The sequence below is a fragment of the Parabacteroides caeci genome, from assembly GCF_023656795.1.
Lineage (GTDB): Bacteria > Bacteroidota > Bacteroidia > Bacteroidales > Tannerellaceae > Parabacteroides > Parabacteroides segnis.
The window spans coordinates 1-57,671 of the sequence record NZ_JAMOKT010000017.1 but is presented as its reverse complement, the minus strand read 5'-3'; the positions used below and the strand labels follow the sequence as shown (position 1 = coordinate 57,671).

Here is a 57,671-nt window from a genome sequence, read left to right as displayed (position 1 = left end):
ATAACGGTACCGATAACAAATACTCCTTTACGTTTGATCTCACCATTCTGAAAATAGGGTTTCAGGTGTTTCATGGCACTGTTCATTGCTTTAGCCGACAGCAACATCTGCGGTACGAATATCTTCCCTTCCGTAAACTTATTACCGACCCGGTTCATTGCCGGGATCAAGGCTTCATTCAGTATCGATTGAGGAGATAAACCATTCTCTAATGCCTCGCGAGTCAGTTCGTCTGCCCCTGGTTGTCCTTTCATTGCCGGAGGATAAGGTGATGTCAAATTGATCTTACCAAATTCCACGCATTCGCCAAGTTTACTAATAATGTCATTCATGTTCAATAATATTTAAAGTCTATTCTACTTACAAGTATATTCAGTCTGTATGGAAAACTTCTTCCATAGCCGCCCACCATTCTCCGGTGACACGATTTTCTACCGGTTGCTGGCAAGGGTCAGTGAGCTTCCACCATTCCTGCGTGGTCGGATCGGCAGCCATTCGTTGCATATCCTTTTCATAATCATCCCCGATATATTCAAAATAGCTAAACAACAATCCGTCTTTGTAATAGATAGAATAGTTGCGAATATTACACTTCCGGATCATCTCCAGTACACCCGGCCATACGGCAGCATGCAATTTCTTGTATTCCTCCAGTTTTTCGAGCTTTACACCGATAACACTTCCATAACGTTTCATATTTTTCTGTTTATTAGATTAAGTGTGAACAAAAGTAGCAGAAGTAAAAGAAGAGAAGTTTTCAATTTGCGTGGTTCTTTTGACTGTTTCCGAGATAACAATACGAAAGAAGGGAAAATCTTGCCGGATCTTCCCTTCTGAAATGTGTGATTCAATTAAACTTCCATTTGCCGTGGAATAATACTGTTTAATCTTACAACGTCCAAAAATATGAATAATAAGCATATTTTTGTAGCAGTATTCGAATAAAAACTTTAAATAATAACACTATGCATTTAAGAAAGACACTTCTTCCAGCCTTCCTGGCTGTATGTTTTACATTGTCATGTTGGGCCGGAAGTAAATATGAATCGAAAATCACTTCTTTGGAAAGTGAAAAATGGTGGGGAGGTATGGTTGGCTTAGGCTCTCAAATGCCTTTTAAAGACAACGTCCGTCTATTTGATCTAGCCTCTGAAAACCTGAACAATCAGAATGTACCTCTTCTTTTATCTTCTGAAGGAAGATATATCTGGAGTGACAAACCATTTTCTTTCAAGGTAGAGAACGGTAACCTGCAAATATTTTCAGATTATGAAAATCTGGAACCCGTATTAGCCGGTAATACATTGAAAGATGCCTATTTGGCAGCATCAAGTAAATATTTTCCCGTTTCAGGAGAGTTACCCGACTCTCTATTTTTCTCTATGCCGCAATATAATACGTGGATTGAACTGATGTATAATCAGAATCAAAAAGATATTTTAAAATATGCAGACAATATATTAAAGAATAAATTTCCGGTAGGAGTTTTCATGGTAGACGATAATTGGCAGAAACATTACGGTAATTTTGAATTCAAGCCAGAACGTTTCCCGGATCCGAAAGGAATGATCGACCAGTTGCACAAAGACGGATTCCGTATTATGTTATGGATCTGCCCTTTTGTAAGTCCGGATAGCCCTGAATTTCGCGAGTTACAGCAAAAAGGATACCTGATCAAGAAGAAGGGAACCAAGCAAGCCGCTATAATTCCCTGGTGGAATGGATACAGTGCTTGTTATGACTTGAGTAATCCGGCTGCAGCAGAACATTTGAAACAGCAGTTACGCAATATGCAGACGCAATACGGTGTCAATGGTTTTAAATTCGATGCAGGTGATATCGGTCATTATAATGATCCGGAACTAGAGTTTTATAATAAAAAGGCAACATCAGTCGACATGTGTGAATATTGGGCAAAGATAGGGTTAGATTTTCCTTTCAATGAATACCGTGCCGGTTGGAAAATGGGTGGACAGGCTTTGGTTCAACGCTTGGGTGATAAAGATTATTCATGGAATGCTGTAGGGCTTCTTATTCCTGATATGATCGCTGCCGGATTATTAGGATATGCATACGCTTGTCCCGATATGATTGGCGGAGGCCAGTTCGGTTCTTTCCTGGGGGTAGACAGACCAAACTGGATCAGGATTTGATCGTTCGTTCCTGCCAGGTTCACACATTAATGCCTATGATGCAGTTTTCTGTAGCTCCCTGGCGTATTCTCGATGAAAAACATCTGGCTATTTGCCGTGAATATGCCCACTTACATGAGAAAATGGGTAGTTATATCCTGGAACAAGCCCGCAGGTCCGCACAAACAGGTGAGCCTATTCTCCGCCATATGGAATATGCGTTCCCCCATCAGGGATTCGTGGATTGTAAAGACCAGTTTATGCTGGGAGATAAATATTTGGTAGCTCCAATCCTGACCAAAGAACATACTCGTAAAGTAATGTTACCCAAAGGGCAATGGAGGGACGATACAGGCAAGAAATTTCGTGGACCGAAAACAATAGAGGTGGAGGCTCCGCTGGAGAGATTGCCTTGGTTTGAAAAAGCCAAGTGAAATCATTCCTCAATGTGTTTTTATTTTCACGTTTCAGGTTTCAGAACCTTTTTACCTTTAATATTTAAGCCTACCAGCTGAAAGGATCTTTACAAAAGTAAAAAAGGTATTCCACGGGAGATAAACCACCGACAGTTTTCCAAACGTGTAGGCATCCGGACTCAACCACTGCCTACACATTTTTAATAGACAAGCATCCGTTTTTCACCTTTCAGACACATCCATTGAATTTTAAAGGACAAATAAGACTGAAACCTGAAACGTAAAAATAAAAATATCTTGAGAGGATAGCCGACTTATTGACATAACCGATAATACTATAGTGTTATCTATTCTCACACAGTAGTGTTCGTAATGTTAACATTACTGTGCTGGCACGATAACATTACTATTACCATGTTAATCACTGTAAGACTATTTATTTTTCACGAAAAAATACCTGATCACCGACATTCATTTTTACTTCGAGTATATTCTTGTTTTGTATTTTATATGGAGCAGAACAAACAAATTCTCCCTTAAAAGGATTGTCTAAACGAAGTATTCCTCCTTTTTCCGAAACAATCTTAAGGCAAGAGAGCTTTCCTCCGACACGGTCTGCCGAAACTAAAAATGCTCCCATCGCACGTAATTTATCAAAAGAAACATCTTTCCAGCTATTGGGGATTGCAGGGAAAACCCGAATCGTTCCGGTATGGCTTTGCAACAACATTTCTTGTACTCCTGCAGCAAAAGCCATATTTCCTTCTAATGTAAAAGGGCGGTAAGTAAACCGGGATTTCCCCGAATTAGTTTGGTCTCCATTCGCATGAAATGTATTCGGAAGACAAAAACAATTTGCAAAATCACGTAATGCTTGTGCTGCACCTTCCCCGTCAAAAGCCCGTGCCTTCAAATTCGCCAACCATGAAAAAGAATAACCACACCATTGGCTACTACCCTGTTTATCCAATGATTGAATACTCTCATCAATAATACGAGAGTCAGATACTCCATTCGCTTTATCAATGATCCCCAATGGATGGATGGCCAACAGATGGGAAAAATGTCGATGCGAAGCCGCATAAGGATGTCCGGGAGCAATGGTCAACCCGCCATTCTTATCCAAATCATAACCTGGCAATTGAGACAAAATAGTATCCCAGTGATTTGCCTCTTGAGACAACCCAAGTTCCAATGCCAATTCGGAAGCAGCCATAAAAGCAAAACGCACTAATGCACGATCAAAGTTTGTCATTTCCATAAACCATGCATCCATACGGTTATCATTATATTCAGGAGATGAGCTAAGGGGCAAAGAACGTATGCCATCCCGTAATTCCATAAATTCTTCCAAATAAGTCACCACCTCTTTCACATACGGATAAGCACGTTCTTTCAAAAAATCTTTGTCTTGCGAATATTTCCAATGCAAATAAAAATGTTGTGACAACCAAGCAGAAACAGTCGGTCCCAAAGAAAATTGTATCCAACCTCCCATAGGTTCTCCTTTCAATGTACAGACACCAGGTACATTCAATCCGTTTGTCCCAAAATATTGTTTTGTATAAGCCTTGTTGGTTTCTCTTTGATTCCACAACGTTTCCAAATAACCATAAGCTTCATTTAAATGGTTTCCGGTATAATAGGGCCAATAACTCAATTGCGTATTCAAATCATGATGATAATCTCCTTTCCAAGGAGGCAAGCGTCCGTTATCTGCCGTCCATATAGACTGCAAGGAAATTGGATAAGAATCACTTCGAGCTATACATCCCATTTTATATAGTTCATTATAATACTGCTTTTCTATTACAGAATCTGGAAGTTTGATAGATGACTGAGCATAAAACAAACGCCACCAATCCAAATGAGAACCGTATGCTTCTTTAATACCTGTTTGTAAAGCTTCATCAACTAGTTGACTCGCATCTTCATCCGTTTCAGACGATGTGATACACCAAACTCCTGTCAACATATTTTCTTTATATTCCCATTTTACAGCTACTTTGTATTTAAAATTCCCCCAACCGACCTGTTCATAGACTATTTTATTTTCATTCCGAATAACATCTCCTTTTTTATAGCCTAGTTGACTTAAACTAAATTCACTATGATCATTTACGGTAGAAACAGTTTCTTCTGTGTATGCAGGTGGAATTATTGAAGGTATAAAGTCTTCTCCAACATTCCCTGCAATAAACCACCCGATGGGTTGACAAGCATGTACAAAAGTTTGGAATTTCATACCATTATTCCATTCTATATGACAGACTGCCTGATTCAAATAAAGATGAACATCTTTTAATTCACCCATTTTTGAAAGATCAAATTCAAGTGCTGCTCCAGGAATTTTGGTAGGCCCAGCATAACCCTTTCCACCCAAATTGTACCAATTTTGAACTGTTTTATACTCATTCTTTTTCACATGATCATATACCCATTTAAAAGTATATTGTTCTCCACTAAATTCGTCCAACGGACGTAAATCCCACAAGTCGGAACGGTCTAAAGCTATCCGAAGAGCTTGTCCTTTCTGCCAAATGAGCGCACCAACTGTCCCATTTCCCAAAGGAACTGCTTCATCCCAAGTTGACGATAAGTTTTTATAAATCAAATCATTGCTGGATGATTCTGTTTGCAGTATCGAATTGCCTGTACATCCGATCAATACAAATAAAAAAAATATAAATATCAATTGTCTCATTTTACGTAAGAATTAAATTTTAAAATATAAGATGCCGTTCCGTCATTTCCATCTTTATTTATGCCAGAAGGAACATACAGATAGGCTGGTTCATCATTAATTAATAAAACTTGTGGACGTTCAAATTTCAGATCCGTACCATATAACATTTTCCCATTTACTAAAGCCTCCTTACCTACATAATCAACAAATAAATTAAAACCAGGTTCACGTTCTGTAAAATTAATTCCATCTTCAGATTTCCACAGAATACCACCTCCTCGCTTTAATAATCCAATGTTGTCTGTCGTCAACAAGCAAATTTTATTTTGATAAACAAAGGCATACCCATCTTCTATAGGCATATCGTTTTTCGTTACAGGTTCAGGAAATTGTACATAAGGACCTTCTATCTGTTCAGCAAAAGCAACACCCATTTTTATTCCTTCATCTGTTTTAGCTTTAAAATATAACAGGTATCCACCATTTGGATGTTGCAAAAGAGCTGGATTCGTGACTCCACATTTTGATTTATTAGTCCAAAAGAATTTATTTTCAGATGGTTTTAACAACAATCCATCTTTACCCACTTTTTTCCAAGGACCTTTCAAACTTTCAGCAACCATCATTCCAATTTTTTGATTGGAAGAATGAGGAGGACTTTTATAATTATCATTTGCTATATACAATAATACATATTTATTCCCAACTTTATGAATAGCAGGATTACAAACACCATACTTATCCCAAGTATCTTTTCCTGAACCTGTTAATACAACTTCTACAAATTTGAAAGGGCCTTCCGGTTTATTCGCTACATAATGAACAATCTCACTATGTGAACGCCAACCAGGATCCACCCCCAATTTATTACTCCAGCGAGCAACAAATAAATGAACTTTACCCGTTTCATCCATAATTGGAGAAGACCCCCAAATATGAAATCCTGGTTCCTCAATTGCAATTCCTACATACTGCCAATGATCAGCAAAACTATCTTTTCTGAACGCAGTTGTTTGAGAAGCACTCTTCTGTACACATAAAATAAATACAATAAACACACAAAATGATATATATTTTCTCATAATTACCATCATTTAAATTGCGGAGGTGTTGTTAATGTTGCACCTTGATTATATTTCTGATTATTAGGCAAACCTTTTTTACCGATACCATCTTCCATCAGTTTTTTTAAATTCGACAAATAAGACTGATATATTGCACGGGGTTGTACATTAAATTTTTTACACAAAAAAGCAGCCATTCCAACCACTTCTCCCATCATTCCCGTCGTACGCATAACACGCACAGTTCCCAAAGCAACATGGGTCACGCTGATATTACGACCTGCCATAAATAGATTGTCTATATTCCGAGAATACAAACAACGATAAGGTATCGGATATGGGTAAATACTAATATGTTTGGCTATTGATTTGAATTCTCTACCGGGGAATTTTTGGCTGTTATCGGGGTCCGGATAATGCAAATCTATACTCCACGTCGTAGCTGCCGTCCCGTCTTCATGAGCCACATATTTACGGAGGTCATCTTCCTTCAATATATAATCGCCCATCAAACGCCGAGATTCACGTTTACCCGAAACGTAAGCAACCCAACCCAACTTACGGTTGCGATACTGGGAGTTTTCCTTCATGCGGTTTTTCAAATAGCTCCAATTGGAATAAACGACCAGTAATCCATAATCACGTATACGTTCGAAATCTTTTATTTGGTCAAAATTCATTCCTGTTTCCCAAGTCCATTCTCCCATCATGACCTTTTCCGAATTTTCCTCGTTAAATTCCACGCCATAGTTGAAATAAGGAAATGCAGAGGGTTTCTTGTTATCGACCGAATACCATTGAACCGAAGCTCCCATTGTCATCTTATCCGCTTTCACCGGTGCAGTGCTTTCTCCAAATTCTTCCCGACTTTCACGTCCCATACGATAATCGGCACCTGCCAGATAACCGATAGTACCATCCCCGGTACAGTCTGAAAACAAAGGAGCCTTAAATTCTAACTCTTCCCCGCTTTCAATATGTTTCGTAATGACGGAAGTGATATTATTGCCCTTTTTCGTCACACCAACAGCACGACAATTCAAGAAAAGAGTTATATTCTTTTCATTTTTCAACCAATCCAGTTTTTTCTGATCTTCGTAATATTCTGCCGGTTGCGCATTTCCACCGCGTGTCGGTCCGAATTCTTTCTGGAGGTTGCCAAGTTCCTTATAGAGACCTGCCTCTATCCGTCCCCCTAAATGGACACGTATCTCAGAGCTATTATTTCCTCCGACAACCGGACGGTCATTGATCAAAGCGACTTTACATCCTAGCCGGGCAGCAGAAACTGCCGCACTCATCCCCGCAATACCGGCACCCACTACTACCAAGTCGTATTGACCTGCCAAAGTTGGTTGGTCAGGCAATCCTATTAGTTTACGACGAAAAACTTCTAGAGACTTTACATCAGAAGGAGGTATTTTCCCTACTTCCTTCGTAAAATAAATAGCATCGCAACGACCGTCGAACCCAGTCAAATCATGTAATTTTACGATCATTTTTTGATTTTTTACCGACACCTTTCCTGCAGATTGCCACATCCAACCCGAACCTTCAGCACCCAGCGGAGAGACTAACTTCTTATTGCCGACAGACAAACTGAATTTTCCAGGACCTTCACCCTCTTTCCAAGGCGAGGTCCAATTATATGTACGGACATATACATAATAAGTCCCTGTTTCCGGAAAAGCGACTTCCGTATAGGCATCTTCAACTGGTTCGCCCATGCCATGAGCCAATAAGTAAGGCGACCCCATCAAATCCATAAACTGTTGGTCGACTACCCAGCCGCCTTTATGGGTAAAACTCTCTGCTTCGACAAGCAATTCACTGCCACTTACTTTCCCTATTATGAAAAGGGAGGAGAATAATATCAAAAAGATTTGTTTCATTTTTACTCTGCTTTTTTAATTATTAAATTCCGGCATAGACAAAGGTATCCGCCCATTAAATGAATGTTCCCGAAAAATACCATTAGTATGAACGCTAAACGTTCCGAACAATAAAGAAGGGATTCCTTTTTCATTACGATATAAAAAAGGGCGTTCTATATGATTTTTTTTAGCATCATAAATTGTCCCATCCTCCCATTCTAATTGAGCTGGTAAGACCTTCGGGCAAGTTGCAACTCGCCAATTTATAGCATCATCCGACACCATCAATGCCAGTCCACCGCTATCTTCTCCCGTAAATTGAGCGACAACATCACGAACTATTGCAAAATACTGATCTTTCTCCTTATCATACCAAAGGTAAGGATCTTCTGCTACCATTCGGGCAGTTGAATCTTCCGGTTGAAATATCAATTGATTCGTTTTAACAAATGGTCCTGTCGGTGAATCGGCAAAAGCAACACTAAAACGAACAGCCCCACCCCCCTGTGTACCATTCTTGCAAACAGCCTTATAAAGCATGACTATTTTCCCATTTCTCCCGACACATATGGCAGGATTATTTACACACATGGCATCAAAAGCCGTTGTATCATCGCTGACAGTCAAAACAGGTTTATCCGAACGAACCCAAGGCCCCTCTGGTTTATCTGCCACAGCTACTCCTATTCGTTGTTTGTTCCTACGACTCCACCATCCGTCTCCATAAGGAGTCAACTTTTGATCCGCCTTTAATATTTCTCCCGTAGTTCCTATATAATACAAATAATACTTACCATCTTTCAACACCATATAAGGATTGTGCGTCATAGCACCATCCCAAAACTCCAATCCTCGTGCTGGTAAAGCCGTTTTTACAAACCGGAAAGGTCCTTCCGGCTTATCAGCCACAGCATATGCTATTTCCGAATGGCTAATCCATGATTCATGCCCGGATTGCCGAGGCCAACGAGAGAAATAAAGATGATATTTATTATCATACCCTTTTACCATGCTTGCCCCCCAAATATTCCAAGCAGAATCCTTTTGTACATTCCCCACAGGAATCGGTTGTATCATTTCTGCTAAAGAATATGTTTTCCCCCAATTACGACTCTTTTTTCCGCAAGAAGCAACCATAAAACTCCAGGTCACAAACAAAAAGAGCATCAATCTTTGTCCCATTTTCACATTCATTCGTCCAAAATTAAAAAAATCAGTTACACTTCAATGGTATATGTATATTATAAGTATGATCATACTGCGAATTGGGAGAGACCGCCAAAAAAAGTCCTTTCGGTTTCCCGTTTTCCAAATATAATTGAGGACGTTCCAAATAAGCGACTGTATCCCGGTTCCCATTTTCCCAATGTATACTTAAATCAGAAACTAAAGTATGTTTTGACATTTGCCAGTCAAAACCATTTACAGAAGTAAACAAAGCCAAAGAACGCCCGATCTTTGTAAATTCACCTTTCATATCTTTTACGATAGCATAATATCGATTATCCTGATACCAAATATAAGGGTCTTCAGCGGGGAAAAAAGAATTATCCTTTGTAAAAATCGGTTTCATATTTTTAACGAAAGGTCCTGTCGGAGTATCTCCCAGCGCAGACAAATGCACAACAGGCCCGCCAAAAGGTAATGGTTTTTGCTTAGCTACCGCTTTATATACCATCAATATTTTTCCATCCGGCCGTTGTACAACAGACGGGTTATTAGCAGCCAACGCATCCGCTGCTGTGGAATCGGCAGACACATTGATAAGCGGCTTGTCAAAACGCTTCCACGGCCCGTCCAAGGAAGTAGCCACAGCCACTCCTATACGCTGACTATTGCGATGCGTCCAATTCAAATCATTCTTCACATTAATACCGTCTCCGCAATTCCCGGTATAATACAAATAATATTTCCCATTAAATTTATGAATCGTTGGGTTATGTGTGGTAGTTCCATCCCAATAGCCTTTCCCTCTTGCCGGAAGAGCAACATCTTTAAATGTATAAGGTCCTAACAAATGATCTGAAACTCCATGAGCGATCTCCGAATGTGTAACCCAGGCCATAAAACCATATTTCTTCTCCCAACGAGAATAAAAAACATGATATTTACCATCTTCTCCTTTTATGGGAGATGCCCCCCAGATAAAATAAGCATTATCTTTTAACACTGCAGACTCTGGAACCGGCAACAATAACGAAGAAAAATCCATTTCCACAGCCTTTTTTTTAGAATCAGAACACCCGGAAAAGGAAAACGAAACAATTAAAACGAACACGATAAGTATCATAATTTTAACAACAGGTGGCAAGAGAAATTCAGAAACCTACAATCTTCTTACGATCTCTTACCACCATTCTTTATAGGTTAATATCCAGGATTTTGTTTTATATTCTCATTAATCAATATTTCTTTCGTTGGGATAGGCCATAAATACTGATGAGTACTAAAAGAACGTTGTATTAAAGGCATAATAACGCCCATTTCTTCTAATTTACTGAAATCAACAATACCATTTTCATCAATATCCGGAGTTGCTCCCCAAAACCAAAGACCTTTCGTTGTTACTTTTTCACGTAATAGTTCTGCCGGATACAATAATCCATAACTTTTGACACATAAAGCTTTTTCAGCAATTTTCCAACGGATCAAGTCGTAATATCTGGAATTTTCCCTTGCAAATTCCATTCTTCTCTCCATACGGACTATCGAACGCAACTTATCTTGATCCATAGATTCTATTTCCGGATAATTTTTCACATCTTCCAGGGGCACACCATAAGCCCTGGCTCTCACTAAATTCAAAGCCTTAATGACAGTATCATCTATTTGTCCTAATTCTATTTTCGCTTCAGCATACATCAAAAGCACATCTGCATAGCGAATAATAATATTATCGACTTCAACTCTATGTCCATTTAAAAGCCACGTATCATCAACCCCCTTTTTCCATACCAAACCATTATATGACGCATGTTGAGTATTTGCTTTCGTATCATTATTCAATTGCATTTTTCCAGTAGAATAGTTCATTACCTCCAAAGCATCCGGATGCGGATTATATTCAAATCCCAAAAATTCAGTTCCAAATGGCACGATAGTTTCATTACAACGTGGATCCCTATTTTTGAAAGGATCACGAGGATCAAATAATGGAGACTCATCAATAGGAAGTCCGTCCGTACAAGTATAGGATGCTAACAAGTCCCAACTAGGCGAACTTGCCGCCCATCCTCCATTATTTCGCGTAATATAAGGATCAGCCCATAATGTCACACCATCAGTTACCGAACGAGGCAAAGAAAAAATTGATTCTTCCGTATTATGTGTCGTTGACAAAAACAACTCTCCATAGTCTGGATATAATTTGTATTTATCCAGATTTATACAATCGTTCGTCGCTTCGACCACAGTAGCCCAATCATTTTGATAAAGAGCAAACCGAGCTTTCAAAGCCAAAGCGGCCCCCTTTGTTGCACGCTGAACTGCCCCTGTCTCCACAGGTAACAAATCTATTGCTTGATCAAAATCTGCATATATGGCTTTCACAACCTCCTCCTTCGCAGTACGTCCCATGGAAAAAGCTTCATCAATATCTATCTGTTCACATGTATAGGGAACATCACCAAAATAAAACACCAAATCCGAATACATGGCAGCACGTATAAAAAAAGCCTCTCCTTTCAATGTATTCTTTTTGACTTCAGTCAACTTACCTGCAGGAATTTTGTCTACTGCCGCCAAAATAGAATTAGCCCTTGCTATGGCTTTATACAAATTAGCCCATTTACCAGTAACTGTTGCGTCTTGCCCTGTTATCGTTCCGGCCACAAAAGAAGTGTTCGTATTTCTGTATGCCTCATTATCGGTCCAATCTTCTCCTATCCGCGACCAAAAAGCAGGTTTATACAAATCATTAAGTGCAATAGTGATTTCTTGTTCATCCGAATACCAATTTTCATTTGTACCCATTGCTAATGGATTCAAATCCAAGTCTACACACGAACTCAGAAAAATGATGCACAAGCCACAAACTATTTTTTCTATCTTTTTCATTTTTTCTACTTTAAAATTTAACAGACAAACCAAATAAACATGATTTTGTAACAGGATATCCAGTACCGGACATCTCAGGATCCCATCCCTTAGGATAATTACTAATTTGGAACAAATCGTTTGCAGAAACATACACACGTATTCGATCAATAAATAAAACATTAGTCACATTTTGTGGCAATGTATAACCCAATGTCAAATTTTTCAATCTGAGATATCGTCCATTAAACATCCAAAAATCAGACATTGCATAGTTGGCCGATGCATTTACATTACTTATACGAGGATAAACAGCTTTTGCGTTTTCTGCATCTGTATTATAACTGCTCCAATACTTACCCTCAATCAAACTCGGTGCATTAGCCCACTCTCCAGTCAAAGGACGCACCATCATCTGAGAATATCTTACATTTTGTTTTCCTATACCTTGGAAAGCCATTGAAAAATCAAAACCTTTATATCCAATATTAGCAGTACCACCAAACATAAAACGTGGTAAAGAACCACCTAACAATACACGGTCATACTCTGGTGAAATCTTACCATCCGGAACTCCATCAGGTCCTGATATATCCTTGTATTTTATATCGCCAATTTTAATATTGTTATTCAACTTAGGACCATTCAAATCTTCTTCTGTCAGAATAAGGCCATCACTTAAATAACCATACCATTCATTAAATTCACTTCCTTCCATTTTGACCTTTTCGCCTAAAAACTCAGTTCCTCCTAAATTCCCCATTTTAGAAACGAAGTCTGATAAGTTTACCGAAATACCGTATCGCCAATCACCTTTTTGATCATTCCATGATAAATCCGCATCATATCCGGTTGTATTCATTGTTCCTGTATTTTTTTGAGGATTGCCAAATCCTACATAACCCGGAATTTCCAACGCAAGCAACATATCTTTCGTTTTTTTCTTATAAAAATCAAATGTAAAACGCAATCGATTATTTAAGAATCCGGCATCCAGTCCCAGGTCGAAAGACTCTGTTGTTTCCCACGAAATATTTTTCAGTGCATAATTCAACTGAGCAGCAGAAAGATACGACAAAGGTTTGCCATTTTGGAAAAACAACACATTACCAAAACTCATTGCTGCCTGATAAGGATAATAATTAGGGTTTCCATTAGAATCAAGAATACGTTCATTACCCAAAGTACCCCATGAAGCACGAAGTTTCAAATTTGACAACCAGTCTATTTGCAGATTCTTCATAAAACTCTCTTCACTCAAAACCCAGCCAGCAGAGAATGAGGGGAAATTACTCCAACGATAATCTTTATGGAATCGTGACGAACCATCCCGGCGGAAATTCACTTGGAACAAATAACGGTTATCATAATTATACATTATACGTCCAAAATAAGAACGGTATGCAACCTCACTCGCATTACCGGAATTATCACGCATAGAAAGTGGACCAAGATTCAAATAAGGATAATTGCCCAATTCATACTGGTCACGAGAAGCCATTAAGTTTTCAAAAAAAGCATAATAACTTTCGTAACCAATCATCGCATTTATTCCATGACGTCCTAATTGCTTATCATAATTAGCTAAAAATTGTATCGTTACATTATAGTTATCATTTCTTTTTTCCGTTAGTTTTGTAGTTTTATTACTTCCTCTATACCCGACAATCGTATTAGGATCTTCCAATTTTGTATAAGGTACTGCTTTATGGAAACTTTTTATTTTATTGAAATTATAAGTTGGAGAAACAATACCGGACACAACCAATCCATCAAACGGTTTAAGATCCAAAGAAACCCTACCTCCTACTTGGTTAGACCATGTGTCTTGTGTTCCGGCTTCATGAAGGAACGACACGATATTTCCACCATCACGTCCTTCTCCATATCGACCATCACTCCAACGGGCAGCATAAATCGATGGCATTTGTAAAGCATGCGTAAACAAAGCATTCTGATTAACTGCTTCAAAATCTAACTGCGGTTGATGATTTTTAGAACGTTTGAAATTAAAATCGATCTTCGCCCCCAAATATTTATTGATTTTAAAATCATTATTTACACGCAACATAAATCTTTCATAGTATTGTACGTCCCATAAAGCATCCGTGCGGTCATAAGCCAATGAAGCATTTGTCTTCACATTCTTACTTCCACCAGCTATAGATAAAACATGGCTTTGCCGTGGGGCGGATGAGTTGAAAATTTCATCTTTCCAATTTGTAATAGGATATTTGTCCGGATTTTCCCGATTATATTGTATGTAATTTTCAATTAAATCTTGAGAATAAGTTTGGTTTTTACCTCCCGTAGGATTATCGTTATATCTAAGTTCATTCGTGACTTCCATAAACCTGACAGCCCCCATGCTTTCCGGCAGTTTAGGTAAAAACTCCAAACCATACTCAAACTGGTAATTCAAAGACAAATCATTTTCTTTTGCACGCTTCGTCGTAATCAAAATAACCCCTGAGGCTGCCCGAGAACCATAAATGGATGAAGAGGCTGCATCTTTTAATACAGTCATATTCTCTACATCATTGGGATTCACATCATTGATATTGCCAGGTACTCCATCTATAATTACCAATGGATTACTATCACCAATAGTCGTAACACCACGTACACGAATACTGCTTGCCGCTTCTCCCGGAGCCGTACCATTATTCCGGCTTACCATTACTCCTGAAACAGCTCCCTGTAAAGCGGTAGATAACTGTGTCGTTTTTCTTGCTGCCAAATCTTCTCCTTTAATTGCACCTACAGACCCTGTTAAATCTTTTTTCTTTACAGTACCATAGCCAATGACCACAACTTCCTCCAATGCTTGTGTATCTTCTTTTAACATAACATTGATCACACGCTGGTTCTTTACTGCGATGTCCTGTTGGATATATCCGATAAAAGATACCTGAAGAATAGCACCATCCGAAACTTCAATAGAGAAATTACCCTCCATATCAGTCGTTGTCCCATTTGTAGTACCTTTCTCTACAATATTGGCTCCGGCAATAGGGCCGAATGCATCAGAAACGGTTCCTGTAATCTTCCGTACCTGTTGAGTGACCAAAGCGGGAGCAGGATTGTTTTGAACAGTCAATACAATATGCCGGTCTTTAATCGTGTACTTAAGACCTGTTTTTTCAGTAATTACGTCCAATATATCCTGAATACTGGAGTTTTTCTTTGTGATAGAGATTTTTTCATTCTTATTTACCTCTTCCAAATTATAGAAAAACAAGAACTCCGATTGCTTTTCTATTTGTTTTAATACATTTTCCAGTGTTTCCTCTTTTACAGAAACACTTAGTTTGGTTGTTTGTGCATATGTCGCCGCAACAACCTGTGACAGGCAGACGACAAGCATCAACACGGTTAGTTTCATGATATTAATAGTTCTTTTTAGATTTGCAGAAACAACTATACGTTGATTATTCATACTTTAATTGTATTAAGATTAAACACTTCTTCCACGGCAATGGAAGTTTAATTGAATCACACATTTTTCAGAAGGCAACATCCGGCAAGATGTTATCTTCTTTTTTATTACTTTATCCGCTCATATACATTAAATTTAAGAGTTAGAATTTTATTTTTCAGAAATCGTCACATGGTGGTCATCGATCTTATACCTGATCGGGATAGACAGATTTATAATATCCATAATATCCTTTATACTTTGCCCACGGTAAAAAGTACCTGTAAATGTCCGTTTGTTCAATGCTTCGGAATTGACCGTAAACTGAATACCGTAAACATGGCTCAACCGGTCCAAAATTGCTTGTAAACTCTGTTGCGGGAAATAATAATAACCGCTCGTCCAAGAAGAATACTGTTGAGCATCTACATCTTGCAAATAGGACTTTTTCGTATTCCGGTTATAAATAAGCTGTTGGTCCGGTTTCAGAATCGTAGGGTGAGCCATATTTAAAGAAGTCAGACGAACAGAACCTTCGGATAAAGTAGTGACTACCAACGAATCCAACGGGTAAGCCATCACATTGAATTTTGTTCCCAATGCTTCTATATCCTGTTCTTTGGTCTTTACGATGAAAGGTTTGTCTTTTTGTTTGGCAACATCAAAATAGGCCTCTCCTTCCAGATATACGATACGTTTGTCTTTTCCAAAATTCTTATCATAATGGAAAGTAGTTTTTGAGCCAAGACTAACATGTGTCCCGTCCGGCAGCTCCACAACATCCGCTTCCAGGCCATCGCCTCCTATATATTTGGTATATACATATTCTTCCTCTTCAATAAAGAAGAAATACGCCGAACTGATCGCCACAGCCAACAGGGCTACAGCGGCATAAGATGCAATCCGATACCAAAGATTAAAATGGCGGGATTGTGATTTCTTCCTTTTGGCAAGCAGACGCTCCCAACTCTCAGCTATTTTTTGCGATGAACTCAAAGGCAAACCGGCATCATATATAGCCTTCACCTCGAAAAACAACTTTTTATTGGAAGTATTCTCGTTCACCCAAGTATAGAAACGGTCTGTTTCCTCTCGGGTCAAACTATTTTGCAAATAGCCTATAATTAATTCCGTATATTCGTTTTCCATGATATGCCTTTTATTGATACAACGAACGGCAGCAAAAAACTACTCACACGAAAACACACTTTTTTCCTGAAAAATTCAAACAGGCTTTAAACCAAGGTGAAAAGATAGAAAAAAAGATGAGAACAATGTTTACGAAGATATAGTAAAGAACGATACAATTGGTTCTCTACCGTACGGACAGATAAACCTAATTGTTCGGCGATCTCAGCAGCTTTCATTCCTTTCAGATAAGAAAGACGGAATATTTCCTGGCTCCGTTCGGGTAATTCCGCCACTTTCTTCATCAGAAGTTCCAACAAATCTTTCCGCATAAAAAGTTCATCAGACAATTCAAAATAATCCAGTTCATCCAATTTAAGCTGAACAGCACGACGATCCAGAATTTCCTGCTCCATAGTAGAACGACGCAGATGGTCAATACAGGCATTACGCACAGCTACAAAAAGAATCCTTTTCAAATCGACATCAGGAAGAAGGAAAACCTGCTTATCCCATAATTTTAGAAAAACATCATGCACAATATCTTCTGCAAAGAATCCAGAGACAAACTTGCCCGCAAAACGAAGCAGCATTGGCGCATATTCCATATATATGCGCTGATAACAATTTGTCGCCTGATCTTTTACTTCCATATTGCAAACTTATTAAAAATCTCGAAAAGTCACCTGTCCCAACTCTATTTTAACGCTATGCGCTATATAAAACACCTATATACAGATCTGCTTTGTACTACCTAAACAAAAGAGTTTTCTCGGTACAAAACAAAAGTTTTATGCCGAGAAAACTTTTGTTTCACCAGCATAAAACTTTTGTTTCCTCCTAATGAAACTATATTTCTATTTCAATACCTTTCTCCTTAGAAAAGCAAAAGTCTCACAAAAGATGGTAGATATATACTTTCTAGTTGTAGATAACTTTCATCTACCACCACCTATTAACGCTTTTATTTTCATAAGCTAATATAGATAATGGTAGATGTTGTAGATAATTTGATAAAAATAAAATCCTATTGAATTTATATAATTAATCAACCGTAATCACATGAACAGAAGGGCTATCCAGCACAACAGTGGTTGTCGTTCCTGTTTCTGCATTAAAACAACGGATTGTATCTTTCTCCGTATTCTGTACGGTTACTTTCCAACTGTTACCTTCTTTGTTTATGCTTAAAATATCCGTCGTATTACTACCGGGATTAATCGCTAAACCGTTAGCGCAATGAACAGTTTCGATATGATAACGTCTGACATCAACAGGGAATTTCTTTCCGGCATAGACAAAGGTTGCCGTATGTTGCTGTTCATCACTTTGCCAGTCGGTGTTCAGCAGATAAATTGTGCGATGGTCTTTGTTATCCCAAACAGTGAAACCTACAGACGGAGCAGATTCGATCCAACCGGAGGGAAGTTCCTTGTTCACAGTTTCTGTGGCTAACTCACGCATTGTTTCTTCATACTGGCTTCTCAAAGACGATTCTGCCGGATAAGCAGCCTGCGGGAAGTAGATGATCTTTCCTGATCCGAACGGGATAACGGTCTTTCCATTTAAAGACTTATAATTATCGCCCAACATTTCACGGATAACCGCATCGTTAGTCGGGAACTTTGCCGGCTGGTCCGGTTGAAGTTCTGCATTCAGATGAGCAGCAGTCAAAACAAGCGTGCCACCTCCAAATACATAGTTACGGATACGGAGGAAATCGCTCTCCTCAAAACTGTTCCAACCCAGGAAGACCATTGTCTTATATTTATTCATCACATCCTGCGGAGCTTCAATAGGCAAGATATCTACTGTTCCATAAGGCGTAGAAGTAAACCAACCTTTCGGACCGCAACCGTCGACGATATTGTCCGGATAAAAGACATTCAGCAAATCAAAACTTTCCGTCGCCTTATTGAACGCCCATTTATCTCCCTTCTGCGACCACAGACTGCCGCGACCGAATGATTTCCAGGCATCATTTCTTCCCTGGATAACAGCGATATTACTTTTCAGTTCGCCACGGCGGGTATGCGTTTCTATAAAATCCAGTACACGATGCTGCGCGTACAGATGTTCCTTACCAGACTGGGAATAACGGTCGTTGGCATATTCATCCAGCCACAATGCCTCTTCGGTGTTCATATGGGAAGAGCCGTGCATATAGGCAACAGCCAGCGACATATATAAACGCAGGGAATGCTTCGGATCGGTGAAAGGTCCTGATCCCCACTGCATGGCATGCAAGGTTCCATAGTCGTGTTTGCTATAGGCACGTGAAGCACCACGCAGCGAAGAGAGGATGATTTCTTCCGGACCGTACATCTGTTCGGCTCCCAACCAGTCGTAACCCGCCTGATACAAATAACGGAACATCGTGGATGGGCCCGTATGACGACTGCTCTCTCCCTTGGAGTAACGGAAATTCTCAACCAGTTTACGAGCACCGTCTGCCATATCTTTCACACCCTGCGGGTCATAGTGGATAAATACGCCATGATCGGTATAAATAGGACGGTGTTTGGCAAAGATACCGCCATAAGGACGGTTACGGGCAGCCATATCCGAGAAGACTCCCTGATACAGGAAATGTTGCCAGTAATAATAACCGCCGTCATTTTCATGCGCCTGCTTTCCGCGGAACATCGGAGAAGCCAATGTTTCCAAATCCGGATTGATACGTTTACCGGCCAATGTACGGCCTTCTACCTGCCAGGCATAAGGAACCTGGAGCTTATTCAACAAACCGGTATAATGACGGATAACTTCGGGACGGGCAACGCGGAAACCGCTCCACTGATAGGAAGGACGGAACTGATACCAGTTTCCGACCCGCTGGGAGATATACCATTTAAAGAAATAATCATAAGGCGCATATTCCTTATCTATATAAATCTCATCCCCGGAAGAAATATAAACCTCATCCGGTTCCTTTTCTATTATCTGACGAATTGTTACTTCCGCCTTACGGCTTCCGTCGTCAAAAATCATCGGGACAGCGGAGGCATAATCGCCGGCACGAAACTCAATCACGTGCAAACCTGTTCCTTTTAATACCACTTCCTGAGACGCCGGGATAACAGAAGACGGAGCCTGTACCTTCAAACGGACATCCGGCTTATTCGTTTCTACCAGTACACCGAAAGCCGTTCCGGCAGAAACATATTCAGGCACGGAAACAACTTCAAAATCACGGGCACTCTCTTCGATAATCTCCAGCGAACGGAGTTCATAAGAATACGCTGCACGGTTATCCTCTTTGAGCAAAGTCAGTTTCAAATCGCCGTTACCTTGTACGGATGCAGGCAGAAGGATATAAAAGTCCGCTATATCAGAGGCTCTGTCGAAAATATTTCCTTCGTAAACAGTCGTACCGTTAAAATCCAGCTTCCAACGCGGCCAACTGCGGGTAGAAAGGTTACAACCGGTCCAGTAGTTATAATCGTCTGTCTTATCGGCAAATTTAGCAAAAGGTATGGAGCAGACCTGTTTCTTGTTCTGCACCAATCTGGGTGCCTCCACCCAGCACTCACCGCTGAAATGAGTTCCCCCGATACGTAAAAAGGCACATGCGACGTTATCAGGAAGCACGAATGTTTGCGTTACTTGTTGATATTTGCCGGAGCCTGCGGGTACCGGGAAGTAAAGCAACGAATCCGGGCGGTCGTAAATATCGTCTTTATAGCGTCCGGGCTTTTTATAAAACAATTCTATCTGTACGCCAAAGTCACCACCCGCAGAAACGGACAGGTCCTGACGTTTCACAACCGGCAAGGTCACCGTCAGTTCACCGGGTTTCAGCAAGTCACCCGAAATACGGTAATAGGCATGCCGCTCGAAGTTATTGTCTTCTCCTTTAAAATATAAGGAATACTTATCTTTCTTCACATGGACGGAATCCAGATTGTCGTCAATATAAAATTCCGACCGCCTGAACATCTCCTCCCCTCTTTTTTCAAAAGGAGCCGGCATTTTTACTCCGCCGACAACACGAAGGAATCTACGCACAGGATAGGCTTCCTGTTTAAACGAAACTGTTTCGGAAACACTGCTTCCGGGAGTTAACAAATGAACCTTTTCACCACCGGAAGGTGTGAAAATCACCGTTCTGTTCTCAGTCTGCACACCATCGGCAAAGAGATAGAAGACGGATAAAAGCTGGCAAATCAGAAGATAAAAGATTTTTTTCATAACTAATACTCAGAGATGTCTGTTAATAAATCAGGTCAAATGTACGACTAATTTCCATTGGTTTTATGTACTTTTGCCTTTTCATTGAATGAATAAAAAGAAAATGATCGTTATCAGAGATACGGATTTATTAAAAGGGAAAAGACTGGTTGCTACCATCGGTTTCTTCGACGGAGTTCATCTGGGACATCGGTTCCTGATCAATGAACTGAAGGAAGTCGCGAAGACGAAAGGCCTGCCTTCGGCCGTTATTACCTTTCCGGAGCATCCGCGTGCCGTATTGCATTCGGATTATCAGCCCAAATTACTTAATTCATTTGAGGAAAAACTGGAACAACTGGCTACCACCGGCATAGATTACTGCATCGTTCTCGACTTCACGGTGGAGCTATCCCGCCTGACGGCACAGGAATTTATCAGTTCCATACTGGCGGAGAAATTACATGTAGCCGCTTTACTGATCGGTTATGACCATCGTTTCGGCCATGACCGGAAAGACGGTTTTGAGCAATATGTTGTTTATGGTGCAGCCTGTGGGATGGAGGTAATCAAAGCATCGCCTTACGATGAAGGACGTACGACTGTAAGTTCTTCCGAGATCAGGAAATTATTGACAGACGGTAATGTGGAAGATGCCGGCCGGTTACTCACCTACCCTTATCAGCTACGGGGAACGATTGTAAACGGCTACAAAGTCGGACGCAAACTGGGATTCCCTACAGCCAATATACAGGTGGACGAACCTTTTAAAATTGTACCGGGGATCGGGGTTTATGCAGTCTGGGTCTATCTGAAAGGAGAGAAATATAAAGGAATGCTCTACATCGGCGACCGTCCTACACTTCAGAATGGCGACAATATTACACTGGAAGTGAATATACTGGACTTCTCCGGAGATATCTATAATAATGAAATAACTGTTGCGTTTATATATTATGTACGGGGGGATGTCAAATTTAATTCCCTGGAAGAACTGATAGAACAGCTCGGACATGACAGGGAGACGGTGGACAGGCTATTGACAGAATGTAACACACCCCCTGCCCCCTCTCAAGAGGGGAATTGAGATACAACCGGTAACTAAATTCAATAATCTGAATAGATGGAACTTTACTACGAAGCAATAGATACTTTGAAAGGGATGATCAGCCGTCCCTCTTTCAGCCGGGATGAAGCGGCTGTGGCCGACTTTTTACAACAGACATGGCAAGCTGCAGGGCATACGGTACACCGTAAAGGGAATAATCTGTGGATCGTTTCTCCCGGTTTCGACCTGAATAAACCGACGCTGTTGCTGAACTCACATATCGACACCGTAAAACCGGCCTCCGGCTGGACGAAAGACCCTTTCAATCCCGAAGAGAGCGAAGATGAAAAGTTATACGGCCTGGGCAGTAATGACGCCGGGGCAAGCGTAGTCTCCCTGTATTCGGCTTTCACACTACTGACCGGTAAAGAACAGGCTTATAATCTGATTTTCCTGGCATCCTGCGAGGAGGAAGTATCAGGTAAGAACGGATTGGAAAGTGCACTGGCAGACCTCCCGCCCATCGCTTTTGCCATCGTCGGCGAACCGACCGGCATGCAGCCAGCCGTTGCTGAGAAAGGGTTGATGGTCCTTGATTGCGTAGCAACCGGAAAAGCCGGTCATGCTGCCCGTAATGAAGGGATTAATGCAATCACATTGGCAATAAAAGATATTGAATGGTTCAACACCTACCAGTTCCCTGAAAAGAGCGACTTCCTGGGACCAGTAAAAATGAGCGTTACAATTATCCATGCCGGCACACAACACAACGTTGTTCCCGACCGCTGCGAATTCACGGTCGATATACGTACAAACGAATTTTATCCCAATGAAAAACTGTTCGAGTTGATCAAAGAGCAAGTGAATTGTGAGGTAAAAGCACGCAGTTTCCGTTTGAACTCAACCCGTACGGAACTGGATCACCCGTTTGTACAAAGAGCCATCATGATGGGAAAAGAACCGTTCGGTTCGCCTACGCTCAGCGACCAGGCACTTATGCCGTTCCCTTCCATCAAGATAGGCCCGGGAAACTCCGCCCGTTCGCATGCGGCAGACGAGTTTATCGGCCTGATGGAGATCAGGGAGGCGATCGATACGTATGTCCGTTTACTGGATGGATTGAAATTATAATCGTATGCTGAAAAAAATACTGGGGACAATTGGAACACGCTATCTGATTGCCTTTCTTAATCTGATGCTCATTTTCATTAATGCCAAAGCATTGGGTGTGGAAGGGGTTGGCCTGGTGGGTATTATCCTGGCTTCAGTAAATATAGCCGTTGTATTCAATGGGGTACTTTCAGGCAATACGATCGTATATTTTATGAACCGTTATTCCATACATACTATTTTGTTCCCGGCTTATGCATGGCCTCTGATAGGATCCGGATTAGCGTGTGCCTCCATGTTACTATTCGGACTATTTCCAAAAGAGTATCTGACAGATATATATGTGCTGTCACTGATCTCCTCTTTTATTACAACCAACGCCCGCTTTCTGCTGGGCAAAGACAGGATTACAGAATTCAATCTGACTTACATGCTGCAAGGCGGATTATTGTTCTTCATCCTTTTATACTTTTATTATATAGCAGGAAAACAAGAAGTTTCATCCTATATTTACGGATTATACATCACTTACGGCATTGCTTTCATCGGCAGTCTGATATTACTTTTTCCCTATCTGACCAAAAGAGAAAATAAGCCTACAAACAAACCGTTTATCGCAATCCTGAAAGAAATGTTTACCTATGGACTTTGGGGTAGCGCCGACAATATAGCCGAAGTACTGACCACCCGGCTGAACTATTTCCTGATCCAGCGGTTTGCCGGACTGGGTAGTGTCGGATTACTCGATGCCGGGACAAAAATATCGGAAAGCGTCTGGCACATCAGTCGGAGTGTCAGCTTCATCGAATATAGCAGCGTAGCACAAACGACCAATGTAGGAGAACAAAAAAGGACTACATTAAAACTATTCAAACTTACCTTCTGTGCAATTACATCTGCAACCATCTGTATTCTATTTATACCGGAATGGGTTTACACCGATTACCTGTTCAGTCCCGAATTTACCGGCATGCGAAAAATTATATTCGGCTTGTCCATCGGAATTATTGCATTAGGGTGCAACAGCATACTCAGCCATTACTTTATTGGAAGCGGGAAAATACGTTATAGTACAGTCAGTTCATGCGTCGGCCTTACAACCTTATTCATAGCAGGTTACATACTGATACCTGTTTACGGTGTCGTCGGCTCAGCCATCAGTACCAGTATTGCGTTCTGTGCCATGTTGATATTCTCAGTTACGGTATTCTGCCGCCAAAACCAAACCAGATTAAGCGAATTCATTCCCGATAAAGAAGATTTTCGGGAACTAATAAAACGGATACGGGAAAAACTCGAAACAAAATAAAAGGGCGGCATACAGATACTCTCTGCATACCGCCCGCATTTCTATTATAATTCAATCTGTTTTCTTAATACCGGAAACTTCCTCCCCCCAGAAACTCGCGTAAAAGCGAAGTGCCGGGCAGGCCGACGTCCGGAATATAATTAAAGTAACGGAGGAAACGCAACAGGCGGTAGGCTTCTGCGTTTTCCTCATCGCTCTCACGTACTTCGGCCAGGATCGGTTCGGCAAACTTACGCAAAGCCGCCAACTCATACAGCATGGCACTGTTGAACATGGCATCCGCATTTTCCTGGTAAGGGAAAATCCATTTGTCCTCTCCCCGGCGCACACTCGGCCAGCGGGCAATCGTGTCTTTGGCCGAATAACCGCGGAAACGGTAATCACGGATGATACGACGCAACAGACGGTTATCGGTAGTCGGTATCCAGTTATGATTATCCAAAGAGATGGATGTCAGGACGGAAACATACACCCGGTATTTATATTTATCCTCTATCATGGATGTCAGTTCCGGATTCAACGCATGGATACCTTCAATCACCAGGACTGAATTTTCACGCATCTTCAGTTTCTTACCTTTATAGATACGTTTACCCGTACCGAAATCAAAAGTAGGCACTTCTATTTCTTTTCCCGACAACAAATCCTTCATCTCGCTGTTAAAATAAGGCAAATCGAGGGCATAAAGCGATTCGAAATCATAATCGCCCGTCTCGTCTTTCGGCGTATCTTCCCGGTTGAGGAAATAATCATCAAGCGAAATACCCACAGGATGGATCAGATTCGTTATCAACTGGACTTCCAAACGCTTGCAGAAAGTTGTCTTTCCGGAAGACGAAGGTCCCGAGATCAGAACAATACGGACACCTTCTTCATATCTCTTCGCAATCTCTTCTGCTATCTTGGCTACCTGTTTTTCCTGCATCGCTTCCGAAACCATTATAATTTCGGAAGTATGCCCCTTCTCGATAGCCCGATTCAGGTCGCCTACATTATTCAAATCCAGTGTACGCTGCAAAGTCAGATGTTCTTTATAAGCCTCGAACATCTTATCCTGCGTGATAGCCGGCTCCAATTCCAGCGGATTGCTTCTCTTTGGTATCTGGAGCAACACGCCGTCGAAATACGGAACGATATCGAACAACTGGATATAACCGGTGGAAGGCGTCAGGCAGCCATAAAAGAAATTGATATAGCCATCCAGCTCATAATACGAAGTGTAAGGCATCCCGGCAGTCTCGATCAGACGCGCCTTGTCATTCATTCCCCGTTCACGGAAAAGGACAGCCGCATCCACCGTCCGGACTGTTTTATGCAGGAAAGGCATATCGGCATCGATAATTTCACGCATGCGCTTCTTTATCTTGTCGACTGTTTCGACATCGATCTTTTTGCCGTTATGGATTACACAGTAGTAACCTTTCGATATCGGATGTTCCAGATTTAATGTTGCGGAGGGCAACACGTCATTGACCGCCTTTGAGAAAATATGACAAAGGGAACGGACATACGTACGCAACCCGGAAAGCTGTGTATAATCCACAAACTCAACATCTTTCGGATGCCAGCAATGGAAATTCAGGCTTTCCACCTTGTTATTCACTTTTGCATTCATCGGGCGGTAACGCAGAGGCGCCCCCATCATCGTATAAATATCCAATAAAGAGGAGCCGATCGGAACCTCTTTATAAGTATTGTTATTTTTGCAATAAATTGTGATTGTTTCAGACATATTATATCAGTTATTATTTGTAGTTTTGCTGCCTAAAGTTAGGAATATTAATCGGATATACTTCCAGGTATAACTATTTTTTGATGGATAATACAATTTTTACCGTACTTAAACTGCTCGGCTCTTTGGCCCTCTTGATGTACGGAATGAAAGTTATGAGTGAAGGTCTCCAGAAGTTAACAGGAGACCGTCTGCGTAATATCCTTGGCGCCATGACTACAAACCGGTTTACCGGATTGCTCACGGGAGCATTCGTTACAGCCGCTGTCCAGTCATCCACCGCTACCACCGTTATGACCGTTAGTTTCGTAAACGCCGGTCTCCTTACCTTGACACAAGCTATATCCGTTATTATGGGAGCCAACATAGGGACGACAGTCACTGCGTGGATTATGTCTGTCTTCGGTTTCCAGTTTAATATGTCCAATGTCATTTATCCCCTGTTTGCATTATCTCTCCCCTTAATATTCTCTAAAAAAAGCGGACGCAAGTCATTCGGTGAATTCGTGTTCGGGTTCGCTTTTATGTTTTTAGGACTAACGACTTTGAGGGAGAATGCGATGCACATGGACCTGGAACACAACCAGGTACTCCTGTCTTTTATCGCATCCTGCAAAGAATGGGGAATGTTCTCCGTACTGTTGTTCCTGCTGATCGGAGGCATTATAACAATGGCAGTACAGTCATCGGCGGCCGTTATGGCTATTACATTAATATTATGTTCAAGCGGCGTATTAGACCTGTATCTGGGTATTGCGCTGGTGATGGGAGAGAACATCGGAACGACGGTAACCTCCAATATCGCAGCTCTCACCGGTAATGCACAGGCACGAAGGGCGGCATTTGCCCATTTCATATTCAATTTTTTCGGAGTTATTTGGGTGCTTTGTGTCTTCCATCCGTTTATTGACGCCGTAACACGTATCGTCGATGACCTTGCACCCAATACACCCAAAGACATTGCGATCACCTATATGTTGTCGGCATTCCATACTGCGTTTAACATTTGCAATGTATTGATATTAATATGGTTCATTAAACCGATTGAACGATTGGTTTGTTTAGTGATCAAATCAAAGCCGGAAGACGAAGAGTATCGCCTGCGTTACATCACAGGCGGTTTGCTTTCGACAGGCGAATTGTCTATTCTGCAAGCGAATAAGGAGATATCCCTTTTTGCCGAACGAACAACACGCATGTTCAGCATGGTAAAAGATGTGTTTTACGAAAAGGACGAGGACACCTTCATGAAAACGTATAACCGGATTGAAAAATACGAGAACATCAGCGACCACATGGAGATAGAGATAGCCAACTATCTTACCCTCGTTGCAGAAGGCCGCCTGAGTTCGGAAAGTAAGGAAGAAATCCGTATCATGCTACGTGCCGTATCGGAAATAGAAAGTATTGCCGACTCCTGTAATAACCTGGCACGTACCATCAAACACAGGAATGAAGGGAAGTCTGTCTTTACCGACAAACAGAACCATAACATAGACAAGATTTTCGAACTGGTGACGAAATCGTTGTATCAAATGAACTCGATACTGAAAAAGCCGGAGTTGACGCACGACGACATCAACCCGTCTTACAATATCGAAAACGAAATAAACAATTATCGCAACCTGTTGAAACAACATAATGTAGAAGATATCAATAATAAGGAATACCAGTATCAGGACGGGGTATATTATATGGATATCGTCAGCGAAGCTGAAAAGCTGGGAGATTATGTCCTGAATGTTGTACAGGCTGTTATAGAGAAGAAAATATAAGTATGCATACATTCATTTTAATCGGATATTTATCCACTTAAATTTATATAAATGGACTATTCTTTTTTTGATTTTCTTACGCTTGTAGGAGCATTAGGTATGTTCCTATACGGAATGAAAGTAATGAGTGAAGGTCTGCAAAAAGTCGCAGGAGACAAGTTACGCAGCATTCTCTCGGTAATGACGACTAACCGGTTTACAGGTGTTCTGACCGGGATTCTGATTACAGCACTCATCCAGTCATCCAGTGCCACTACCGTGATGGTTGTCAGTTTCGTTAATGCGGGACTTCTGACGCTAACCCAATCAATCAGTGTCATCATGGGAGCCAACGTCGGTACGACGGTTACGGCATGGATCATCTCTCTCTTCGGATTTAAAGTCGACATCAGTGTCTTCTCGCTGCCGCTCATCGGATTATGTATTCCGCTGATATTTTCCGGCAAGAGTAAACGAAAATCATGGGGTGAATTTTTAATGGGTTTTGCCTTCCTCTTCATGGGGCTATCCTATCTGAAATCTTCAGTACCCGACCTGCAAAGCAATCCTCAAATCCTTTCTTTCTTACAAGATTATACCTCTTTGGGATATCCTTCCCTCCTTATATTTCTCCTTTTAGGAACCATTCTTACAGTTATCGTTCAATCATCCAGTGCTACCGTTGCCATCACATTGATTATGTGTACGCAGGGATGGATTCCTTTCGAGATGGCGGCAGCAATGGTACTGGGAGAAAATATCGGAACAACCATTACAGCGAATATTGCGGCTATTTCGGCGAACGTTTCGGCCCGGCGTGCTGCAATCGCCCACCTGATGTTTAACGTATTCGGGGTATGTTGGGTTATGGCACTGTTCTATCCGTTCACCAGCATGATCACCTGGATCGTTACAAACTATGGCCCGGGCGACCCGAATGAGATGACGCAGTTCCTGAGTACACTCGATCCGAAGACGATCTCCCTGATCACTTCCAGCGCGCAGATCACAGATCCGCACCTGCTCGCTTTGCAAAAGCAATTACTCACATTACAGGTATCCGTTTCCTACGGTCTTTCCCTGTTCCATACCGTATTCAATATAACAAACGTTTGTATCATGATCTGGTTCGTGAAGTTCTACGTATATGTTTGTTCAGCCCTGATCAAACCGAAGAACGTAAGCGACGAAGAAGAGTTCCAGTTGAAATACATTCCTTCCGGTATGCTCTCTACTTCCGAGTTATCATTGATGCAGGCTAAGAAAGAGATTGCCGTATTCGGAGAACGTACACAACGTATGTTCGGTATGGTTAAAGACCTGTTCTATGAGAAGAACGAAGACAACTTCCTGAAGATATACAGTCGCATCGAAAAGTACGAGAACATCAGTGACCGTATGGAAATCGAGATTGCCAACTATCTGACATTCGTTGCTGAAGGACGCCTGAGTTCTGAAGGTAAGGAAGAAATCCGTATCATGTTGCGTACCGTGACGGAAATAGAAAGTATCGCCGACTCCTGCAACAATCTGGCACGTGGCATCAGACGCCGCAACGAAGGCAAATCCGAGTTTACCGATGAGCAGAACCACAACATCGACCAGATGTTCGCCCTGCTTGAAAAGGCCCTGACCCGGATGAATGAAATCCTCCACATGCAGGAAGTCGTTCACGACGATATCAACCAGTCTTACAACATTGAAAACGAGATCAACAATTATCGCAACCAGTTGAAGATACACAATATGGAAGATGTCAACAATAAGAAATACCAGTATCAGGACGGTGTTTATTATATGGACCTTGTCGGTGAATCCGAAAAACTGGGTGACTATGTATTAAATGTAGTACAGGCCGTTATCGAAAAGAAAATATAACCATAAACTTTTATGGTTACCAAGTAAAAGCTCTTTCCGTTTATCCGGGAAGGGCTTTTTCATTATCCGATAGTCCCGGAGAGAAAACTACCTTATTCATCATAGTATCATATATTATGATACAACATTCTCATAATATATGCGATTATAATATCATAATATATGATACTTCAATTTCCTTATAGAGTAATCCCATACAAGTCAGGAGAGAAATAAACAGGGAGAGTGGCAAAGAGAAGGAAAGGTCTATAAACAATTAAAGCCTGTCTCACGACAAGCCCTAACCAATTTTGTTAACCTTAAATCTAATACTATTATGAAAAAACCACAATGCAAAGATAAGGCTGTAGCAAGCCTTTGTCAAGTCTTTTACAGACAATATATGTTAAGCTATCCGAGCATTGTAGCTAAAAATTGTTTTAGAACACAAAACTTTATACAATACAGACAAAAACTGCTAATTTTAACAGTTGAAAGGAGCGTTCTCCACCCTTTTAGCCCCTTGCAAAACTTATAGCATATCTACTATCCGCCGCTGCTCTTCAAAAAAGACGATACGGTCTTTCTCTCCGCTTCGGGAGATCAGGGTAGAAGTACGGATCAGGGATTGCATCCACTGCTTCATCCGTTGGAATATAGCTTCGTCAGGAGATGTCGCGTCGTTCAGTGTGAAAGATTTAAGCATCGTCAGATGGCAATGTTGCGTTTCCACATAACTGTAACTGGTTTCAAAATTAACACAGCTGACAAAAAAGTGGATATTCTTACCTTCCTTCCAGAAACCTCTGGCAGCCAAAGTCTCCAGATCATCAATAAAAATCATCAGTTCCTTCTTCAGGACATTTATTTCCTCCCGGGTAATCAAGTAAATGCTGGCAAAATATTTAATATCATTCACCAGGTACAGGAATGTCATGCTATCCATTATATGGTACGCATTGGCTGCCTGGCAAACCTCCGTTACAATCTCGCTGTTTATCAGTTGCAGCCGGTCCGGCGGTTCAATCTGGCTGTACCGGGCAGGCATAACACTTCCACATTGATAAATCCATTTGAACAGGTAAAACTGATAAATATGCCTGTAACCTAACACCAACGACTGAGGAAGAATATTCAACGCCCCGCCCACTTCTGAATTCGGATCATCCTTGAGACACCTCAACTCATTCACAAAGTTTTCGAGCATCTCATAATCCTCTTCGCTCGGATTCAGGAAGTTTACCATTTTCATCTGGAACGGCCTGCTCTTACCCGAAAAACAGCCAATGATATGATCCAACGAAATATCCAGCTTGGCAGCAATGGTAGCAATTTCGAAGATGGTAAAAGGGACATCGCCTCTCAACCGACGATAAACGGCTTCCTTTTCCAGCATTAGAAGATCGGCCAACTTATTTGTCAGCACACCTCGGCCCGGAAACTTGTCTTTAATAGCCGTTACAAGATTTTCATATAACAGGTCATTTTTCATACATAATCGTTTTTCAAATTTGGTCTTCAGTTCCCGGCGTCTGTCCTAAAAAATACGTTCTGTTTCCGACAAATATATTAAAAAACTTTTGATTATGTAGCTCTTATTCCTGTTTCCTTTCTCTATTTTTATTCACAAGGCAATGTAAACCAGAACCTTGAACCCACACCAGGCGTTGAATCCACACCGATCTCACCGCGTAAGGCATAGACGATCGTTTTACAAATAGACAAGCCTAAGCCTGTTCCCTGCTTAAAGGAGTCGACTTTGGTAAACCGTTCGAAAATCGTTTCGATATTCCTGGCTGAAATACCGATACCGGTGTCGCTGACTTCAAACAAGACATGATCCTCTTCCACACGATAGGAAAGAGTGATAGCTCCTTGTTCGGTAAACTTGATTGCATTCGACAGTAAGTTGGAGACCACTTGCGTAACTCGCTTGGGGTCGGTATGGAGTATTTTGTCCGGCAAAGCATTCAGATCGCACAGCATGGAGACGCCTTCCTGAACTTTCAGGGAGTGTACCTTATATTGTTCCGCACATATTTCCTTTATATTGACATCCGTCAGTGAATAATCCATCATTCCCGATTCGATCTTTGAGAAATCGAGGATATCGGTGACCAGACGAAGAAGCAGATCGCAATTTGTATTGATAATCTTCACATATTCATCCTTTTCCTCTTCGTCTTCCATTTCAGCAATGATACCGGAGAAACCGACAATGGCATTCAAAGGCGTGCGGATCTCATGGCTCATATTGGCAAGAAACGTAGATTTCAGCATATCTGCCTCACGGGCCTTTTGCATTTCCAGTTCATTCTTACGCGATTCGTCGCGGGCCTGCTGCAAACTCTCTTCCAGCTGTTTCTCTCCCGTTATGTCTGTTATATAGCAAACGACTTTGCTGGGATGCCCGTCTTTATTGATTTTGTGCGCCTGGGCATTTATACGAATCCATGTGGGAACCGTCCGGACAAACATTTTACATACAAAACTACAATTATCAGTCTCCCCGCGGATAACCTGCAAAAGAGGTCTCATATCATTCCCGGGGATAGAACTGAATTGCCCCAAATCCCACAATTCCTGAATAGACAGATAATTATGTGTCTTCAGATAATTGAACAAAGGATTTGAACTGGAATGGTCATTCAACACAGGGTCTATATACAGTTCATCCTCCTCCACGCTATACTCACCGACTATTGAACGACCGGACAACAAAACGGCTTTCAAAATAGCCAGGTTGTTACGGGTCTGTTCCGCTTTAAGTTGCACATCCGTGTTATCGGAGATGATAAGCAGGTATCCGACCCGCCCGAACTCCGGATCATTCAGTCCTATCCCCTTTATCTGAAGATATTTGATCTGGTCTACGAAAGCCGACGGATAATAACTGGTATTTTGTATGATACTAAAATCATAGACGAATGGAAAACTAAACGCCCGCCCACTCTTTATCCCCTTCAGTATTTTCTCCGGAATAGCCGGGTTCCTGAAAAGATTAATGCCTAAAAGATCTTTGCGAGCAGAGCCGAAAATACGAGCATCAGCCTCATTGAGATCGATCAGGTAACCTTCGGAGTCATACAGTTCCACCCCGATAGGCAAATTATTGAAGAACTGTTTAAATTTGATGCTGAGCTCCGCCAAATGTTTCCGCGATTCTTCCAGGCTGGCTTGTGTCTCCCGGCGTTCGATGATCAGGGAAAAGATGCTTGCTATAATATGTAAGTCTTCGATTTCCGTAGCAGTCCAGGCTCGTTGTACCCGAACAGAATCAAAACCGATAAATCCCTGTATTTTATTATGGAAGGAAAGCGGAATAATAAGCATGGATTCCAGGTGCTGCAACTCAAACAGCTTTTTATCCGTTTCCGCTTCCGGAGGCAAGTCGCTCATGCTGCACATGACGATATCGCGTCCGTCCTTCACTGTTTCCATGATCCAGGGGATAGTCTCGTCCGTCAGTTCCGAATGGTTCTCTTTGGGGACTTCCACCCATTCGCTCATCACTTCGTAAGGGAAATAGGCTGTCCGCCCGTCTTTTTCAAAAATAGCTACATATCCCCAGTCTGCATTGAAAAAGTTCAGGAGCAAACTCATGGCCTTCTCTATCGGCTGACGTTCTTCATTAAACAGCAATACAAGTACCTCGGAAATAATACGCTTGATATTTGAAGCTTCAGCAAAAGAACTGCCGGTATCGGCCTTCTGTTCATTATCGCGTGCTTCTAATAATAGTATCAGCTCCTCTTTGGATAATCGGTTATATTTGTTCTTTGTTAGCGTTGACATCATATGATGATTCTTTATAAACGCAAAAATATTGAATAGTTTTGATTTTTAAGGTATTTCAAGGAACTAATTCACGTCGAGACATGTTAATATTCACCGGAAATCGCCCGGCAAGCCGTTTCTTTAGAACAATTATGCTTTTAATCATAAGCGTGTTCAGCGTAAAAAGTTATATTTGCATGTTCTAATGTAGACGATTTTAAATATGTTGAAGCAACAGTTACAACAAAAGTTACAGCAAAAGCTATCTCCGCAGCAGATCCAGTTAATACGGCTTCTGGAACTTCCCGCTATCGAGCTGGAAGAACGAATCAAGCACGAACTGGAGGATAATCCTGCCCTGGAGGAAGGAAAAGATATTGCGGACGACTTTGAACGGACTGACGACGAGGGTGTTGATGATATAACTACAAACGAAACAGATACAGACCTCTCACTCGGAGACTATATGAGTGAAGACGATATCCCGGACTACAAACTCCGCGAGATAAGCGAGAAAACCGACCGTAAGGAAGATATTCCTTTTTCCGTAAGCCAGTCATTGAACGAATATCTGCTGCAACAGCTCGGATTGCGTGACCTGCCGGAAAAGGAAATGAAGATTGCCGAATATATTATCGGAAATATAGATGACGACGGTTACCTGCGCCGCGAACTCTCCGCCATTGCCGACGACCTGGTTTTCCAGGCCGGACAAGACGTTAACGAGAAGGAAATAGAAGAGGTTCTCACCATCATACAGGATTTCGACCCCGCCGGAGTCGGAGCCCGCAACCTACAGGAATGTTTATTGCTCCAACTCGACCGTAAAGAGTTGACGCCCGGAGTAAAGATGGCGATCCATATCCTCACGGAATATTTCGAGGAATTTACCCGCAAGCACTACGACAAGATCATGCGCGGCCTCAACATCAGCGAAGGCACGCTGAAAAAGGCTATTCACGAAATAATTGCCCTCGATCCTAAACCTTGCAGCAGTTGGGGTGGTTCTATGGAAGCAGCCATGAGCCAGGTCATTCCGGATTTCCTGGTCGAGGCGGTGAACGGCGAATTGATCCTGAGCATGAATAACCGGGATATTCCGGATCTGAAGATCAGCCGTGAATATGCGGAAATGTTTCAAGACTATGCCGGCAATAAAGCCAACCAGACTTCCAAAATGCGTGAAGCAGTGCAGTTCGTAAAACAAAAGCTGGATTCCGCACAATGGTTTATCGACGCTATCAAACAGCGTCAGGAAACATTACAGCGTACGATGGAAGCCATCATCCTCCTGCAACGGGACTTTTTCCTGACGGGAGACGATGCGACCCTGCGCCCGATGATACTGAAAGACGTGGCCGAACGTGCGGGATACGACATATCGACCATTTCGAGGGTTAGCAACAGTAAATACGTGCAAACCAATTTTGGCATCTACCCTCTGAAGTTCTTCTTCTCCGAATCGATGCAAACCGACAGCGGCGAGGAAATATCCACCCGTGAGGTGAAGAAGATAATGAAAGAACACATAGACAGCGAGGATAAACGCAAACCGCTCACAGACGAGGAACTCACCACGATCCTGAAAGAGAAAGGTTATGTGATCGCCCGCCGCACAGTAGCCAAATACCGGGAACAATTGGATATTCCGGTTGCAAGGCTCAGAAAAGAAATATAAATTTGAAGCGTTATGAGATTGTTTTCAAATATAATATCCGGCATGTTCCACCCGTTACTGATGGTAACGTATGGAGTCATTCTGGCATTGTCATTCACATACCTGGCGATCTACCCGCCCACCATGAAGATGTTCCTGGTTGGCGGAGCCTTCCTGTCGACAGCCGTCGTTCCGGGAATTTTTATCTTTCTGATGGTCAAGAACGGGGCCGCCGGCGACCTGGAACTGACAGACCGCAAAGAACGGGTAGTTCCCTACCTGATCATCATCACCTCCATCATGGTCTGTATATTTTATATGTACAAAATGATGATCCCGTTCTGGTTCCTCTCGTTGCTGATGGGGGCCTGCGTAGCATTGCTCCTTTCCCTGTGCATTAACTTCTTCTGGAAGATCAGTGCCCATACGCTAGGCATCGGAGGACTTCTCGGAGGAATCATGGGTGTTGCGCGCATCCACCTGATAAATCCTTACTGGGGATTCATTATCATACTTCTTGCAGCCGGGCTGGTCGGTACTTCGCGTATCTTTTTGAAACGGCATACTCCTATGCAGGTATATGCCGGCTTTTGTCTCGGTTTTATATGTACCTTTGTAGCCTCATTATTGAGTTATATCTATTTATTCATCTAATAAAAACACTAAAGTTATGAACTTTCCTGCTGATTTAAAGTACACAAAAGATCACGAATGGATTCGTGTAGACGGCGCAGTTGCCTATATCGGTATCACTGACTATGCTCAGAGCGAATTAGGCGAAATCGTTTATGTAGACATCACTACTGAAGGCGAAGTCGTTGCCAAAGAAGAAGTTTTCGGTACAATCGAAGCTGTAAAAACTGTTTCCGACCTATTCATGCCGGTTAGCGGAGAAGTGATCCAGGCAAACTCCGAACTGGAAGACAAACCTGAACTGGTAAACGAAGATGTTTACGGAAACGGCTGGTTGATCAAGATTTCCATGTCTGACCCTTCTGAACTGGACGACCTGCTGTCGGCTGCCGAATACGAACAATTGATCGCAAAATAAATGACACCGGTAGTAAGTATTATCATGGGCAGCACTTCCGACCTGCCCGTAATGGAAAAAGCAGCCAAGTTGCTGGACGAAATGGAGATTCCTTTCGAAATGCACGCCTTGTCTGCCCACCGTACTCCGGCTGAAGTGGAAGCCTTTGCCAAAGGTGCCAAAGACCGTGGTATTAAAGTTATTATCGCCGCAGCCGGTATGGCTGCACACCTGTGTGGCGTGATCGCATCCATGACTACCGTTCCGGTAATCGGTGTGCCTATCAACTCTACACTCGACGGTATGGACGCCCTGCTGGCTATCGTACAGATGCCTCCGGGAATCCCTGTTGCCACTGTCGGTATCAACGGAGCATTAAACGCCGGAATCCTGGCAGTCCAGATGCTTGCCGTAGGAGACGAACAACTCCAGGGCAAGCTGGCCGATTACAAGGAAAATCTGAAGAAAAAGATCGTAAAAGCCAACGAAGAGTTAGCTCAGGTATCTTTTAAATACAAAACAAATTAATCAGATTGTTGGAACATAGCCTGTTTTTAGCGACTGAAAGGTAACTTTTCCCCTCTTGAAAGGGGGCAGGGGGTGTGTTAAAGCCAGTAATAAGGCGAAAAGATAACACACCCTTTATCCCTTCTCAAGAGAGGAAACAGATACCACCGGACGCTCCGGCCATGTTCCCCAAAACAAACTAGTAAATGGATTATTTTAATTACAGTCGCCGTAAATCATCTGTTGTCAATATAGGAAACACCCCGTTGGGGGGTGAGAACCCGATACGTATCCAATCCATGGCCAATGTATCCACCATGGATACCGAAGCCTCTGTCCGCCAGGCCATCCGCATGATCGAAGCCGGAGCCGAATATGTGCGTTTCACCGCACAGGGAGAACGCGAAGCCCACAACCTGGGAGAGATCCGGAAAGAACTGAATGCCCAGGGATATACCACCCCGCTCGTTGCCGACATACATTTCAACCCCAGAGCTGCCGATGCCGCCGCCGAAGTGGTGGAGAAAGTACGTATCAACCCCGGTAACTATGTTGACAAAGTAAAAACATTTGACCTTCTGGAATACACCGACGAAGAATATGCAGCCGAATTACAGAAGATACGCGACCGTTTTGTCCCTTTCCTCGACATTTGTAAAAAACACGGAACCGCCATCCGCATTGGCGTAAATCATGGTTCACTGTCCGACCGTATCATGAGCCGGTATGGTGATACCCCTGAAGGAATGGTTGCCTCCTGCATGGAATTTCTGCGCATCTGCCGGGACGAGAATTTCCCGGACGTGGTAATCTCCATCAAAGCATCCAACACGGTTGTCATGGTCCGCACCGTACGTCTGCTCGTCCGCACCATGGAAGCAGAAGACATGCACTACCCGCTCCACCTGGGAGTGACCGAAGCCGGTGACGGTGAAGACGGCCGCATCAAAAGTGCTGTCGGTATCGGTGCCCTGCTGACCGACGGAATAGGCGATACCATCCGCGTATCCCTCAGCGAAGACCCGGAAGCAGAAATACCGGTTGCCCGCAAACTGGTTGACTACATACTGGAACGCCGGGAACACAGGCCGATTGTCGCCCAGGCAGTTCCCGGATACGACCCGGTAACAGCCACACGCCGCATCAGCCGGGTAACGGAAAGCATCGGAGGCAATTTCCCTCCCGTCGTCATCTCCGACCGCAGCACCGGCGACTTCGAATTCGATTATTCTTCCCTGCCCGATTACATATACATCGGCAAAGAAGACCCGGACAATCTTCCCGACAACTTCCGCATGCTGGTAGATGCCCATTTCTGGAAAGAACGTCCGAATGCCTACCCTTACTTCATCGCTTCCGAAATAGAGGAAATGAAAGAATACAACTCTCCGCTGAAATTCATCCGTCTGACATACAATGACCTGACGGATAAGACGCTGGAGATACTAAAACAGGATAAAACAGCCGTGGCAGTCCTGAGCACCCACCACCGCAACGGTGTTGGATCGCAACGTGCAGCCATGCACAAATTACTGGCAGCCGGCTGCGATATTCCCGTCATCCTTCACCGCGACTATCACGAACCCGACAAAGAAGCCCTGCAACTCAAAGCAGCAGCCGACTTCGGGACCTTGTTGCTCGATGGTTTCGGCGACGGCATCATGCTGCACAATAACGATGAATGCGAAGCCCTGGTCACCGACAGTTACATGTTCGGCATCCTCCAGGCAACCCGTTCGCGCATCAGCAAAACAGAATATATCTCCTGCCCGAGCTGCGGACGTACGCTCTATGACCTGCAAACGACGATTGCCCGTATCAAAGAGACGACTTCACACCTGAAAGGACTGAAGATCGGCATCATGGGCTGTATCGTAAACGGTCCCGGCGAAATGGCCGACGCCGACTACGGTTATGTAGGTGCGGGACGCGGGCAAATCAGCCTCTACAAAGGCAAAGAATGCGTGCTGAAAAACATCCCCGAAGAAGATGCAGTAGAACGTTTAGTTCAGTTAATAAAAGAGAACGGAGACTGGCAGAACTGATATTTGTACTATCTTCGTCCCTCAAAATCAAGATATAATATGGAAGTAAAGATAATTAATAAATCACATCACCCACTGCCTGCCTATGCAACAGAATTGTCGGCAGGTATGGATATCCGTGCAAACCTGACAGAGCCCGTAGTGCTGAAACCATTAGAACGCAAGCTGATCCCGACCGGATTATACATTGCCCTGCCCGAAGGTTACGAAGCACAGATGCGCCCCCGCAGCGGCCTGGCATTGAAACACGGCATCACCCTGCTGAACACGCCGGGAACGATCGATGCGGATTACCGGGGTGAGATCGGAATCATTCTGGTCAACCTTTCTTCCGAGCCGTTCACCGTGAACGACGGAGAGCGTATCTGCCAGATGGTTATCGCCACCCACAGCCAAATAAGCTGGAAACCGGTAGAAGTCCTCGACGATACGGAACGGGGTGCCGGAGGTTTCGGACACACGGGAAAAAAATAACGACAGTCCGACACCCGGACCTTACCGGAACAACACTGATTAATAAAGCATAGATACAAACATATGTTGAAACAACTAATATACGGAATACTCTTTTCACTTCTCCTGCTGACAGGAACCAACCCCTTGCATGCAGAAGAGACCCGGAAAGACACTCCCACCAAGGCAAAAGAATTAAGTGAAGCCGAACAACGGAAATTCGACTATTTCTTCTTCGAAGGGCTGAACCTGAAAACAGCCGGGAAGTTCGATGCCGCTTTCGACGCTTTCAACCATTGCATGGCCATCGACTCGACGGCATCTCCTGTACTGTACGAACTTTCATCGTTCTATGTGCAGATGAACCGGCCGGAAAAGGCGGTCGAGATGTTACAGCGCGCCGTAGCCAACAGCACGGACAACTTCACCTACCGGATGGCACTGGCTACTATCAGCCGCAACCTGGGCATGTACGGAGAAGCAGCCGAGGAATATGAGAAACTGGTAAAAGCCTTTCCCGGAAAACCGGAACTGAACTATTACCTGGCAGAAGCACTGACACAGGAAGGCGAAACCGGCAAGGCTATCGACGCCTACAACGCCCTCGAATCGTCCATCGGCATGAACGAGGCGCTCTCCATGCAGAAATACAAGCTCTACAACCAGCTGGAACAATCGGATGCCGCTTTCAACGAAATAGAAAAGCTGGCTATCAAATATCCGATGGAAGCCCGCTACCAAATCATCCTGGGTGACCTTCACCTGGAAAAGAACGACACGATAAAGGCTCGCGCCTACTACCAGAAAGCCCATGAGATCGACCCGGGTAACCCTTACTACATCGTCTCTATGGCCAACTACTACGAAGCGACCGGCAACAAGGATGCTGCCGAAACGCAGATACGCAATGCCCTGATCAATGAAAAACTGGACGTAGACACCAAAGTCGCCATCCTCTCCCGTTATATCCTGAAGTTGCAACAGACGAAGAAAGGGACGGACAGCGCCAACGCCTTATTCCAGACATTGCTTGAACAACATCCGGAAGACACCGACCTGAAACAGATGTACGGTAGCCTGCTGATCGCCCAGGGGAAAACAGACGAAGCCCGTTTCCAGTTCCAACTTATCACAGAGATGGAGCCCGAAAACGCCGCCGCCTGGCAACAACTGCTGAATATGTCGCTGAAAGCCGAAGATATTCCCGAAGTGATCCGTATCTGTACTAAATGCCAGGAACTATTCCCGGATGCACCCGAATATTATTTCTATCTGGGTATCGCTTATTATCAGCAGGAAAAATACCAGGAAGCCCTGAACACCTACTATGCAGGTATCAACATCATCCCGACGGATAATCCCCGGCTTAAATCCGATTTCTACGGACAGATCGGCGACATCTACTATCAGATGAAACAAATGGACCAGACATACAAGGCTTACGACGAAGCACTGAAATACAACGACAACAACATCGTTGTCCTCAACAACTACGCGTATTTCCTTTCGCTGGATAAAAAAGACCTGAAAAAGGCGGAACGCATGAGCGCCCAGTGCATCAAGCTCGAACCGGACAATGCGACCTATCTGGATACATACGCATGGATATTCTTCGTACAGGGCAACTACACCCTGGCCAAGATTTACATCGAAAGCGCCCTGGAGAAAGACACGACGAAAAGTTCGGAACTGGTAGACCATTACGGTGACATCCTGTATATGATAGGAGACAAGGACAAAGCCATAGAACAATGGAAAAAAGCCCGCGAAATGGGTAAAGAAAGCGAAATACTCGACCGCAAGATCATTGAAGGCAAATATATCGAAGAGGAGGAAGCAAAATGAGCAGGATAACAACTCTTGTCCCCGCGATCCCGCGTCAGGCACGGGAACGGGTAAGTTTAGCTTTTATCTTATTGATCATCCTGTTCTTGTCCGGCTGTAAAACATCAAAGAAAGTCGGGACGGTAGCCTCCGGCAGTGCCAAGGCACACGACGAGTTTTTTGAAGCCATGGAAGAACATTCTTTTCAGTTCAATACGATGACGGCACGCCTGAATGCAGAACTGAAAACGGCCAAGAACAACATGAGTTCGCGTGTCGACCTGAAGATGGTCAGGGACAGCGCCTTCCAGCTATCCGTACAGCCATTCCTGGGGATCGAAGTTTTCCGCGCCGAATTTACCGTCGACAGCATAAAGGTAGTAGACCGCATGAACAAACGGTATGTCGCCGAACGTTATGCCGACCTGAAAGGCCAGACACCGATCGAATTTAACTTTTATAACCTCCAGGCACTGTTCACCAACCATATCTTCCTGCCCGGCAAACAGGAGATAGACTCCAAACAGTACAAACGTTTCAAACTGAACCAGGAAGGCTCGACTGCCGAGATCAAGGTCAAAGACACGATGGGACTGCTTTACACCTTCTTTGCCGACGGCGAAGAGAAGTTGCTTTCCACCTACATCACCGACCCGTCCGAGCAATATGCCCTGCAATGGGACTATTCCGATTTCCGCGTGGCGGAAGGACAGCCTTTCCCGATGCTGATGGACGTACAGGTCCTGGCAAACGGTTCGTCGCAGGGAGGCATCGCTTTCCGTTTCTCCCGCATCCAGACAAATGTTCCGGTTAATCTGGACTTCTCCATTCCGGCTAAGTATAAACGTATTACCTTTGCACAAATCATAAAATCAATCAGTAACAGCCAGCAATAAAAATGAAGTACATTTGGTTTGTCATATTCATGTTATCTGCCCTGACCGCCTTCGGACAGAAGTCCGCCCGGGTGAGACAGCTTGAAGAACAGCGAAAGAAAGCGCTGGCCGAAGTCGAAATGACAAACCAGTTACTGCAAGAGACGACGCAAACAGCCCAGAACACCCTCAACCGGCTAAATCTGCTCTCACAACAGATCCTTTCCCGTAAAAAGGTGATCAGCCTGCTCAACCAGGAACTAGGCGAACTGGATAACCAGATAGCCGCTTCCCGCCGTGAGATCAGCAAGCTGGAAAAAGAACTAGGCAGTAAACGTGAGAACTACGGCAAGTCCGCACAAAGCCTGTACAAACGCCGCAGTTCGCAGGATAAACTGCTCTTTATCCTCTCCGCCGATAATTTCGCACAATCCATGCGCCGTATGCGTTACCTGCGTGAATATGCCGACTGGCAGAAGCACCAGGCCACCGAGATCATCGACAAACAAACCGAGATCACCCTCAAACAGAAAGAACTGGAAAAGACACGTTCCGAAAAGAACGCATTGCTGGGAACCCGCGAACAGGAGAGCCAAAAGCTCCAGACCGAGGAAAGCAGCCAGAAAGCCGAAGTACAGCAACTCAACAAAAAACAAAAGCAGCTGAAAGAAGAACTCCGGAAGAAGCAACAGCAAGCCAATGCCCTGAACCGTCAGATCGAAAAGCAGATTGCCGAAGAGATAGCCCGTGCCGAAGCCGAAGCTAAGGCCACCCGCGAACGTGAACGCCGTGCCCGCGAAAAGGCCAAAGCAGAAGGAAAAGAGCCGGTCAAAGAACCCGTACAGGAAGAACGCGTAGCCGATACCAAAGGCGGTTATGCCATGACACGCGCCGAAAAGAAACTGTCCGACGACTTCGCCGGCAACCGTGGCCGCCTGCCCTTCCCCGTAGCCGGACGTTATACGATCGTCGGAACCTTCGGCGAACAACAGCATCAGGAACTGAAATACGTACGCACCAACAACAGCGGTATCGACATTCAGACAAATCCCGGAGCCGAAGCCCGTGCCGTCTTCAATGGCGAGGTAACCCGTGTATTCGTAGTGCCCGGCTACAATAACTCCGTCATCATACGTCATGGTAATTACCTGACCGTCTACAGCAACCTGAGCCAGGTATATGTAAAGGCAGGCGATAAAGTCAGCACCCGTCAGACTATCGGAAAGATATTCACCGATACGGAGAGTGGCAATGCCACCATCCTTCATTTCCAGCTTTGGAAAGAAAAGACCAAGCTGAACCCGGCACCGTGGCTGGATTGATCCGTTAACATATTTTAGGCGCACCGACTAACCAACGGCAGCTAGCTAGTCTAACTCTCTCCAGATAGACAGCCTAACTGCCGTTGGTTAGTCGATCTAACTCCCTAAGGTTAGCCGATCTCATCCTCCTGGGCAAAGAGTAGCTCTGTATTTTCCTTTTTTCAATCCAATTAAGTACCTTTGCCTCCTACTTAAAAGTTTTATTATGTATTTGACACTCTTTCTTACTTTCCTGAAAATTGGTGTGGGGACGATAGGCGGTGGCTATGCAATGCTGCCATTGATACAACGGGAGGTAGTAGACCGCGGCTGGCTGTCGAAAGAAGATTTCATCGACCTTTTCTCCGTTGCCCAGTCGTTACCGGGTATCTTCGCTGTAAACATCTCCATCTTTGTCGGTTACAAGTTGAAAAAAAGTATGGGGAGTGTAGTTTGCGCACTCGGAACAATCCTACCGTCTTTCCTGATTATCCTGCTGATCGCCACGTTTTTCACCCGCGTGCAGGATAATGAATGGGTTGAAAAGATATTCAAAGGCTTACGTCCCGCCGTCGTGGCGCTGATCGCCGTGCCTTGTATCACTACGGCACGTTCCATCAAACTGAGTTATCTCACGATGCTTATCCCTGTTGCAGCCGCGTTGCTGATCTGGATAGGAGGCGTTTCGCCGGTATGGATCATCCTGGTTGCCATTGCAGGCGGGTTGGTATATGGTTTAAAGATAAAGAAGAATTGATATGATCTGGTTACAGTTACTTTACGTTTACCTGAAGATCGGGATCTTCGGTTTCGGTGGCGGATATGCCATGCTCTCACTGATACAGGCAGATGTAGTAGACCGCTATAAATGGATATCTCTGCAAGAGTTCACGGACATTGTCGCAATCTCTCAGATGACACCCGGTCCGATCGGGATCAATAGTGCGACTTATATCGGCTATACGGCCATACATAATGCCGGATATTCTCCTTTTATGGCAGTCCTCGGTTCCTGTCTGACCACATTTGCCGTATGTTTGCCGTCGTTCATACTGGTACTGGTCATCTCCTACTTTTTTGCCAAGTTCAAGAACAACAAATATGTCGTTGCCGCCTTTACGGGCTTACGTCCGGCCACAGTCGGACTGATCGCCGCCGCTGCACTCATGTTGATGAACAAAGAGAACTTCATCGACTACAAAAGTTTCCTGATCTTCGGTGCCGCCTTCATCCTTACCTGGAAGTTCAAGGTCCATCCGATACTGATGATTGCATTGGCTGGGGTTGCGGGGTTGATATTGTATTGGTAATTATAAATAGCTTTCAGATATCTCAGACCAGGGCAACCACACCCAAATAACTTGTTTCAGATCTTGTCAAATATGAGTGTTTGTTTATAGCAACTGGTTGTACCTGGCTCCCCTCTGGAGAGGGGGAAGGGGGTGTGTCATATCCCCGCCATACAACCATCCTAATCAGAGTCACTAGACTATTACAGGTTCATTTGCCGTCTGCTTCAGCTGACGGTTTACAAGTTGTTTCTCTCTTTTGGCTTCAGCCACATGTCTCTTAGATAGAAACCTGTAAGAAATGGGACTAAAGTCCAATGAGATAGACCCCTGACTAATCCGTCAGCTGAAGCAGACGGCAAATAAACCTGTAACAAGGCTTGTTTTATTGACTGGCTTTAACACACCCCCTACCCCCTCTCAAGAGGGGAGACAGGTACAACCAGTCACTTAAATAGATAGCTCAAATATTTCTACCTTGGAACATCCTTTTGGTACGGTTGCCCTGATTACAATTGTATATCACGAGTACTTTAGAACTTTTCTTCAGTGATCCGGTTTTGTTTCCTATTTCATACGAAAGCCCCGACAGGAAATTCTGCCGGGGCTTTGTTTTTGTCTGTTTTCACTCTTCACAGAGGTAGAACAGAAGAACTTTATTTCATTACTTTAGTATTAATATGACCACTTGTTCGCCTGTCGCAGGTTAATTAATTCCTTACGGAATCGCGCAGTCAACTCTAATTTATTGATTATAAATAATTTCTTATTTTACGATAGCTTTAACTGTTGTTTCTCCTTCAACAGCTACTACAACTATACCTGCAGGAGCTTTGATAACAGCGTCATCAGAAGTGATAACAGTATTAGCAATTGTCTGACCCAGCAGATTGTTGATAGCTACTCTCTTGCCTGCTGCACCAACAATTGTGATCTGACCTTCGCCAGCAACAACCTTCACAGCAGAAGCATTGATTTCATCGTTAGCTGTAACAGTACCTTCCTTGCCAACTTCGATTTCAATTTCACCTACATTATCACCAACGAACTGAGAAGTAGGAATGAATTCTTGTGCTAACAAAGTTTTACCATCAGCAAACAGACAAGGATGATAAGCTGTAACTGTTACATCATACAAGCTATTCGGCTTCATGTTCTTAACATTTACAGTTAAGTATTTGCCATCCTTCGTATAGTTAGCTTCGTTACCAGCATGAATTTTCACAGATTCTGCACCATCAACCAAGTTGAACTCTACGTTTTCAGGCCCTTCCCACCAATAAGAAGCATTACCGTTGCCATCAACTAAAGAAGTATTGATAGTTTCCCAGTCAGTGATGTTGAATTCACCCTGGTTTTCAGGCATACCGTTATAAGCCTTACGTGCTAAGTGAGCACCAGCTTCACCGAATGTGAAGACGTCGATCTGATTTTCACCTTCCATCAGATATACATTATAACGATACTGATCGCTAATTGTGATGTTTACAAGGTTACCTGCGTTTTCATCTGTACCCTTCTTATCACGGAATTCACTGATGATCACAGCACTGTTTGTCCAACCGCCTTGCAGATTGAATGTATTGATAGTTGTATTCTTGAAGTGACCATAATATACTTCTTCGTCACCAGCTTTATCTGTACGAACTACTTTCAGATAATAGTTAACAATCATTTTAGGATTGATTACTTTACCTGTACCGTTGAACAACTCTACAGACAAAATATCGCTATTCTGGTTAGAACCTTTACTCTTAGCCAATACTTCAGACATGAAGACATTCTTAGATGTATTCTTCGGAGCCAAGTGACCTACCTGTACTACATAATAGTCAGCACCCGGAATACCTTCCCATTTCAAGACAGCTGTTGCACCGTCGATATCACCGTGTACCATCGGTTGCAATACAGGAAGTTCATCTCCAACAGTCGGTTCTCCAGCAATTGCCAAATCATTCGTTAAGCAGTTAGCTTCTACGATCAATACATTTTCTTTTGCACATGCTGTAGCAGCAGTCGGAGCATAGTGAACAGTAGCAGTAGTAGTGAAAGAACCGTTCACATCAACCTTTACATTTGCCGGAGCTGTCAAAGTAAATGGGTTATCATAATTTACTGTACCCAAAGAAACCTTAATAGCTTCTGTTGCAGTCAGCGGGTTAAATTCTTTACCTTCGATAACAACCTTCACATCAGCTTTTGAATCTACATTAGCTGTGATATCTGTAGCAGGAGTAATTGTAATTTCCGGTTTGTAAATGAAACCATATACTTCACCTTCGTTTACATAATGCATATAATTAAACTGTTCTAACGGATTCAATTCACCGTCTGTCCAAGTCATTACATTTTCGTTAGACTTAACAGTGAACAAATCTTCAGCTCTATGCATAGCTCCGTTTTTAGTAGCTTGATTGAATGTTACAACCACTAAACCTAACACTTCACCATATTGGTTCGGAGTCAGTTTATCAACAGCTGCACCACCATTCAACATATCCTTGATTACATAAGTAAATGCATTCGGATATGCGCTTACATTCGCTTTACGAGTTACATTAACTACTTTTTCCAAGTTGTAACCAGCTACGTAGAATGAGTCTACTGCCAATGGGTTTACGTAATCACATTCATCCTGATATACCTTACCAAAATATTTCTGGAATTCAGGATATACTAAGTTCGGTAAATTTGTACCAAATGAAGGACGATAAGAATTGTGCATTTCGTCGATAAGGTTCAAGTTATTGATATTACTCCACAGATTAGCACGAGTATCACCATATAAACCTGCAACTACACCAACACCACATAACGGGCAATTGCTTTCAGACTCAACACCTACAGCCCAAACTTGCAATTCATATGTATCAGGATTCCATTCTTTTACATTTGCTTTTTCAGGATCCAAGAAGCCATCCTTATTCGGAACGAACTGTACGTAAATAGGAAGACCTTCTTCACGGAACTGCTTCATCTTAGCATCGTCCAATGTATTGATGCTGATTTCCAATGTATCCGTATTGTTATTTACCCAAGCACCATCTTCACTCAATTTGAAACGGAATTCCTGGTTATCTGTATCATTCTGGTTTGCATTTGCAATATTCTGTAAAGTTACACGAACTTTAGCGATACCGTCATTTCCTGTAGGTTTCAATTCGCTACCATGCAACACCAATTTCTTAACACGTGAAGCATAACGAGAGTTATCCAATGCATCTTTCTTATTATAAGGAGCGAAGAATACATTGTCGGCTGTATAACGACCTACTGTACCGTCAAAGTTTTCGCCTTCATAAGTCAACCACAATGCACCAACTCTAGCTGCAGCCAATGTCCAGCCGAATTTTCCATAAGCATCAAAACCTAACGGTTTGTAGTCTGCATTCACTGCGATTTTCCATGCTTCTTCACGAGTGATGTCGTTAGTCCATTCTCTCAACGCTAAAGTCAATTTAGAACCTTCTTCTATTACACCACATGAAGAATATTTAATACCGTCAGTTATTTTCACTTTACCATATGAAGTCCACTGATCAGAAGTCATCTTTTCATATGCCAAGAAATCCATCGGATATGTTTTCTGATCAGGAATATTCTTACCCACAACTTCTACTTCTTGTGTCTGGCAATTTTCATTAAAAAAGATATGATCTTTAGCGAAAGCTAATTCAGGAACAGAGTTTGCAGAAATTAATCCTGTTTCAGCAGACAAACGGATAGGATTCAATACATCTGTTTCTGGTAACTTAGCAGCATATTTTCCAGAGAAAGTAGCGATTGATTTCGGTTGGAAATCATATGTTACTTCATCTTCCAACTTAGCGTCAACTGATTCTTTTTCAAATTCAGCACGAACAACATCGTTGTTATTTGTTACGTTTGTCCATACAAAAGCATCTTCAGCAGTTGTTTTAGCAGGCAACTTAACATTTTCTGCGCTCAACGCCAAAGTACCAGATGTACAGCTCTTTAAACCTAAACCTGCTTCAAAAGATGTTACATCGGCAGTCAAAGCCAAAGTCGGTTCGTCGAAATTCATCTGGAAACCGCTAACAACCAATGCCGGAGCGAAATGGCTCTTAGAACCAGTTTCTTCTACATCCTTAATGGCAACAAAATCAGACCACAAGGTCACCTGGATCAACTTATTATCCAAAGAACCTTCAATAAACATTCTTGCATCAGTAATCGGATCTGTTACAACATCGAACAAATTGATTACTTTATCTTCTACATCAGCTGCACCTGTTTTAAAGATTGCACCGTCAGATTTAAATTCAGCATTAGCAGAAGCAGAACCATTTTTCAATATTTCACTTCTCTTTACTGGATTACCTTCCAAATCAAATACAGCAATTTTAATATGCCAATCAGCAGAAGAAGTTGCAGCCAAACCGAAGTTCTCAGCACTTAACTTAACTTTCAGTTCACGTACATTTGTCATATATTTAGTTGACAAATCGAACATCAACTCACCACTCTGACTGTCACCCAAGAAGATTCCTAAAGAGTCAGTACCACTTTGCCATACCGTAGTAGTGGTATAATTGTTTGTCGGCTTTTCGGTAATATTGGGATAATATACATTAGCTGTAGTAGCAGTTCCATTAAAAGCACGGAAATAAACACCATTACCCCAAACTTTCTTGCCATCTACATTTACAGCCTTACCAGGGAAACCCGGCAGTACGTCATTACCTTCAGCTTCATACAAAATAGGTTTTTGAGCAGCAGTCAAACCTGCGTATTTGGCAGCATCCCATGCAGGAGCATTTTCAACCTGTCCAAATACCGATGCTGAGCCCAAAACCAACATAGCGCTAAGAGTTAGCACTTTTGTTTTAGTAAAGTTTCGCATACGAAAAAATTTAAAATTAATACTATATTTATATGTCTCAAATTTGATTGATTCTATAACAATGACTAGAGAAAACGTTCCTTTTTTCTCGCCATTGTTTTTCGCTTCTTTTATCTTTGTGTTCAAAAGAGCGATTTTCGTACTCACTTTGCTATTCTGTTGATAAGAAAGGATATAGGAAAGAAAAAAATATTTTGAAAATGATTGGAGGATTAAAAGAATGTGGTACCTTTGCTGACGAGAAAAAAGGAACGTTTTTTTTAGTCATTCAATTTTCCACCTATACTTTATATTTCAAATCATATACAAATTTCATCTTTCAGGAATATCCTATCCGGTGCCTACCCGTCAAAAATGGCTGCCTACCCGTCAGAACCCCGATGCCTACTCGTTTTCAGGCCAGTTACTACCCATTGGGGGAAAAGGTGGTTTTGGGAAAGCGATTGTTAACTACAGTTAATTGCGTCAAAAGCCTCAAAAATTTCCTAGGGTATTATCGGCACGGAAATCTCCCTGCCTATGGTTGTTTTATGAAAATAACCAGCTCCTAATGAAACGATTAAGCCGTTTTTCTCAGCCGAAGTCAATAAACGGTCGACCGAAGATTTGCTTAGAAGGAGGACATGTCCCGCGTCACGAATCTCCGCACGCTTGAATTTTACCGGCATCTCGGCGAAGATTTTCTGCGAAATGAAAGGCATTTTATAACGCAACTCCTTTTTATTCCTCTTTAGGGAAGTGCTCACCACATAGGTGTGTTGCAAACAGATCGTACCGATATGGAAAGCCACTTCGAAATCATCGTCACGGATCACCCAATCTTTTTCCTCACTCAGTGTCTCCCCTTTGCGAATCGCCGTGAGCACCATCCCAATACGAAAGATAGCCAACCGGTAACGCAACACAGCGGAAGCCACATCTTCATGCCCGAACACACGTACATTATTATATTCTTGTTTGAAATAACGGTTCAGCCGTTTACGCTGCGTATCACTGAAATGCACCCAGGTAGGATGTTTGTCCAGGTGTACGCCGATATCCAGCACCCGCTCCGCCAGGCTATCGAAATAATGGGCCGCCGCCGGAGTGTCATCTTCCGAAGTAAGCGGACGGTATTCACCATGCCCGGCAATCTTATAGACCATCAAACGGCTGAACAAACCACTTTCCGCCGAAGGGACCAGGCGACGGAACATCTCCGGCGTACCCGTCAGCAACATACTCAGCAACGGATAAGAAGCCAGCAGGGAACCGTTCGTCTTGGTGGAATTGCCGATCCGTTCGTGATGAGCCGCCTGGTTCAGCAGATAACCATAGTTGCCATAATCCTGAAACAGTGTGTTGGTCACCGCCTCCATCTCGGTTTCAAACAGGCAGGAAGCATAATGGCTGTTCGTTTCCAGTTGCTCGATCATCCGCGCCAACGAGGTATAACCGGAGATATTCAGATTCATCTGTTTTACCGGTTCCGGATTTTCGGGAGCCAGTCCGGTTGGTTTCTTTCCTCCCGAACGCAGCAGTAATTTCTGATACAATTCATACTCTTCCTTTTTCTTCAGATATTCTTTCACCTCGCAACGTGAATTGTCGTACACATAGCGTTGCCACGAAGCGATCAGCTTAAAAAGGGAGGCGACACAACCCTTCCCGCTTCCGGATTCGCCGATCACTACTCCGTAAAAAGGTGCCTGATACTCTTTCCTCGCAAAGGAACCCTGCACATGGGGCGTTACGCTGCTCAACATGGCCAGCGACGACAACAAAAGGACGCTCCGCTCGGTATCATCGCGGGCATACGCCAGAATGTCTCGGATAAGGGATGGCAACGACTGGAAAAACTCTTCCCGAAAAGGAGGAAGAAGGGTTTCATCCGGTTCTATATCAACGCCTTCCTCTTCAAATTCGTCCGCTTCTTCGCTATCGGGACGATCAGGTAAACTTTTGAGGCTTTTGAGTTTTTGATGCGGTTTCCGGTGCTCGGGAGGGCAATAAGGGTTGCTTCCGTGGGACGAACGATAACGGGTATAGATATCCGAAACGATACCGGCAATCTCTTTTTCCGTAAAACCCGGTTCGGCGTAGCGGCTCAGGCATTCTCTTTTCACTTCGGTCTCTTCGAATCCGGCAGCGTTCAAGGCCCCCGAAAGTTTCATGACAAACGTATGGCGATTGCCGGAAGAAAAAGAATTGTCGGTCTCAAACTTATTCATGTAATTACCCAGCGCTCCGTCGGAAGACGGGATGGCTGAAGCCGGAGCATGTTTCTGTGGTGCCGGCGGAGCTTCCACCTTGACAGGAACGACTTCGGACTTTTCCTTATAAAAAGCAGTAGGGTCATAGCTGACAAAGCATCCCCTGTTAGGATCTTTCCCGCAGTAATCGATCACGATACCGGGCAGGTCGTTTTCCAACTTGCGGCAGACGGTTTCGAAAGCCGGCAGATGAAGGTCGAGGTCGCTGTCCACCAGTATGAAAAGTTTATCGCCTTTGCCCGAAGCACTGATATGCCCGGCTTTGACATAAGGCAACCCCTCTGCCCGGCGGAGAACATCTTCCGCCGAAGTCGGCACACCGTCGATATCGACAATGATGCAACGGCTGTAACGCACCAGGTGTTCGCGTTTTCGTCCCCCTTTCATGATTCCTCCGGCAACAAGCAGCGGAAGTTTCTTTTTACGCTTATCCCCTTCTTCCGTATGTCCGGCAAGATATTCGGCACGGAGGCGGGTGATAGCGGAGGCATACTTTTTACTTCTGATCTGGTCGATGTACTGGTCTAAAGTTATTGTTTGCAGATCGTTGACGTTGAACGCAGAAGCAAAGAAAGTACATTCAACGGTTTGGTTTAATTCCATGTTCATGGTACTAAGTGTTTAGGGCGGACAGGATGCCGCGATGATTATTGGCAACAGATCGTAAAAGGTCTGTGCATTAAGGTTCTCCCAGATGGTCGATCAATACCGCCACCTGCTTAGGTGTGTAAAGTTTCTGGAATTTCACCCATCCGGCAGCTTCCAGTTTCGCTTTCAGCCCGCGCGAAGTGCGTATCCATTCCCACATACGTTGATAGGCAACCATCGGTGTACGACCCGGGAAATACAATTGGGCGAATTCGGTCACTCCATACGCTCTTTTGTAATTTGTTTTTTCGTATTTCATTTCTTCCATAAGTCTTAAATTTTAAGCGTTATTCAATGGTATAAATATAGTGAATAATACAATAAGATGCAAGAAAAAAGAGATATTTATCGCCACCGATTAAACCTTTTTTTATTCCGTTTGTCTATATCTCGATTGAGTTGTGTATATTTACATGCCTATTGATAAGTTTTAAAGTAGATACCATTGAAAATATGACGAAGAGAGTGAAGTGGGGCGTTACCGCCGCAATCTTCCTGATGATTGCAGGAATGATTATTTATCCACAGATAAAGAACCAGTTGACAGCATCAGGCAAGGATTCCGTTGTAGCTCCCGCACCGGGAGCAGGCGCACGGAAGCAAGTGCTGAACATTAACGCCGAAGTGTTGAAATTCCAATCGCTGACCGACAAAGTAATCAGTACAGGCAGTATCATTCCCGACGAAGAAGTAGACTTATCCTTCGAATCGTCCGGGAAAGTGGTGAATATCTATTTCAGTGAAGGAACGCATGTGAAAGCCGGCGACCTGCTGGCCAAGATCAACGATAAACCTTTACAGGCACAGCTCAGGAAGCTGGAAGCCCAGATCCCGTTGGCAAAAGACAGGGTATACCGCCAGCGCACCTTGCTGGAAAAAGATGCGGTCAGCCAGGAGGCCTACGAACAGGTAACGACTGAGTATGAAAAGCTGATGGCCGACATCGACCTGGTAAAAGCCAATATCCTGCAAACCGAACTGCGCGCTCCCTTCGACGGGATCATCGGTCTGCGCTCGGTCAGCGAAGGGGCCTATGTCTCTCCGACAACCGTCATTACCAAGCTGACTAAAATATCTCCGTTAAAAATCGAATTTTCCATTCCCGAAAGATATGCAAACGATGTGAAGAACGGAACGATGATCGTCTTCCGCCTGGAAGATTCGAACGGTATCATGCGCGATTATAATGCGAAAGTATATGCCGTCGAAAGTAAAATGGATATGACGACCCGTACCCTGAAGGTGCGTGCCACGTATCCCAATACGAATGAAAGCATTTTCCCCGGCCGTTACACTTCCGTAGAGATCACCAAGCGTGAGATCAAGGATGCGCTGGCTATCCCGAGCGAAGCGCTGATTCCGGAAATGGGCAAGAACGTTGTTTACCTGTATAAAAACGGAGTAGCTGAACCCGCTGAAATAGAGATCGGCCTGCGTACGGAAAGCCATGTACAGGTACTTAATGGCGTACAACCCGGTGATACACTAATCACTACCGGTGTGATGCAGCTGCGTACCGGCATGCAAGTAACAATTGATAATCTGTATTAAATTCCCCTATGGCAAATATATCGGAAACCAGTATAAACAGGCCGGTACTTTCGACGGTAATGATGCTTGTCATCCTGCTGTTCGGTATGATCGGCTACAAGTTCCTGGGGGTTCGCGAGTTCCCCAGTGTGGACCAGCCTATTATCTCGGTCAACGTATCCTATCCGGGAGCGAATGCCGAGGTTATCATGAACCAGATCACGGAGCCGTTGGAGCAGAATATCAACGGTATACCGGGTATCCGTTCGTTGAGCAGTGTCAGTAGCCAGGGCAGCAGCCGTATCACCGTCGAATTCGAACTGTCGGTGGATATGGAAACGGCTGCCAACGACGTGCGCGACAAGGTGTCGCGTGCACAACGCTATCTGCCGCGCGACTGCGACCCTCCCACCGTATCGAAGGCCGACGCCGATGCTACCCCTATCATGCAGATCGGCGTACAGAGCAACAGGCGTTCGCTGATGGAACTGAGTGAAATCGCCGAACTGACGGTGAAAGAACGTTTACAGACGATCTCCAATGTGAGCGGTGTGGATATCTGGGGACAAAAACGTTACTCCATGCGCCTGTGGCTCGACCCGATCAAGATGGCGGGTTACGGGGTTACTCCTTTGGACGTGAAAAACGCGGTTGATGCGGAAAACGTGGAGTTGCCTTCCGGCAGTATCGAGGGGAATACGATCGACCTGTCTATCCGTACACTGGGACTGATGCATACGGCAAAAGAGTTTGACGACCTGATTGTCAAAGAAGACGGAAACAATATCGTCCGCTTTAAAGATGTCGGGCGGGCGGAACTGGCCCCGGAAGACTTGCGCAGTATCCTGCGTAAAAACGGTGAGCCGATGGTTATCTGCGTAATCGTTCCCCAGCCGGGAGCGAATCATATCGAGATTGCCGACGAGGCCTACAACCGTATCGAACAGTTAAAGAAAGACCTTCCCGAAGATGTGTCGATAGAAATGATCTACGACAATACTCGTTTTATCCGTGCCTCCATCTACGAGGTGGAAGAGACGATTTATGTGGCGCTGGCGCTGGTTGTGTTGATCATCTTCCTGTTCCTGCGCGACTGGCGTGTTACGCTGGTGCCTTGCGTGGTGATCCCGGTATCCTTGGTCGGCGCCTTCTTCGTGATGTATATCTCCGGTTTCTCCATCAACGTATTGACCATGTTGGCAGTCGTGCTCTCGGTCGGCCTGGTGGTAGACGACGCTATCGTGGTGGCCGAAAATATATATGTCCGCATCGAACAAGGGATGAATCCGAAAGAGGCGGGTATCGAAGGTTCGAAGGAAATCTTTTTTGCGGTAATCTCAACGACCGTTACGCTGGTATCCGTATTCCTTCCGATCGTATTTATGGAGGGGATGACCGGACGGTTGTTCAAGGAGTTCAGTATTGTGATCGCCGGTTCTGTGACGATCTCTTCGTTTGTCGCCCTGACCTTCACGCCGATGCTTGCCACCAAATTACTGCGCAAGCGGGAAAAGAAGAACTGGCTGTATGTAAAGACCGAACCTTTCTTTGAAGGATTGAATACTATTTACTCCCGGTCGCTCAATTATTTCCTGAGCCATAAATGGTGGGCTATTCCGATCGTGGTTGTCATGTTCGGTTCGATCGGATATTTCTGGAAAACGATCCGTTCCGAATTGTCACCGCTGGAAGACCGCTCTTCCATCTCCATCAATATGCGTGCCCAGGAGGGTGCCACCTTCGAATTCATCCGCGATTATTCCGACCGGATAGCCGAACTGGCCGATTCCATTGCCCCCGAACGCAAATTCCTGACGAACCGTGCTTCCAGCAGCAATGCCAACATCAGTGTGATTCTGCCGGACATAAAAGAACGCGAACGCTCACAGATGGAAATAGCCGAAAAACTATCGGCTGCCATGAGAAAAGAGACTCAGGCACGTGCATTCGTTCAGCAGCAGTCCACCTTCGGGGGACGCCGCGGAGGTATGCCGGTACAGTATGTACTACAAGCTCCCAGCCTGGAAAAACTGGCGGAACACTTGCCTACCTTCATGCAAAAGGTCAACGAAAGCCCTATATTCCAGATGGCGGACGTGAACCTGAAATTCACCAAGCCGGAAACGCGCATCGAGATCGACCGCGACAAGGCTTCTTCGCTGGGCGTCAGTACCCGCAACATCGCCCAAACATTGCAATATGCACTGAGCGGGCAGCGTATGGGGTATTTCTATATGAACGGTAAACAATATCAGATATTAGGCGAAATCAACCGCCAGCAGCGTAACACGCCGCTCGACCTGAAGTCGATTTACGTACGCAGCGACAACGGTTCGATGATCCAGCTGGACAATATGGTGTCATTGCTTGAAGACGTGGCACCGCCCCAGCTATACCGTTATAATCGTTTCGTTTCGGCGACGGTATCCAGCGGACTGAACAAAGGCTATACCATCGGCGACGGCCTGGACGAAATGGACCGTATTGCGGCTGAGACGCTCGACGGCAGTTTCCGTACCGCCCTTTCCGGCGAATCGAAGGAATTCCGTGAGAGTTCTTCCAGTCTGATGTTCGCCATGATCCTGGCGCTGCTGATGATCTATCTGGTACTCGCCGCCCAGTTCGAGAGTTTCAAAGACCCGCTGGTGGTGATGTTCACCGTGCCGCTGGCTATTGCAGGGGCCTTGATGTTTATGAGTTATTCGGGTATCACGATGAATATATTCAGCCAGATCGGTATCATCATGCTGATCGGTCTGGTGGCGAAGAACGGTATCCTGATCGTGGAGTTTGCCAACCAGCGCCAGGAGGCGGGGTTGAGTATGGCCGAAGCGATCCGTTCGGCATCCACACAACGTCTGCGTCCGATCCTGATGACCAGTGTGTCTACGATCCTCGGATTGGTTCCACTGGTATATGCCAGTGGCGAAGGGGCACAGGGACGTATTGCGATGGGTGTTGCCGTTGTCGGCGGTATGTTGGTTTCGACCTTCCTGACCTTGTTCATCGTCCCCGCCATGTATAGTTTTATATCAACAGACAGAGCAAAAAAGATATGAGAAGAATCCTAATAACGATACTGGCTGTTTCTACGGCTTTAGGTGCAAAAGCGCAGGAGGTGTACAGCCTGAAACAATGTATCGAAACCGGATTGGAACGGAACTATTCCATCCGCATCATACGTAACGAGCAACTGATCAGTGATAATAATGCCACACAAGGTAACGCCGGTTATCTGCCTACAATAGATTTAAGCGGCGGATTCAGTGGTACGGTCAACAATAACCGTAACAAACTATCTGACGGTACGACCGAAAAAGAAAACGGAGTGAACAGTGAAACGGGGAATATCGGATTGAACGTAAACTGGACGGTATTCGACGGTTTCGGCATCCAGACCGAATACGCCCGCCTGAAAGAACTGAAAAAAATGGGTGAACTGGATACCCGCCTGACGATAGAAGATTTTGTCGCTACGCTTTCCGGCGAATATTATAATATGATCCGCCAGCATATCCGTTTACGTAACTTGCGTTCATCCCTCGACCTTTCCCGCGAGCGTGTCCGTATTGCGGAAGAACGCTATCATATCGGTTCCGGTTCGCGAATGGACCTGCAACAGGCGCAGGTGGACTTCAACGCCGACAGTTCAAACGCAATGTCATCAATTTAAGAAAAAATACCCTTAAAACGAAAAAAGCCATTGGAAATATCAAAGAAAGAATTACTTTAAAGTTACCACACAACAAGTAATCCATGATCTATGATACAACCAATGGCAGATTCAAATATAAAAATAATAAGTGAGTTAAAGAATTTTTTGGAAGAAACATCACAAATGCAGTCAAAAAGAAATATATATAGTTTGAATCCAAAGGATTTCACT

36 protein-coding genes and 2 pseudogenes (1 of these 38 running past the window's edge) are annotated in these 57,671 nt (G+C 43.7%); 20 read left to right on the top strand and 18 right to left on the bottom strand.

Annotation, left to right across the window (positions count from 1 at the left end; all coding sequences use genetic code 11):
• Together NBH15_RS10765 and NBH15_RS10760 are read right to left on the bottom strand one after the other, a co-directional pair.
• A protein-coding gene (locus tag NBH15_RS10765; protein ID WP_250822648.1) for a cobalamin B12-binding domain-containing protein crosses the window boundary here: on the bottom strand, nucleotides 1-332 show its 5' end (the start). Its footprint begins 337 nt before the window's first position; only the first 332 of its 669 coding nucleotides appear in the window; it begins with the start codon at nucleotides 330-332; its stop codon lies beyond the left edge, outside the window.
• A 40-nt stretch (nucleotides 333-372) separates the two neighbouring features.
• Nucleotides 373-696, bottom strand: coding sequence for an L-rhamnose mutarotase (locus NBH15_RS10760; protein ID WP_250822647.1), 324 nt, complete (start codon nucleotides 694-696; stop codon nucleotides 373-375).
• 269 nt (nucleotides 697-965) lie between these two features.
• On the opposite strand from NBH15_RS10760, the pseudogene NBH15_RS10755 reads away from it, so the two are divergent.
• A pseudogene (locus NBH15_RS10755) lies at nucleotides 966-2,566 on the top strand (glycoside hydrolase family 31 protein).
• 418 nt (nucleotides 2,567-2,984) lie between these two features.
• Here NBH15_RS10755 and NBH15_RS10750 read toward each other — a convergent pair.
• From NBH15_RS10750 to NBH15_RS10705, 10 genes are all read right to left on the bottom strand, one after another.
• Nucleotides 2,985-5,252, bottom strand: coding sequence for a glycosyl hydrolase family 95 catalytic domain-containing protein (locus NBH15_RS10750; protein WP_250822646.1), 2,268 nt, complete (start codon nucleotides 5,250-5,252; stop codon nucleotides 2,985-2,987).
• Nucleotides 5,249-6,316, bottom strand: coding sequence for a glycoside hydrolase family protein (locus tag NBH15_RS10745; RefSeq protein ID WP_250822645.1), 1,068 nt, complete (start codon nucleotides 6,314-6,316; stop codon nucleotides 5,249-5,251). The genes NBH15_RS10750 and NBH15_RS10745 overlap by 4 nt, the downstream gene beginning before the upstream one ends.
• 8 nt (nucleotides 6,317-6,324) lie before the next feature.
• Nucleotides 6,325-8,190, bottom strand: coding sequence for an FAD-dependent oxidoreductase (locus NBH15_RS10740; RefSeq protein WP_250822644.1), 1,866 nt, complete (start codon nucleotides 8,188-8,190; stop codon nucleotides 6,325-6,327).
• A 15-nt stretch (nucleotides 8,191-8,205) separates the two neighbouring features.
• Nucleotides 8,206-9,354, bottom strand: a complete 1,149-nt coding sequence (locus NBH15_RS10735) for a glycoside hydrolase family protein (protein WP_250822643.1) — start codon at nucleotides 9,352-9,354, stop codon at nucleotides 8,206-8,208.
• Between the two features lie 31 nt (nucleotides 9,355-9,385).
• Entirely contained in the window at nucleotides 9,386-10,384 is a 999-nt protein-coding gene (locus tag NBH15_RS10730) for a glycoside hydrolase family protein (RefSeq protein WP_250822642.1), read from the bottom strand.
• Between the two features lie 155 nt (nucleotides 10,385-10,539).
• Nucleotides 10,540-12,228 (bottom strand): RagB/SusD family nutrient uptake outer membrane protein, encoded by a 1,689-nt coding sequence (locus NBH15_RS10725; protein WP_250822641.1) that lies wholly within the window; start codon nucleotides 12,226-12,228, stop codon nucleotides 10,540-10,542.
• A 10-nt stretch (nucleotides 12,229-12,238) separates the two neighbouring features.
• On the bottom strand, nucleotides 12,239-15,646 hold the full coding sequence (locus NBH15_RS10720) for a TonB-dependent receptor (RefSeq protein WP_250822640.1): 3,408 nt from the start codon (nucleotides 15,644-15,646) through the stop codon (nucleotides 12,239-12,241).
• A gap of 150 nt (nucleotides 15,647-15,796) precedes the next feature.
• Nucleotides 15,797-16,774: a FecR family protein gene (locus tag NBH15_RS10715; protein WP_250822639.1), complete on the bottom strand. Its 978-nt coding sequence runs from the start codon at nucleotides 16,772-16,774 to the stop codon at nucleotides 15,797-15,799.
• 86 nt (nucleotides 16,775-16,860) lie between these two features.
• On the bottom strand, nucleotides 16,861-17,406 hold the full coding sequence (locus tag NBH15_RS10710; RefSeq protein WP_250822638.1) for an RNA polymerase sigma-70 factor: 546 nt from the start codon (nucleotides 17,404-17,406) through the stop codon (nucleotides 16,861-16,863).
• A gap of 391 nt (nucleotides 17,407-17,797) precedes the next feature.
• The gene (locus NBH15_RS10705) at nucleotides 17,798-20,944 is read right to left on the bottom strand and encodes a hypothetical protein (protein ID WP_250822637.1); all 3,147 of its coding nucleotides are present in this window, start codon (nucleotides 20,942-20,944) and stop codon (nucleotides 17,798-17,800) included.
• Nucleotides 20,945-21,047: 103 nt separating this feature from the next.
• Here NBH15_RS10705 and ribF point away from each other — a divergent pair, with 103 nt between their 5' ends.
• Genes ribF through NBH15_RS10690 form a run of 3 tightly spaced genes read left to right on the top strand, consistent with a single transcriptional unit; the run spans nucleotide 21,048 to nucleotide 24,390 of the window.
• Nucleotides 21,048-22,010, top strand: a complete 963-nt coding sequence (gene ribF / locus NBH15_RS10700; protein WP_250822675.1) for a riboflavin biosynthesis protein RibF — start codon at nucleotides 21,048-21,050, stop codon at nucleotides 22,008-22,010.
• 36 nt (nucleotides 22,011-22,046) lie between these two features.
• Nucleotides 22,047-23,102 carry a M20 family metallo-hydrolase gene (locus NBH15_RS10695; protein ID WP_250822636.1) on the top strand — a complete coding sequence of 352 codons (1,056 nt, stop codon included), beginning with the start codon at nucleotides 22,047-22,049 and terminating at the stop codon, nucleotides 23,100-23,102.
• A gap of 4 nt (nucleotides 23,103-23,106) precedes the next feature.
• A complete protein-coding gene (locus NBH15_RS10690; RefSeq protein WP_250822635.1) occupies nucleotides 23,107-24,390 on the top strand; it encodes a lipopolysaccharide biosynthesis protein in 1,284 nt (427 codons plus the stop codon).
• Between the two features lie 64 nt (nucleotides 24,391-24,454).
• Here the strand turns inward: NBH15_RS10690 and NBH15_RS10685 are convergent, their stop codons facing one another.
• Nucleotides 24,455-26,122, bottom strand: coding sequence for a nucleoside kinase (locus NBH15_RS10685; RefSeq protein WP_250822634.1), 1,668 nt, complete (start codon nucleotides 26,120-26,122; stop codon nucleotides 24,455-24,457).
• Between the two features lie 83 nt (nucleotides 26,123-26,205).
• Here NBH15_RS10685 and NBH15_RS10680 point away from each other — a divergent pair, with 83 nt between their 5' ends.
• Nucleotides 26,206-27,897, top strand: a complete 1,692-nt coding sequence (locus NBH15_RS10680; protein ID WP_128132834.1) for a Na/Pi cotransporter family protein — start codon at nucleotides 26,206-26,208, stop codon at nucleotides 27,895-27,897.
• 51 nt (nucleotides 27,898-27,948) lie between these two features.
• Complete coding sequence (locus tag NBH15_RS10675; protein WP_009860126.1) at nucleotides 27,949-29,754, top strand: Na/Pi cotransporter family protein; 1,806 nt, start codon at nucleotides 27,949-27,951, stop codon at nucleotides 29,752-29,754.
• A 511-nt stretch (nucleotides 29,755-30,265) separates the two neighbouring features.
• Here the strand turns inward: NBH15_RS10675 and NBH15_RS10670 are convergent.
• Both NBH15_RS10670 and NBH15_RS10665 read right to left on the bottom strand, forming a co-directional pair.
• Nucleotides 30,266-31,225 (bottom strand): hypothetical protein, encoded by a 960-nt coding sequence (locus NBH15_RS10670; RefSeq protein WP_128132835.1) that lies wholly within the window; start codon nucleotides 31,223-31,225, stop codon nucleotides 30,266-30,268.
• A 128-nt stretch (nucleotides 31,226-31,353) separates the two neighbouring features.
• The gene (locus NBH15_RS10665; RefSeq protein WP_128132836.1) at nucleotides 31,354-33,531 is read right to left on the bottom strand and encodes a sensor histidine kinase; all 2,178 of its coding nucleotides are present in this window, start codon (nucleotides 33,529-33,531) and stop codon (nucleotides 31,354-31,356) included.
• A gap of 202 nt (nucleotides 33,532-33,733) precedes the next feature.
• Here NBH15_RS10665 and rpoN point away from each other — a divergent pair, with 202 nt between their 5' ends.
• The 11 genes from rpoN (at nucleotide 33,734) to NBH15_RS10610 (ending at nucleotide 44,512) form a co-directional block, all read left to right on the top strand.
• Nucleotides 33,734-35,188, top strand: a complete 1,455-nt coding sequence (gene rpoN / locus NBH15_RS10660) for an RNA polymerase factor sigma-54 (RefSeq protein WP_128132837.1) — start codon at nucleotides 33,734-33,736, stop codon at nucleotides 35,186-35,188.
• Nucleotides 35,189-35,200: 12 nt separating this feature from the next.
• A complete protein-coding gene (locus NBH15_RS10655; protein WP_250822633.1) occupies nucleotides 35,201-35,821 on the top strand; it encodes a phosphatase PAP2 family protein in 621 nt (206 codons plus the stop codon).
• Between the two features lie 16 nt (nucleotides 35,822-35,837).
• Nucleotides 35,838-36,218: a glycine cleavage system protein GcvH gene (gene gcvH / locus NBH15_RS10650; RefSeq protein ID WP_250822632.1), complete on the top strand. Its 381-nt coding sequence runs from the start codon at nucleotides 35,838-35,840 to the stop codon at nucleotides 36,216-36,218.
• Nucleotides 36,219-36,725, top strand: a complete 507-nt coding sequence (gene purE, locus NBH15_RS10645; RefSeq protein ID WP_009860133.1) for a 5-(carboxyamino)imidazole ribonucleotide mutase — start codon at nucleotides 36,219-36,221, stop codon at nucleotides 36,723-36,725.
• Between the two features lie 185 nt (nucleotides 36,726-36,910).
• Nucleotides 36,911-38,749 (top strand): 4-hydroxy-3-methylbut-2-en-1-yl diphosphate synthase, encoded by a 1,839-nt coding sequence (locus NBH15_RS10640; protein ID WP_250822631.1) that lies wholly within the window; start codon nucleotides 36,911-36,913, stop codon nucleotides 38,747-38,749.
• A 39-nt stretch (nucleotides 38,750-38,788) separates the two neighbouring features.
• Nucleotides 38,789-39,223, top strand: a complete 435-nt coding sequence (gene dut / locus NBH15_RS10635) for a dUTP diphosphatase (protein ID WP_128132842.1) — start codon at nucleotides 38,789-38,791, stop codon at nucleotides 39,221-39,223.
• Between the two features lie 63 nt (nucleotides 39,224-39,286).
• Nucleotides 39,287-41,047 (top strand): tetratricopeptide repeat protein, encoded by a 1,761-nt coding sequence (locus tag NBH15_RS10630; RefSeq protein ID WP_244050554.1) that lies wholly within the window; start codon nucleotides 39,287-39,289, stop codon nucleotides 41,045-41,047.
• Nucleotides 41,044-41,922: a lipoprotein insertase outer membrane protein LolB1 gene (gene lolB1, locus NBH15_RS10625; RefSeq protein WP_128132843.1), complete on the top strand. Its 879-nt coding sequence runs from the start codon at nucleotides 41,044-41,046 to the stop codon at nucleotides 41,920-41,922. Before NBH15_RS10630 ends, lolB1 begins: the two co-directional genes overlap by 4 nt.
• 2 nt (nucleotides 41,923-41,924) lie before the next feature.
• Nucleotides 41,925-43,223 (top strand): murein hydrolase activator EnvC family protein, encoded by a 1,299-nt coding sequence (locus NBH15_RS10620; protein WP_244050553.1) that lies wholly within the window; start codon nucleotides 41,925-41,927, stop codon nucleotides 43,221-43,223.
• Nucleotides 43,224-43,428: 205 nt separating this feature from the next.
• A complete protein-coding gene (locus tag NBH15_RS10615; RefSeq protein ID WP_122326983.1) occupies nucleotides 43,429-43,959 on the top strand; it encodes a chromate transporter in 531 nt (176 codons plus the stop codon).
• Nucleotide 43,960: 1 nt separating this feature from the next.
• Complete coding sequence (locus NBH15_RS10610; protein ID WP_009860140.1) at nucleotides 43,961-44,512, top strand: chromate transporter; 552 nt, start codon at nucleotides 43,961-43,963, stop codon at nucleotides 44,510-44,512.
• A 745-nt stretch (nucleotides 44,513-45,257) separates the two neighbouring features.
• On the opposite strand, the gene NBH15_RS10605 is transcribed toward NBH15_RS10610, so the two are convergent.
• From NBH15_RS10605 to NBH15_RS10595, 3 genes are all read right to left on the bottom strand, one after another.
• Nucleotides 45,258-49,355 carry a DUF6383 domain-containing protein gene (locus NBH15_RS10605; protein ID WP_250822674.1) on the bottom strand — a complete coding sequence of 1,366 codons (4,098 nt, stop codon included), beginning with the start codon at nucleotides 49,353-49,355 and terminating at the stop codon, nucleotides 45,258-45,260.
• A gap of 485 nt (nucleotides 49,356-49,840) precedes the next feature.
• A complete protein-coding gene (locus NBH15_RS10600) occupies nucleotides 49,841-52,216 on the bottom strand; it encodes a DUF3987 domain-containing protein (protein WP_128132846.1) in 2,376 nt (791 codons plus the stop codon).
• 70 nt (nucleotides 52,217-52,286) lie between these two features.
• Complete coding sequence (locus NBH15_RS10595) at nucleotides 52,287-52,523, bottom strand: DUF4248 domain-containing protein (RefSeq protein ID WP_122326986.1); 237 nt, start codon at nucleotides 52,521-52,523, stop codon at nucleotides 52,287-52,289.
• Nucleotides 52,524-52,708: 185 nt separating this feature from the next.
• Between NBH15_RS10595 and NBH15_RS10590 the strand changes: the two genes are divergently transcribed.
• The 3 genes and pseudogenes from NBH15_RS10590 to NBH15_RS10580 form a co-directional block, all read left to right on the top strand.
• Entirely contained in the window at nucleotides 52,709-53,806 is a 1,098-nt protein-coding gene (locus NBH15_RS10590; protein WP_250822630.1) for an efflux RND transporter periplasmic adaptor subunit, read from the top strand.
• A gap of 8 nt (nucleotides 53,807-53,814) precedes the next feature.
• Nucleotides 53,815-56,844: an efflux RND transporter permease subunit gene (locus tag NBH15_RS10585; protein ID WP_244050551.1), complete on the top strand. Its 3,030-nt coding sequence runs from the start codon at nucleotides 53,815-53,817 to the stop codon at nucleotides 56,842-56,844.
• Nucleotides 56,841-57,455 (top strand): annotated as a pseudogene (locus NBH15_RS10580) (TolC family protein); the annotation flags it as partial. The gene NBH15_RS10585 and the pseudogene NBH15_RS10580, both read left to right, overlap by 4 nt.
• Nucleotides 57,456-57,671: the final 216 nt, after the last annotated feature.

What these genes read in the sequence shown, in the direction of transcription:
- NBH15_RS10760 (WP_250822647.1), bottom strand. Translation starts at nt 696, where the DNA reads ATGAAACGTTATGGAAGTGTTATCGGTGTAAAGCTCGAAAAACTGGAG.
- NBH15_RS10750 (WP_250822646.1), bottom strand. Translation starts at nt 5,252, where the DNA reads ATGAGACAATTGATATTTATATTTTTTTTATTTGTATTGATCGGATGT.
- NBH15_RS10745 (WP_250822645.1), bottom strand. Translation starts at nt 6,316, where the DNA reads ATGAGAAAATATATATCATTTTGTGTGTTTATTGTATTTATTTTATGT.
- NBH15_RS10740 (WP_250822644.1), bottom strand. Translation starts at nt 8,190, where the DNA reads ATGAAACAAATCTTTTTGATATTATTCTCCTCCCTTTTCATAATAGGG.
- NBH15_RS10735 (WP_250822643.1), bottom strand. Translation starts at nt 9,354, where the DNA reads ATGGGACAAAGATTGATGCTCTTTTTGTTTGTGACCTGGAGTTTTATG.
- NBH15_RS10730 (WP_250822642.1), bottom strand. Translation starts at nt 10,384, where the DNA reads ATGGATTTTTCTTCGTTATTGTTGCCGGTTCCAGAGTCTGCAGTGTTA.
- NBH15_RS10725 (WP_250822641.1), bottom strand. Translation starts at nt 12,228, where the DNA reads ATGAAAAAGATAGAAAAAATAGTTTGTGGCTTGTGCATCATTTTTCTG.
- NBH15_RS10720 (WP_250822640.1), bottom strand. Translation starts at nt 15,646, where the DNA reads ATGAATAATCAACGTATAGTTGTTTCTGCAAATCTAAAAAGAACTATT.
- NBH15_RS10715 (WP_250822639.1), bottom strand. Translation starts at nt 16,774, where the DNA reads ATGGAAAACGAATATACGGAATTAATTATAGGCTATTTGCAAAATAGT.
- NBH15_RS10710 (WP_250822638.1), bottom strand. Translation starts at nt 17,406, where the DNA reads ATGGAAGTAAAAGATCAGGCGACAAATTGTTATCAGCGCATATATATG.
- NBH15_RS10705 (WP_250822637.1), bottom strand. Translation starts at nt 20,944, where the DNA reads ATGAAAAAAATCTTTTATCTTCTGATTTGCCAGCTTTTATCCGTCTTC.
- ribF (WP_250822675.1), top strand. Translation starts at nt 21,048, where the DNA reads ATGATCGTTATCAGAGATACGGATTTATTAAAAGGGAAAAGACTGGTT.
- NBH15_RS10695 (WP_250822636.1), top strand. Translation starts at nt 22,047, where the DNA reads ATGGAACTTTACTACGAAGCAATAGATACTTTGAAAGGGATGATCAGC.
- NBH15_RS10690 (WP_250822635.1), top strand. Translation starts at nt 23,107, where the DNA reads ATGCTGAAAAAAATACTGGGGACAATTGGAACACGCTATCTGATTGCC.
- NBH15_RS10685 (WP_250822634.1), bottom strand. Translation starts at nt 26,122, where the DNA reads ATGTCTGAAACAATCACAATTTATTGCAAAAATAACAATACTTATAAA.
- NBH15_RS10680 (WP_128132834.1), top strand. Translation starts at nt 26,206, where the DNA reads ATGGATAATACAATTTTTACCGTACTTAAACTGCTCGGCTCTTTGGCC.
- NBH15_RS10675 (WP_009860126.1), top strand. Translation starts at nt 27,949, where the DNA reads ATGGACTATTCTTTTTTTGATTTTCTTACGCTTGTAGGAGCATTAGGT.
- NBH15_RS10670 (WP_128132835.1), bottom strand. Translation starts at nt 31,225, where the DNA reads ATGAAAAATGACCTGTTATATGAAAATCTTGTAACGGCTATTAAAGAC.
- NBH15_RS10665 (WP_128132836.1), bottom strand. Translation starts at nt 33,531, where the DNA reads ATGATGTCAACGCTAACAAAGAACAAATATAACCGATTATCCAAAGAG.
- rpoN (WP_128132837.1), top strand. Translation starts at nt 33,734, where the DNA reads ATGTTGAAGCAACAGTTACAACAAAAGTTACAGCAAAAGCTATCTCCG.
- NBH15_RS10655 (WP_250822633.1), top strand. Translation starts at nt 35,201, where the DNA reads ATGAGATTGTTTTCAAATATAATATCCGGCATGTTCCACCCGTTACTG.
- gcvH (WP_250822632.1), top strand. Translation starts at nt 35,838, where the DNA reads ATGAACTTTCCTGCTGATTTAAAGTACACAAAAGATCACGAATGGATT.
- purE (WP_009860133.1), top strand. Translation starts at nt 36,219, where the DNA reads ATGACACCGGTAGTAAGTATTATCATGGGCAGCACTTCCGACCTGCCC.
- NBH15_RS10640 (WP_250822631.1), top strand. Translation starts at nt 36,911, where the DNA reads ATGGATTATTTTAATTACAGTCGCCGTAAATCATCTGTTGTCAATATA.
- dut (WP_128132842.1), top strand. Translation starts at nt 38,789, where the DNA reads ATGGAAGTAAAGATAATTAATAAATCACATCACCCACTGCCTGCCTAT.
- NBH15_RS10630 (WP_244050554.1), top strand. Translation starts at nt 39,287, where the DNA reads ATGTTGAAACAACTAATATACGGAATACTCTTTTCACTTCTCCTGCTG.
- lolB1 (WP_128132843.1), top strand. Translation starts at nt 41,044, where the DNA reads ATGAGCAGGATAACAACTCTTGTCCCCGCGATCCCGCGTCAGGCACGG.
- NBH15_RS10620 (WP_244050553.1), top strand. Translation starts at nt 41,925, where the DNA reads ATGAAGTACATTTGGTTTGTCATATTCATGTTATCTGCCCTGACCGCC.
- NBH15_RS10615 (WP_122326983.1), top strand. Translation starts at nt 43,429, where the DNA reads ATGTATTTGACACTCTTTCTTACTTTCCTGAAAATTGGTGTGGGGACG.
- NBH15_RS10610 (WP_009860140.1), top strand. Translation starts at nt 43,961, where the DNA reads ATGATCTGGTTACAGTTACTTTACGTTTACCTGAAGATCGGGATCTTC.
- NBH15_RS10605 (WP_250822674.1), bottom strand. Translation starts at nt 49,355, where the DNA reads ATGCGAAACTTTACTAAAACAAAAGTGCTAACTCTTAGCGCTATGTTG.
- NBH15_RS10600 (WP_128132846.1), bottom strand. Translation starts at nt 52,216, where the DNA reads ATGAACATGGAATTAAACCAAACCGTTGAATGTACTTTCTTTGCTTCT.
- NBH15_RS10595 (WP_122326986.1), bottom strand. Translation starts at nt 52,523, where the DNA reads ATGGAAGAAATGAAATACGAAAAAACAAATTACAAAAGAGCGTATGGA.
- NBH15_RS10590 (WP_250822630.1), top strand. Translation starts at nt 52,709, where the DNA reads ATGACGAAGAGAGTGAAGTGGGGCGTTACCGCCGCAATCTTCCTGATG.
- NBH15_RS10585 (WP_244050551.1), top strand. Translation starts at nt 53,815, where the DNA reads ATGGCAAATATATCGGAAACCAGTATAAACAGGCCGGTACTTTCGACG.